This is a genomic window from Stenotrophomonas sp. FR012, from assembly GCF_047520565.2.
Classification (GTDB): domain Bacteria; phylum Pseudomonadota; class Gammaproteobacteria; order Xanthomonadales; family Xanthomonadaceae; genus Stenotrophomonas; species Stenotrophomonas sepilia.
The window spans coordinates 544493-600927 of the sequence record NZ_JAXBQL020000001.1 but is presented as its reverse complement, the minus strand read 5'-3'; the positions used below and the strand labels follow the sequence as shown (position 1 = coordinate 600927).

Genomic DNA, 56435 nt, shown 5'->3' with positions numbered 1-56435 from the left:
ACGACCGCCGCAAGATGGCCGCCGGCGAGATCGCGGGCGACTGGGGCTTTGCCGAGAACCTGGCCTACGCCACCCTGCTCGACGAAGGCCACGCGCTGCGCCTGGTAGGCCAGGACGTCGGCCGCGGTACGTTCACGCACCGCCATGCGATCCTGCACGACCAGAAGACCGACAACTACTACATGCCGCTGCGGCAGCTGGTGGATTCGCCGGAGAAGGCCACCGTCATCGACTCGCTGCTGAGCGAAGAAGCGGTGATGGCCTACGAGTACGGTTTCTCCACCACCGATCCGAACACGCTGTGCATCTGGGAAGGCCAGTTCGGCGACTTCGCCAACGGTGCCCAGGTGGTGATCGACCAGTTCATCGCCGCCGGTGAAGCCAAGTGGGGCCGCATTTCCGGCCTGACCCTGCTGCTGCCGCATGGCTATGAAGGACAAGGCCCGGAACACAGCTCGGCGCGCCTGGAGCGCTTCCTGCAGCTGTGCGCCCTGGAGAACATGCTGGTTGTCGTGCCGTCGACCCCGGCGCAGGCCTTCCACATGCTGCGTCGCCAGCTGCACATGACCACCCGCAAGCCGCTGGTGGTGATGTCGCCGAAGTCGCTGCTGCGCCACAAGCTGGCCGTGTCGACCCTGGACGAACTGGCCAATGGCGAGTTCCAGCACCTGATCGGCGACGCCAATGCCGATGCCAAGAAGGTCAAGCGCGTGGTGCTGTGCTCGGGCAAGGTCTACTACGACCTGCTGGAAGACCAGACCAAGCGTGGCCAGGACGACGTGGCGATCATCCGCGTGGAGCAGCTGTATCCGTTCCCGCGTGCGCTGCTGGCTGCCGAGCTGAAGAAGTACGGCAAGGCCACCGACGTGGTGTGGACGCAGGAAGAACCGCAGAACCAGGGCGCGTGGTACCAGATCCGCCACCATCTGCAGTTCTGCCTGGCCGATGGCCAGAACCTGCACTACGCCGGTCGCGCACGTTCGGCGTCGCCGGCTGCCGGTCACATGGCTGACCACGTCCGCGAGCAGCAGCAGCTGATTGCCGACGCACTGGTCAACCCGTTCAACGACACGTTCGCTGAATAATCCTCCCCCTATTTAGAAGACAAACCAGGAAGCTCCCGCAATGGCCACCGAAGTCAAAGCCCCGGTACTGCCCGAATCCGTCGCCGACGGCACCATCGCCACCTGGCACAAGAAGGTGGGCGACGCCGTCAAGCGCGACGAAAACCTGCTTGACCTGGAAACCGACAAGGTCGTGCTGGAAGTGCCGTCGCCGGTTGACGGCGTGCTGAAGGAAATCAAGTTCAAGGAAGGCGATACCGTGACCTCCAGCCAGGTCGTGGCGATCATCGAAGAAGGCGCCGTGGCTGCGGCTCCGGCCCCGGCCGCTGAAGAGAAGAAGGTTGAAGCCGCACCGGCCGCCGCTGCTCCGGCCGCAGCCGCCGCTCCGGCTCCGGCTGCCAAGTCGGCCGCCGACACCCTGCCGCCGGGCGCCCGCTTCACCGCCATCACCGAAGGCGTGAACCCGGCCGACGTCGACGGCACCGGCCGTCGTGGTGCAGTGACCAAGGAAGACATCGTCAACTTCGCCCGCAACGGCGGCGCCGGCAAGGCCGGTGGTGCACGTCCGGAAGAGCGCGTGCCGATGACCCGCATCCGCAAGCGCATCGCCGAGCGCCTGATGGAGTCGAAGAACTCCACCGCCATGCTGACCACCTTCAACGAAGTCGACCTGTCCAAGGTGTCGGCGGCGCGCAAGGAGCTGCAGGACGAGTTCGTCAAGGCCCACGGCATCAAGCTGGGCTTCATGAGCTTCTTCGTGAAGGCCGCTGCCAACGCGCTGCAGCGCTTCCCGCTGGTCAACGCCTCGATCGACGGCGACGACATCATCTACCACGGCTACTCGGACATCTCGATCGCCGTGTCGACCGAGAAGGGCCTGGTCACGCCGGTCCTGCGCAACGTCGAGCGCATGTCGTTCGCCGACATCGAGAAGACCATCGCCGACTACGCCAAGAAGGCACGTGACGGCAAGCTGGGCCTGGAAGAACTGCAGGGCGGCACCTTCACCGTGACCAACGGCGGCACCTTCGGTTCGCTGCTGTCGACCCCGATCATCAACCCGCCGCAGAGCGCCATCCTGGGCATGCACGCCATCAAGGAGCGTCCGATCGCCCAGAACGGCCAGGTCGTGATCGCGCCGATGATGTACCTGGCGCTGTCCTACGACCACCGCATCATCGACGGCAAGGACTCGGTGCAGTTCCTGGTGGACATCAAGAACCAGCTGGAAAACCCGGGCCGCATGCTGTTCGGCCTGTAAGAAACCTCCCGCCCCTCCGCGCCTGCGCGGAGGGGTTCTGGTAATGCATCAAGGAATAATTCAATGGCTGAACAATTCGACGTCGTCGTCATCGGTGCCGGCCCGGCCGGTTACCACGCTGCCATCCGCGCGGCCCAGCTGGGCCTGAAGACCGCCTGCATCGACGCAGCGCTGGGCAAGGACGGCAAGCCGGCCCTCGGCGGCACCTGCCTGCGCGTGGGCTGCATCCCGTCCAAGGCGCTGCTCGATTCCTCGCGCCAGTTCTGGAACATGGGCCACATCTTTGGCGACCACGGCATCAGCTTCAAGGATGCCAAGATCGACGTCGAGGCGATGATTGGCCGCAAGGACAAGATCGTCAAGCAGTTCACCGGCGGCATCGGCATGCTGTTCAAGGCCAACAAGGTCGCCGCCTACTACGGCTTCGGCCAGCTGCAGCCCGGCAACGTGGTCAAGGTGAAGCAGCACGACGGTTCGGAAGTCGAGCTGAAGGGCACCAACGTCATCATCGCGGCCGGTTCGGATTCGATCGAACTGCCGTTCGCCAAGTTCGACGGCGAGACCATCGTCGACAACGTCGGCGGCCTGGACTTCACCGAAGTGCCGAACCGCCTGGCGGTGATCGGTGCCGGCGTGATCGGCCTGGAACTGGGCAGCGTGTGGAAGCGCCTGGGCGCTGAAGTCACCATCCTTGAGGCCATGCCGGAGTTCCTGGCGGCTGCCGACGCCGAAGTGGCCAAGGCCGCTGCCAAGGAATTCAAGAAACAGGGCCTGGACATCAAGCTCAATGCCAAGGTTTCCAAGACCGAGATCACCGGCAAGGGCAAGAAGAAGGAAGTCATCGTCACCTACACTGACGCGGAAGGCGAAAAGACCCTGACCGTGGACAAGCTGCTGGTGGCCGTCGGCCGTCGCGCCGCCACCAAGGGCCTGCTGGCCGAAGGCACCGGCGTCAAGGTCAACGAGCGCGGCCAGATCGAAGTCGACGCGCACTGCCACACCGGCGTCAACGGCGTGTGGGCGGTCGGCGACTGCGTGCGCGGCCCGATGCTGGCGCACAAGGGCTTCGAGGAAGGCATCGCGGTGGCTGAGCTGATCGCCGGCCTGCCGGGCCACGTCAACTTCGACACCATCCCGTGGGTCATCTACACCGAACCGGAACTGGCCTGGGTCGGCAAGACCGAAGCCCAGCTGAAGGCCGAGGGCATTCCGTACAAGGCCGGCAGCTTCCCGTTCGCCGCCAACGGCCGTGCCGTAGCGATGATCGAGCCGGCGGGGTTCGTGAAGATCCTGGCCCATGCCGAAACCGATCGCATCCTCGGCATGCACCTGGTTGGCGCCAACGTCTCCGAACTGGTGCACGAAGGCGTGCTGACCATGGAGTTCAGCGGCTCGGCCGATGACCTGGCCCGCATCTGCCACGCCCACCCGTCGCTGTCGGAAGTGATCCACGACGCCGCGATGGCGGTCAGCAAGCGCGCCATCCACAAAGCGAACTGATCGTCCACCTGGTAGTGCCGGCCGCTGGCCGGCTTCACCCGGATTCAAGAAGCCCCGCCTCGGCGGGGTTTTTTGTTGCTCATTTTCCTGTAGCGCCGAGCATTGAGCTCGGCGCTACACCTTTCCAGCGGGCTTCTTCGGTGGATCGTCACAGATCCGATGCTGCACCACCGTCTCGCCGACCTTCCATTCCTTGGTGACCCGGCAGCGCTCCCTGTCCCCGGGCCCCGTCGAAGCCTTCGCCCCAGCAGCATTCGCTTCGTCAGCACCGGCTGCCTGCTGGCGCTCCAGCCACACCGAAGGCGGTGCTGGAGGAGCGGCCTGTAGCGGGCCCGCCAACAGGGCCAGACCGACCAGCACCACCGCCCTCATGCGGGCACCGCCCGGCCACCGAGCATGCGCGCCGGCAGCATGAACAGCGCGCGCAGGAAGGCGAACAGCGCCGAGAAGGTGATGCCGACCAGTCGGAACGGCAGGCTCAGCAGCCACACGAACGGCCAGGCGATCAGGGCGAGGATCGCCAGCGGCCAGCACAGTACGAACAGCAGGCACCACACACCGAGCGCGAACAGGGTCTTCATCACGGTCTCCTTGGGACGGCACCCTGCCGCCTGCGGACACCTTGGCGCCCTACCCTGGCGCCGGCAAACAGTTTGCGACGAAACCGGGCTGGCGGCGATGAAACCGGTCCAGCGCAGTGCAACGCCACGCCCATGCCCGGCTGCGCTTCGTGGCGACCGCATGGAACCCGCGCTGACAGCAGCTCCTGCCGGTGCCTTGGCTCTGCAGCGCCCGATGGTGGTTGCCGGCCAGCGGCCGGCATGACCGCTATTCGAACGAACCGACCGAGTCGTGGGCCAGGTTGTCGAAGCGGGTGTACTCACCGAAGAACTTCAGTTTGCACGAGCCGGTCGGGCCACCACGGTGCTTGCCGATGATGATTTCGGCCAGGCCCTTGTCCGGCGAGTTTTCCTTGTTGTAGTAGTCGTCGCGGTAGATGAACACGATCATGTCCGCGTCCTGCTCGATTGCGCCCGATTCGCGAAGGTCGGCCATCACCGGGCGCTTGTCGGTACGCGTTTCCAGCGAGCGGTTGAGCTGCGACAGCGCGATCACCGGCACGTTCAGTTCCTTGGCCAGGCCCTTCAGCGAACGCGAGATTTCCGAGATTTCGGTCGCGCGGTTCTCGCTGTTGCCCGGCACGCTCATCAGCTGCAGGTAATCGATCACCACCAGGCCCAGGTCATGCTCGCGCTTGAGGCGGCGGCACTTGGAACGCAGCACTTCAGGCGACACGCCCGGCGTGTCGTCGATGAAGATCTTGGTTTCCTTCAGCATCTTGATCGCGCTGGTGACGCGGCTCCAGTCCTCGTCTTCCAGCTGGCCGGTACGCAGGCGCTGCGCGTTGATGCGTCCATTGGAGGAAATCAGGCGCATCGCCAGCTGCGACGCCGACATTTCCATCGAGAACACCGCCACGCCCTTCTTCGACTTGATCGCCGCGTACTCGGCGATGTTCAGCGCGAAGGTGGTCTTGCCCATTGCCGGGCGCGCCGCGAGGATGATCAGGTCGGTCGGCTGCAGGCCAGCGGTCATCGCGTCGAAATCGTTGTAACCGGTCGGCAGGCCGGTGATGTTGCCGCCGTTCTCGAAGCGGTTGCGCAGCTCCTCGAAGGCATCCTTCAGTGCACCGGGCATGGCCACGAAATCGGTACGGCCACGCGCACCCTGTTCGGCGATTGCAAACACGCTCTTTTCCGCCGAGGCCAGCAGCTCGCTGCTGTCACGCCCCTCCGGCTGGAAACCGTCGTTGACGATGTCGGTGCCGACCTGGATCAGCTGCCGCAGCACCGCTTTGTCGCGCACGATCTCGGCGTAGGCCACGATGTTGGCAGCTGACGGCGTGGTACTGGCCAGTTCGATCAGGTAGGCGCCGTCACCCACCAGTTCCATCTTGCCCTGCGATTCAAACCACTCGCCCAGCGTCACCGCGTCGAACGGCCGTTCGCGCTCGGACAGCTCGCGGATCGCACGATAGATCATCTGGTGATCGCGACGATAGAAGTCGCTTTCGGTCAGCTGGTCGTTGACACGGTCATACGCCTCGGGCGCCAGCATCAGGCCCCCCAGCACCGCCTGCTCGGCTTCCACCGAATGGGGCGGTACCCGCAACTGGTCGATGCGCGACTCGTCGCGATCGCGATCGAAGCCATCACCGCGCTCTCTGCGGTTGGAACGGAAGCCGGGACGAGCGGACATGCTGCGGTGTTTCCTGCAAAAGTGGGCCAGACGAGTGTAGGCATGTGCCGACCCCGGCAGCCATGGACAAGCCTGTGGATAAGCCGTGGGAAAACGGGGGATATCCGCCGGTACCTGGCCAGACTGGCGTGAAAGCGTCGCACTGCCTGCGACGGGCGCCGTTGCGGCGCCCGAGCGGGACATTATCGCAGATCAACGCCCTGGGGTCGGATCCCCTGCGACGCAGGGGACTCTGACCCCGCAGGCGTCAATCGCCCTTGACGTGCACTGCGATCAACGCCAGGAACCGGTCCACGTAGCCCTGCAGGAACTTCTGCGTGCCTTCGTTGTGGATCGTGCCATCGGCATCGATCAGGCCGTCCTTGAAGTGGATGAATGCCTCGGGCTGGCCCAGCACATGCATGTCCAGGAAGGCCAGGCTGTTGCGCAGGTGCTGCTGGGCCACGGCGGTACCGATCTGGCCGATGGAGGCGCCGATCACCGCCGCCGGCTTGCCGGCAAACGCACTGTCACCGTACGGGCGCGATCCGATATCGATGGCGTTCTTGAGCACGCCGGGCACCGACCGGTTGTACTCGGGTGTCACGAACAGCACCGCGTCTGCGGCGCGCACCTGATCCTTCAGCCGGGTGCCCTGCGGCGGATAATCAGCGTCGAAATCCTGGTCGTACAACGGCAGATCGCCGATCTGCACGTACTGGAAGCGCGCGCGATCACCGGCGAGCTTCTCCAGCGCATGGGCCAGCTTGCGGTTGCAGGAATCCTTGCGTAGGCTGCCAACGAACACGGCGATGGTGGGGACGGACATCGGGACATACTCCTCACGGTGCGGGAGGCCCAGCCTAGTCGCCAGGCCCGTGCCATCCGGTGAAGATCAGCCGCCGGTCACGCCGGTCCGCGCCTGCCGCCAATGCGCCTGCCAGGCCTGGAACATCAGCACGTTCCACAAGTGGGTATGCCACTTGCGCTGCCCCCCCAGGAACTGCTGCCACAGCGGCTGCACCGCCGCCGCCGACAGCACACCCTCACGCTCCAGCCGCGCCGGCTGCAGCAGGTCCTCTGCCCAGGGTCGCAGGTCGCCCTTCAACCAGTCACTGACCGGTGCGCCAAAACCGCGCTTGGGACGGTGCACCATTGAATGCGGCACGTAACGGCCCAGCACGCGCTTGAGCAGCACCTTGCTGGTCGTCTCACTGCGCTTGAAGCCCAGCGGCAGCGACCAGGCGAACTCGGCCACGCGCCAGTCCAGCAATGGCGCGCGCGCCTCCAGGCTGACCGCCATCGAGGTCCGGTCGACCTTGCACAACAGGTCATCGGGCAGGTAGGTCACGAAATCGGCCAGCATCATCGCGTCAGCCGGTGTCCCCGCGCCGTGCAGCGGATCGGCCAGGTCGTAGAAGCTGCCGGCCGCCTGCGCACCGGGTACCGCCGCGGCAGGGTCGCGCCAGCGCGAGATGCGGTTGCGGTAGACGTCGCCGATGCCACGTGCGCCTGTCTCGGCCAGCAGCGCCGCCAGGCCACCGGTCCGCGAGGCCTCGCCCTGCTGCTGCGAGCGTGCGCCCATCCAGCGCCGCAGCGGCCCCGGCACGCGTCCGAGCATCTGCCAGTTGCGCAGCGCGCGTACATAGCGGGTGTAGCCGAAGAACAGCTCATCGCCACCGTCGCCGGACAGCGCGACGGTCACGCCCTGCCGTGCCAGCCGTGCCACCAGCGCGGTCGGCACCTGCGACGCATCGGCAAAAGGTTCATCGAACATCGCCGGCAACTGCGGCACCACCGCCAGCGCGTCGGCGCCACTGACGTACAACTCGGTGTGATCACAGCCGAGATGAGCCGCCAGCTCCCTGGCCAGCGGAGCTTCGTCATGTCCCGAGTCGGTGAAGCCGATGCTGAAACTATGCACCGGCTGCCCGCTCTGCGCCTGCATCAGCGCTGCCACCAGCGATGAGTCCGTGCCGCCGGACAGGAATACGCCGACCGGCACGTCGGCCACCATGCGCAGCGCCACCGCATCGCGCAGCAGCGTATCCAGCTGTTCCTCGGCCTCCTCGATGCGGCCCTGGAACGGGGCGGCCAACGCCGCCTGCATGCGTGCGCGCGCATCCCAGTACGGGCGCTGCGCCTGCTCCGGGCGGTGTGCCGCGGCGCCTGCGGCCACAGCCGCTGCATCCAGCCGCAGCACCCGGCCCGGCATCAGCTTGTAGCAGCGCTGGTGGATGCTGTGCGGCGCCGGGATGTAATCCAGCCGCAGCAGCAAGGTGAGCGCATCGCGGTCGATGTCGTTGTCGAACGCCGGATGTTGCCAGAGCGCCTTCAGTTCCGAACCGAACACCAGCGTGTCGCCGGCCCAGCCGTAGTACAGCGGCTTCTTGCCGACGCGGTCGCGGGCCAGCCACAGGCAACGATCCTGACGGTCCCACAGCGCGATGGCGAACATGCCGTTGCAGCGCTGCAGGGTGTCTTCGACGCCCCACTGCAGGATTGCCGCCAGCAGTACTTCGGTGTCGGAATGGCCGCGGAAGGTGTGCCCCAGCGGCTCCAGCTGTTCACGCAGGGCCGCGAAATTGTAGACCTCGCCGTTGTAGGCCATCACGTAGCGGCCGTCCGCCGAGGCCATCGGCTGGTGGCCCAGCGGGGACAGGTCGAGGATGCTCAGGCGTCGATGCGCCAGCGCGATGCCCGCCTCGGCATCGACCCAGCTGCCGCCATCATCCGGCCCGCGATGGTGCAGCGCCTGGCCCATGGCCAGCGCCTGCGCCTGCAGCGCCTCGGCCGACGCCAGCGGCGCCGGCAACAACATTCCCGCCAATCCACACATGCATCAGGGTTCCTGCGCCAGGTCGAGGGCGGCGCCAATCACCGCATTGTCGCTTGGAAGCCCGAACATTGCTGCCCCTGCCAGTGGCGTGTAGGTGTCGGCGCCACAGACGCGGCGCAGCGGCAGGTGACCAAAGCCGGCCTCGACCAGTGCCGTGACCACGCCCTCACCCACTCCGCCGCTGTGGCGGCCTTCGTCCAGCACCAGCACCCGCCGCGCGCTCGCGGCCTGGGCCGCGATGAAGCCGGCATCCAACGGTACCAGCCAGCGCAGGTCGACCACCCGCGCCTGCCAGCCCAGCTGCTGCTCGATCGCCCGCGCCGCGCGCAACGCCATCGGCACGCCATTGCCATAGGTGTAGATCACCAGGTCTCCGGCCTCTGGTGCATACACCCGGCCCTCGCCCGGCACCAGCGCCTGGCCCTGTGCCGGGTAGTCGAACAGCCACTGGCCATCCCCTGCTTCGTGCAGGTCCTTGCTCATGTACAGCGCGATCGGCTCCAGGAACACCGCCACGCGCCCATCCACCCGCGCCAATGCGGCCAGCGTGCGCAGCATCATCACCGCATCGTCACCGCGCGAGGGGCAGCCGACCACCAGCCCGGGGATGTCGCGCAACGCGGTGATCGAGTTGTCGTTGTGGAAGTGCCCGCCGAAACCCTTCTGATAGCCCAGCCCGGCCACCCGCACCAGCATCGGGTTGCGGTACTGGTCGTTGGAGAAGAACTGCAGCGAACAGGCTTCACCACGCAGCTGGTCGATGGCGTTGTGCAGGTAGGCCAGGTACTGGATCTCCGGAATCGGCAGCATGCCCAGGTTGGCCAGGCCCTGCGCTATGCCCAGGATCATGGTTTCATCCAGCAGCGTGTTGAACACCCGGCGTGGACCGAAGCGGCGCAGCAGATCCTTGGTGACGGTGTAGACACCGCCCTTCTGAGCCACGTCCTCGCCGAACAGCAGGCTCTGCGGATACTTCGCAAGCAGTTCCAGCAGGCCGTGGTTGATCTGGATCGCGAGATGCCGTGGCGCCTGTCGTTCCGGCAAGGCCTCGGTACCGCCATAGAGTGCCTCGCGCGCTTCGTCGGCGACCTCGCGCCGGGCTTCGGCCTGCACCGCTGCGGGCGTATAGGGTGCCAATGGCGCCATGACCTCCTGCAGCGACTGCAGCTTCGCACGGCCTTCGGCATCGGCAGCGGCGGCCATGCAGCGCGCGCGCGTCGTCTCGTAGGCCACTTCGATGGCGGCTGCATCCATCCAGCCCGATTCCAGCGCGATCTGCGCCGAGCGCAACAGCGGATCCTGTGCCTCGGCCGCGCACAATTCCGGCAATGCACGCCATTCCACCTCGAAGTCGGTGCCGGCGTGGCCCATCAGGCGCGTGGTGCGCAGATGCAGGAAGGTCGGTCGCCGCGTCCGCCGGCAGTGGTCCACTGCGGCCTGCACCTGGGCGTGCCCAGTGGCCAGGTCGAGGCCATCGGCAAAGAAATAGTCCAGCCCTGGCTGCTGGCTGAAGCGCTCGGCAATCCAGCCGTCCGGCGTCTTCACCGAGATGCCCAGCCCGTTGTCCTCGCAGACGAACAGGATTGGCGCCGGCAGCTTCTGGTAGGCCGCCCACATCGCGGTGTTGAATGCGGTCTGCGCAGTGGCATGGTTGGCCGAGGCGTCGCCGAACGAGCACAGCACGATGCTGTCGGCCGGAATGGGAAGCGCATGGCCCAGCCGCTTGCCACTCTCGATGGCCAGCGCGGTGCCCAGCGCTTTCGGCAGGTGCGAGGCGATGGTCGAGGTCTGCGGCAATACCCACAATGGCTTGCTGCCCCACACCTTGTGCCGGCCGCCACTGGCCGGGTCATCGGCGCTGGCCGCGAATGAAAGCGCCGCATCGCGCAACGGGTCGATGCCCGGCACCTGGCGCGAGCGCTCGACCATGAAGGCGCCGGAGCGATAGTGCAGGAATGCGGGGTCGGTATGCCGGCAGGCCCGCGCCAGCAGCGCGTTGCCTTCATGGCCGGACGACCCGATGGTATAGAAGACCTTGTTCTGCACGCGCAATACGCGCGCCATCAGGTCCAGCTGGCGGCTGGCCAGCTGGGAATCGAACAGCTCACCGAAGGCCGCAGCGCTGAGCGAGCTGCCCGGCAGGATCGGCGCGTCCGGTGCAGGACGTGCGCGCGGTGTGCCTCGCCAGCCACGCACCGCGTCGAGGAAATTGGCGTCGCACACTTCGGCGCGGTTGAGCACGCGCATGCGCGCAGGAATCGGATCTGGGACCACAGCAAACATCGAACACCCTCCGTGTCGTTGTTGCATTCCACCCGGCAACGCCGGGCGCTACCCTGTGGGATCAGGCAGCCTCGAAGCGCGCGCGCACCTCGGCGGTCACCGCTGGCATCGCCACGAAGCGCGGCTGCGCGCGCACGCGCTGCAGCCAGGCGCGCACTTCCGGGAAGGGCGCCAGGCTGATGCCGCCCTCGCCTGCGACGTCGGTATAGGCGAACAGCGCAATGTCGGCGATACCGTATGCGCTGCCGGTGAACCACTGCGCTTCGCGCAGGTGCTGCTCCATCACCGCCAGCGCGGTGGCGGCGCGCTCGTGCAGGCGTGGCAGTTCAGCACGGCGCGGTGAATCGGGCGGTGTCCAGCCGCGGATGAAGCGCGCTACCGCCACGCATGGCTCGTGCGTGTACTGCTCGAAGAACATCCAGCTCAATGCCTGCGCGCGTTCCCAACCGTCGGTAGGCAGGTAGGGCGTCCCTTCGGCCAACCAGAACAGGATCGCATTGGATTCAGTCAACACGCGGCCATCGTCGCGGACGATCAACGGCACCTTGGCGTTGGGATTGAGCGCAAGGAACTCGGCGGTGTGGGTCTGGCCATGGGCACTGTCCACTTCCACCCAGCGGTAGCGGCTGCCGAGCTGCTCCAGCAGCAGGCGGACCTTGTGGCAATTGCCGGACACCGACATGCCATGCACCGTCAACGGGACGCGCTCTTCCACCATTGCCTGCTTCCTCGGATCCGGCCGGCGGCCAGCTGCACGCAGTCTGGCAAGCCCGCCGGTGAATGCCAAGCGCGGATGCAGCATGACACCACGGTAACGCTGGCCGCTGGCCGGCAATCGCACGAATCCTGCCACATCGAGGTTGCCGGCCAGCGGCCGGCACTACCGGCAACGCTCAGCGCACGCGCTGCCGCCACTGTTCTCGCGACTGGCCCCAGATCTGCATCGGCTTGTCGTTGTACGGCGGCGGCAGCTCTCCCATGCGCAGCAGCGTGCTGCCCAGCTTGCGCGCGACCGCCCTCGAGTTGTCGTTGTTCTCGGCGATGGTGTGGATCACCTCGTCCCAGCCCAGCGTGTCAAATGCCCAGTCGATGGCAGCAACCGCCGCTTCCGGTGCATAGCCCCGGCCCCAGCTGGCATGCCGAATACCCCAACCGACCTCGGTTCCAGGCCAGTCCTGCGGCTGCCACGGTCCCATCCGGCCGATCCAGTCACCGCTGGATTTCTCGATCACGCTGAACATCGAGAAGCCGAACAGCTGCCAGGCGCCGGCCAGGCTGCAGAAGCCGCGCCATGCCACCGAGGGCGGTTGAACACCCCCCAGGGTGCGCATCGTTTCCTCGTCGGCACAGAATGCCAGGTACGGTTCGTAGTCCTCGCGCAGCAGCGGGCGCAGGATCAGCCGCTCGGTTTCCAGGCGCAGGTCGAAGATGCTCATGCCGACTCCTTGTCGAAGGGGGCGTCCATCATGGTCGATTCCCTTTGCCCACGGATGAATGCCCGTGCGCACAACGAAACGGGCCGGCATGAGCCGGCCCGTCGGGTGCAGCAGGGTGTTCTGGATTACTGGCGCGTGGCCGCCGTGGCGCCGGCAGCAGCGGTCTGCGTGACCAGCTGGCCATCGACCACCGGCAGGCGATCGCTGGCCGGCTTGTTGTCCATGCGCACGGTCTTCTCGGCGCCATCATAGCGATAGGTCACGTTGTAGCCCTTCACCACATCATTGGTACCCATGGCGATGCGGCTGCCCGGCTTGCTGGCCATGCGCATGGTGCCGGTGGTGCCGTCTTCGTTGCGATAGGTCACGTTGTAACCGGTGACGCGGCTCGACTCGGACGTTGCGGTTTCGGTGTGGCACTGGCGCTCGGTACGATTGACCACGCGGCCGCCCACATGGCGCTTGTCGATCTGGTTGCCGATGAAGCCACCGGCCACCGCACCGGCTGCGGTCGCGGCCTTCTTGCCGTTGCCGCCACCGACCTGGTTGCCGAGCAGGCCACCCACCACCGCGCCGACCACGGTACCGCCGACGTTGCCATCACGCTCCGGCAGGCGTTCCTGCACCGTCACGTCCTGGCAGACCTCGTGCGGAGTCTGGGTGGTGGAGGTCTCGCGCACCGGATCGGTGCCGATCACGGTGGCATAGGCCTTCTGCTTCTCGGTGATCGGGTCGACCTTCAGCACATCGGCATATTCCAGCCCGCGCGGCGCGGACGGGTCAAGCTTGTCACCACGTACGCCATCGTCGGTGGCGTTGCCATCGACCAGGCGCGACTCGCCATTGGGGGTTGCGGCGCTGATGGAGTCGGGCGAGCGGTCGCCACTCTTCATGAAGGCGGCGGTGGCGATGCCACCAACCAGCAGCGCGCCCGCTGCGACCAGGACAGTTGTAGTTGTGCTTTTCATGACCTGCTCCTTGCGGACCATCCGCAACGTTCTCGGGACAGATTGCAGCACGCGCTGCCTGAACGGAATCTCCACATTTCCTGCTCATTGCTGTAACCCATTCAGCATCGGGAAATGCAGGGCCCGTGGTAGCGTTTGCATATTCCCCACGAGGATCCCCGCCATGGCCAACCCGATGCTGCTGCCAGTACTGCAATGGGCGCGCCGGCTGCGCTACCCCACCCTGTTCAAGCTCACCGCCGGCCTGTTCGTGCTGACGCTGTTCATCCCGGACCCGATCCCGTTCATCGATGAGCTGGTGCTGGGCTTCGGCACGCTGCTGCTGGCCAACTGGAAGAGCCGCAACGCCACCACGCCACCGCCGCTGGAACAGCGTTGAGCGTGCTGGTCGACAGCCACTGTCATCTCGACGCGAGCGCGTTCGACCCTGACCGTGCCGCGGTGATCGAGCGGGCGCAGGCCGTGGGTGTGCGCCAACAGGTGGTGCCAGCGGTCACCGCTGCCAGCTGGCCGAAACTGCGCGAGGTCTGCCAGCAGGCGCCCGGGCTGTACCCGGCCTTCGGCCTGCACCCGGTGTTCCTGGCCGATCACCAGCCTGGGCACCTGCCACTGCTGCGCGAGTGGATCGAGCGCGAACGCCCCTGCGCGATCGGCGAATGCGGCCTCGACTTCTTCGTCGAAGGACTGGATGCCGAGGCTCAACAGGCGTATTTCATCGGCCAGCTGGAACTGGCCCGAGAATTCGATCTGCCGGTGATCGTGCACGCGCGACGCGCGGTGGATGCGGTGATCGCCGCGATCCGTCGCGTCGGCGGCCTGCGCGGCGTGGTGCACAGTTTTTCCGGCAGCCCCGAACAGGCCGCGCAACTGCACAGGCACGGCTTCCTGCTGGGCCTTGGCGGTCCGCTGACCTACGAGCGGGCGCAGCGCCTGCAACGGCTGGTACGCGGGATGCCGCTGGAGCAGCTGCTGCTGGAAACCGACGCGCCCGACCAGCCCGACGCAGGGGTCCGCGGCCAGCGCAACGAACCGGCACGGCTGGCAACCATTGCCCGGCACGTGGCCGCGCTGCGCGGAATGGAGCTGGAGGCCCTGGCACAGGCCACGACAGAGAATGCACGGCGGCTGTTCGCGCTGCCGGCAATGTGACGGCGGGGGCCCGACCTTGGCCGGCACGCTGTAACGACGGCGACGAACCCGATGCCGGCCAGCGGCCGGCACCACCGTCACGCGTCGGCGTAAGCCTCGGCCACCTCGGTTTTCGCCTTCTTCGGCTCCAGCAGCATCTCAAGCGCCTTGCCCACCGCCGCAAAGGCGAACGCGCCGGTGATGTGGGTCGCCGCGCCCAGACCGGCGCCGCAGTCCAGCTTCAACGCCGCATCGGCACCCAGGTTCGGACGAATGCCGCAGACGCTGCCATCGGCCTGCGGGTACTTCACATTCTCCAGCGAATACACCGCCGGCACGCCGAAATAGCGCTTGGCGTTCTTCGGGAAGTTGAACTCGCTGCGCAGCTTCTTGCGGATCAGCGCCAGCATGGCGTCATGCTCGGTGCGCGAGACATCGCGGATACGTACCAGGGTCGGGTCGGTGCGGCCACCGGCAGCGCCGACGGTCAGCAGCGGCAGCTTGCGGCGGCGGCACCAGGCGATCGTCTCGACCTTGACCCGGAAGCTGTCGCAGGCATCGATCACCAGATCGAACCCGCGGTCCAGCAGCTCAGCCATGTTGGACATCGTCAGGAATGCCTGCACGGCATCGACGTCGATCCCCGGATTGATCGCACGGCAGCGCTCGGCCATCGCCTCGGCCTTGTTGCGCCCGTAATTGCCTTCCATCGCCGGCAGCTGCCGGTTGGTGTTGGACACGCAGATGTCGTCGGCATCGATCAGGGTGAGATGACCGACCGCCGAACGGGCCAGCGCCTCCACCACCCACGAGCCGACGCCGCCCATGCCGACCACCGCCACGCGGCTGCCCTGCAGGCGCTCGAGCGCACCCACGCCATACAGCCGTTCGATGCCGGCAAAGCGTTGTTTGACCTGTTCGTTCATCGGGCTATTTTAACGTGCAGGTGCCAGCGCCCAAAGCACGCCGACGTCGAACCCACCGTTGCACGCCCGGAGAGCCCGCATGAACGCCAGCCCGCCCCGCCGCCTGTCCCCTGCCCATCGCTACCTGTTCGTACTGTGCCTGGGCCTGCTGATCGGCCTGGTCGCCACGGTGATGGTAGGCCGCGCCCTGCAGGCGCGTCGCGACCCGTTCCCGGACAGCCTGATGCAGGTGATGCAGCGGCAGTCGCAGCAGCTGCAGCGGGCCCAGCAGCAGAACCGCTGCAGCCTGGCCGACAGCGTGCCGCGGCTGCAGGCGCTACGCCTGTTGTCCAATGACCTGGACCTGGCGTTTCCCGGGCTGAAGGACAGCACGCAGTTCCAGCAGCACGCCAGCCGACTTCGCGGCAACCTCAACACGGCGCTGGCTGCACCGCCAGGCGACTGCAGGGCCTTGGCCCAGCTCGTGGAAACGCTGCAGGCCGATTGCCAGGCCTGCCACAAGGATTTCCGCTGAGGCGCGTTCATCCTGCAGCCGGGCATCGGGTGCGTGGTTGGCGCGTTGTTCACGTTCGAAGGGAGAGGATTCGTCCACCCTGCTGCATGACGCAGTACCACCCAACATACCCGCCTTCACGGCCAGGAGACGCCCCATGAAGATCCAGCTCATCGCCGCCAGCGCCATCGCTACCCTCGCGCTGGCCGGTTGTGCCACCTCGCCCGGTTACAGTGGCGGTGGTTACAACAACGGCTACAACAACGGCGGCTACGGCAACAACGGCGGCTACAACCAGGGCCGCTGCGCGGACTGTGGCATCGTCACCCGCATCAACACCGTGCCCTCGGGCCGCACCGCACCCAGCGCGACCGGCGCGATCCTCGGCGGCATCGTTGGCGCCGTGGCCGGCCATGAAATCTCCGACCACACCGGTGGCAGCCGTGGCAACAAGAACATTGCCGCCGCTGCAGGCGCAGTCGGTGGCGCCCTGGCCGGCAACCAGATCCAGAAGAATGTGACCAGCGATACCTACGACATCAGCGTGCGCATGGATGATGGCCGCACCATCGTGGTCAACCAGCGTGACCTGGGTGGCATCCGTGAGAACACCTATGTGCGCGTGGTCAACGGCAAGGTCATCCTGCGCTGACCTGCAGCGGGCCAAAGGCAAAGAAAAAGGCCCGCTTGCGCGGGCCTTTTTTCATGCCGACGGACGGCAGATGTTACATCGGCTGGACCTTGTCAGCCTGCAGGCCCTTCTGGCCCTGCACGACTTCAAAGCTCACACTCTGGCCTTCCTTGAGGCTCTTGAAGCCCTGGGTCTCGATGGCGCGGAAGTGCACGAACACGTCCTCGCCATTCTGCCGGCTGATGAAGCCGAAGCCCTTCGCATCATTGAACCACTTTACGGTACCGGTCTCGCGATCAGCCATCTCACTAACTCCCTTTGACTCTCTCTTGTTGTTGGAAACGCCTGGTGGGCGGCTGACAAGCAAGGGGGAAGCGAGGTGCATCGATGCAGCGGATCGGGAAGATCTTGCTTCATCAGGCCACGATCCACGGTGACCTTGCCAAGCTCAGCGACTGCAACTTAACCCGGCCAAAACGAAAAAGCAACTGGCAAAATCTTTCACTGTCAACCCCAAAACGGACTCCATACGGGACAGCATGGGACTCTCATTCATCTTGTATCTGCTAGCGGTCATTTTTGTCCTGATAGGCATCGCCGGCATCATCCTGCCGGCCCTCCCGGGCATCCCGCTGGTGTTCATCGGACTGCTGCTGGCCGCCTGGGCCGACGGCTTTGCCCACGTCGGCTGGCCTACCCTGGTCGCGCTTGGGGTACTGACCCTGCTTTCGCTGCTGGTGGACGTGCTGGCCACGGTGGTCGGCGCGCAGCGTGTCGGTGCCAGCCGCAAGGCGCTGTGGGGAACCTTCGTCGGCAGCATCGTCGGCCTGTTCTTCATGCCCATCGGCCTGTTCGCCGGACCGCTGGTCGGTGGCCTGCTCGGCGAGTACTGGCACACCCGCGAACTCGGCCGCTCGACCAGGGTCGGTCTGGCCACCTGGCTCGGCATCCTGCTTGGCCTGGCACTGAAACTGGCGGTCGTGATCGCGATGCTGGGCCTGTTCGCGTTCGCCTGGTTCTTCTGAGCCACCGGGCCTTCACGCCACGCGCACGCTGTGACCGTGCATAAACCGTGGGGCTGGCCGCGATCCGGCACAGCCGCCACACTGTGTGATTCCCGAATTCATCGAAGGGCCTGCTGCAATGACCCTCCCCACGCTGTCTCCCCGTCTGGCGCCGCTGGCGCTTGCCCTGGCCAGTGCACCGCTGGCTGCGCAGGAGTTCGCGCCTACCGCCGATACCTCACCGGCCGCCTGCGCGGCAATTACCACCGACGCGGCCCGGCTGGCCTGCTATGACCGCCTGTTCGGGCATACCCCGGAGGCTACCGCCGCCGCTGATGCTGCCGCCGAAGCGGCTGCACAGGCCCGCCGCGAAGAACGGCAGACCGCGCGCGTGAGCCAGGGCGAGGAAAAGCTGCGCGAGCGGGTGAGCGACCTGTTCCGCCCGGCGACGCCGGACAGCGCGCTGGCCAACGCCGGCCGCGGTTCGCTGCTGGACAGCCGCTGGGAACTGGCCGAGGACTCCAAGCTGGGGCCGTTCCAACTGCGCGCCTACAAGCCGGTGTACCTGCTGCCCGCCTTCTGGACCAGCGATCGCAACACCATGCCGCACTCGCCGAACCCGGCCAACAGCGTAACCACCCCGCAGGTACTCGACAGTGCCGAGCTGAAGTTCCAGATCAGCTTCAAGACCAAGATCGTCGAGAACCTGTTCGGCGACAACGGCGACATCTGGGCCGGCTACACCCAGAGTTCGCGCTGGCAGGCCTACAACAGCGAGGATTCGCGCCCGTTCCGCGAAACCAATTACGAGCCGGAAGTGATGATGGTGTTCCGCAACGGCTACTCGATCGGTGGCTGGCGCGGGCGCATGACCGGCATCGCGCTGAACCACCAGTCCAATGGCCGCGCCGACCCGCTGTCACGCAGCTGGAACCGGGTCATGCTCAACATCGGCCTGGACCGCGAGAACTGGGCGCTGGTGCTGCGTCCCTGGTACCGCATTCCGGAAAGCCGCAGCGAAGACAACAATCCGGACATCGAGGATTACATGGGCCGCGGCGACGCCACCCTGACCTGGAACCGCAATGGGCATGAGGTCTCGCTGATGGCGCGCCATTCACTGCGCACCGGAAGCCGTTCGCACGGTGCGCTGCAGCTGGACTACGGCTTCCCGATCAGCAACCTGCTGCGTGGCCATGTGCAGGTCTTCGACGGCTACGGCGAAAGCCTGATCGACTACAACCACAAGGCCACCTACGTGGGTGTGGGCGTGTCTCTGCTGGAGTGGTTCTGATGGACGTGACGATCTGGCACAACCCGGCCTGCAGCAACTCGCGCGGCGCACTGAAACTGATCCGCGATGCGGGCTTCGAGCCGGTGGTGATCGACTACCTGGGCAACCCGCCGGACGCAGCCACGCTGCGCCAGGTACTGGCCGAATCCCGGCTGCACGCACAGGAACTGGTACGCAGCAAGGAGGCGCTGTTCGCCGAACTGGGCCTGGACGGCGCCGACGACGCCACGCTGCTGGCGGCGATGAGCGAACATCCCCGCTTGATCAATCGCCCCGTGGTGCGCACGACCAAGGGCACGCGGCTGTGCCGCCCACCGGAAACAGTGCTGGAGATCCTGTAACCCGGAAAAGGGGACGGAGGGAATTAAGTCGTTTGTGCACAAACGACTTAGTTCCCTCCGTCCCCTTTTTTGGTTACCGCCAGTCGGTGATGCCTTCGCGGCGGTAGACCTCGGCGAACGCCGGGCGCGCCTTCATCGAGGTGGCATGCGCCTTGAGCTCTGGCCAGGTGTCACTGGGCCTGGGCATGTTGCGCGACCAGCGCATCAGCATCACCAGCATGTAGTCGACCACGCAGGGCGTGGCGCCCAGCAGGTACGGGCCGTGCGCCTGCAGGTGAGCGGCAACGTGCTGCCAGGCCGCTTCGAGCCGCTGACGCGCCCTCTCGCGGCTGGCCTCGACGTTCGCCTGGCCGGCCATTTCATGCGGATAGAACCAGGCCCGATAGGCCGGCTGCAGCGTATTGGCACACCAGAACATCCAGCGGTAGGCATCGCCACGCTGCGGCGTGCCCGGTACCGGGAGCAGGCCGGCCTCCGGGTGGCGATCGGCCAGGTACAGGGCGATGGCCGCCGCTTCGGTCAGTACCAGGCCATCGATCAACAGTGTCGGCACCACACCGGCCGGATTGAGCGCCAGGTACCGCGCCGACTTGTGCTCGCGCGCGTCGAAATCCAGCAGCACCAGTTCATGCTCGATGCCGAGCTCGATCAGCAGCCAGTGCACGACCAGCGCGGCGGTACTGGTCGAACCATACAGCGTGGTGCTCATGCGGAAGATCCTGTGCAGGGGGATCAGCCGATTATGCGCCCACGCGCGCGATCGTTGCTCAGCCGCAGCTGCTCATGCAGGAATCCCGGCGCTCGCCACAGGACATCATCGGCGCGCGCATCGCGCAGTCGTGCGTCTTCAGTTCGCAGGCACGGCGCAGGTCCGGATTGTCCACGTCCTTGCAGCGTTTGTCCGGCGCCGGCACCACCTGCTGCTCGCAGTTGCTCTGGCGGCTGCCGAGGGAGTCATTCTGCGCCATGCAGCTGCGATAGCCGGCCTGGCACTGCACGCGGCATTGCGCGGATGCTGGGAAATCCGCGCCTTCGTATGACGCCGGGGTGCTGCAACCGGCCAGGGCCAGCAGCACGCCTACCACGATGAACCGATGCAGGGCCATGGACACGTCCTGTGCGAGGGTGTTCCGACCGTAGCAGAACAACCGCTACCGGAACATCAATATTTTTGCCCACACAACAACGGCGCCACAGGGGCGCCGTTGTCTGGTCCGGGATGGAGGGCTTACTCCACAACCACCGGAATCTTGCCGATGCGGGCCTGCCATTCGCGCGGGCCGGTCTTGTGCACCGATTCGCCGGTGGAATCCACCGCCACGGTCACGGGCATGTCCTGCACGGTGAACTCGTAGATCGCTTCCATGCCCAGGTCGGCGAAACCAACGACCTTGGCCGCCTTGATCGCCTTGGACACCAGGTAGGCCGAACCACCAACGGCCATCAGGTAGGCCGACTTGTGCTTCCTGATCGCCTCGATGGCGGCCGGGCCGCGCTCGGCCTTGCCGACCATGCCCAGCAGGCCGGTCTGCGCCAGCACCTGCTCGGTGAACTTGTCCATGCGGGTCGCCGTGGTCGGGCCAGCCGGGCCCACCACTTCGTCGCGCACCGGATCGACCGGGCCGACGTAATAGATGAAGCGGCCCTTCAGATCGACCGGCAGCTCCTCGCCCTTGTTGAGCATGTCGACCATGCGCTTGTGCGCGGCATCGCGACCCGTCAGCAGCTTGCCGTTGAGCAGCAGGGTCTGGCCCGGCTTCCAGCTGGCCACGTCTTCCGGGGTGATCGTGTCCAGGTCCACGCGGGTGCCCTTGGACGCGTCATAGGTCAGTTTCGGCCAGTCTTCCAGCGACGGCGGGTCCAGCATCACCGGGCCACTGCCATCCAGGGTGAAGTGCGCATGGCGGGTGGCGGCGCAGTTCGGGATCATCGCCACCGGCAGGTTGGCCGCATGGGTCGGATAGTCGTTGATCTTGATGTCCAGCACAGTGGTCAGGCCGCCCAGGCCCTGCGCACCGATGCCCAATGCATTGACCTTCTCATACAGCTCCAGGCGCAGCTCCTCGATGCGGTTGGAGGCACCACGGGCCTGCAGCTCGGTGATGTCGATCGGTTCCATCAGCGCCTCCTTGGCCAGCAGCATCGCCTTCTCGGCGGTGCCACCGATGCCGATGCCGAGCATGCCCGGCGGGCACCAGCCGGCGCCCATGGTCGGCACGGTCTTCAGCACCCAGTCGACGATGGAGTCGGACGGGTTGAGCATGGCGAACTTGGTCTTCGCTTCCGAACCACCGCCCTTGGCGGCAACGATGACGTCGACCTTGTTGCCCGGCACCACCTTGACGTTGACCACGCCCGGGGTGTTGTCCTTGGTATTGATCCGCTTGCCGGCCGGATCAGCCAGCACCGAGGCGCGCAGCTTGTTGTCCGGATGCATGTAGGCGCGGCGAACGCCTTCATTGGCCATGTCTTCCACGCCCATGGTGGCGTCATCCCAACGCACGTCCATGCCGATTTCCAGGAACACGGTGACGATGCCGGTGTCCTGGCAGATCGGACGGTGGCCTTCGGCGCACATCCGCGAATTGATCAGGATCTGGGCCATCGCTTCCTTCGCGGCCGGCGACTCCTCGCGCTCGTACGCGGCGGCGAGGTTCTTGATGTAGTCGACCGGGTGGTAGTACGAGATGTACTGCAGCGCGTCGGCGATGGACTGGATGAGGTCTTCCTGCTTGATCGATGTCACGGCTTGCTCGCTTGCTCGAGGCTGGCGGGGGTAATCCGCCCATTTTACCCCCTCCCCCGGCCCCGGGGTGGTCGTGCCGGCCGCTGGCCGGCAAGATTCCCCCCGACGCTCTGTCACGCCACGCGCCACTGCGGCGTCCTTGCACACATGAACGCCGAAACCGTTTTCCAGACCCACCGCCCGCGCCTGATGGCGCTGGCCTATCGCCTGCTCGGCAGCCGCGCCGACGCCGAAGACGTGGTCCAGGACGCCTGGCTGCGCTGGTCCGGCGCCGATCCCGCCAGCGTCCGCGATGCAGAGGCCTGGCTGGTCACCACCACCACCCGGCTCGGCCTGGACCGCCTGCGAGCGGCCAAGCGCGAGCGTGTCCACTATGTCGGCCCATGGCTGGCCGAACCGCTGGCGGTCACCCTGGAGCCTGACCCCTCGCCCGGCCCGGCCCAGCTGCATGCGCTGGCCGACGAGGTCTCGGTCGCCTTCCTGACCCTGCTCGAACAGCTCGGCCCCGAAGAACGCGCCGCCTTCCTGCTGAAGGAGGCCTTCGACCACGACTACCGTGAGATCGCCGACCTGATCGGCCACAGCGAAGCCAACTGCCGGCAGCTGGTGCACCGTGCCCGGCAGCGCCTGCAGGCCGGACGGCCGCGCTTCAACGCCGATGCCATCCAGCACCGGCAGTTGCTGACGCGCTTCATGGATGCCTCGCAGCGCGGCGACAGCGAGGCGATCCAGGCCCTGCTGCACGCCAACGCGCAACTGGTCTCCGACGGTGGCGGCGTGGTTACCGCCGCGATCCGCCCGCTGCTGGGCGCCGAGCGCATCGGCCGCCTGTTCTGGGCCATCGCCCGCCGCGGCGCGGTGCATCCGGCGCAGCTGGGCTACGTCAACGGCGAACCGGCGATCCTGCGCTTCCAGGGCGACCGCCTGCACTCAGTCACCACCATCGAGGTGGTCGATTGCCGCATCGCCAACGTGTACAGCGTGCTGAATCCAGAAAAATTGCCGAAGGTTGTCACGCACCACGACGCTGCGGCGTCCTTGTGATGAAAGGCGGCCATCGTGGCCGCCGTGGAGCCCACGATGTCCGATCACACCTTCCCCCGCGTCCCCTACACCCGCCTGGCCGCCGAGGCCTTCAAGGGCCTGCTGGCCACCAGCCAGGCGGTGCATGACAGCTCGATCGACCCGACCCTGATGGAGCTGGTGTTCCTGCGCGTGTCGCAGCTCAACGGCTGCGGCTACTGCATGGACATGCACGGCACCGCGCTGCGCCGGGCGGCATCGAGCCGCGCAAGCTGGACACCCTGCCCGCCTGGCACGAAAGCCGCTTCTTCGATGCGCGCGAACGCGCAGCACTGGGCTGGGCCGAGGCGCTGACCCGCTTGACCGACGGAGCGCCGTCGCAGGCAGCGTTCGATGCGCTGGCACCGCACTTCGATGCGAAGGGCATCAGCGACCTGAGCATGGGCATTGCGGTGATCAATGCCTGGAACCGGCTGGGTGCGGGGCTGCTGCCACCGCTGCCGTAACGGAGAGCGGGGTCGGATCCCTTCGCATGGCGAAGGGCTCTGACTCCGAGGCGCGGTGGCGGGGTCAGAGCCCTTTGCGCTGCAAAGGGATCTGACCCCATCTGACCCCATCTGCACGCCGTGCGCGCGCACAATGGCGGCATGCCTACTGCCGCCGCGAAGAAACCCAGCCTGCGCCAGCGCTTCAGGGCGATGCGCAATCTGCCCCCCTTCCTGCGCATGGTCTGGAAGACCAGTCCGGCGCTGACCCTGGCCAGCCTGGGGCTGCGCCTGATCCGTGCGCTGCTGCCGGTGGCGATGCTCTACGTCGGCAAGCTGATCATCGACAGCGCCCTGCACCTGAGCCAGCACGATGCCGGCTTCCCGCCGCTGGGCGAGGCGCTGTCCAGCGGCCTGCTCAATCCACTGCTGGGCCTGCTGGCACTGGAATTCGGCCTGGCCATCGCCTCAGACCTGCTCGGCCGGCTGGTCAGCTATGCCGACGTTCTGCTTTCCGAACTGTTCGCCAACGCCACCAGCATCCGTCTGATGGAACACGCCGCGACGCTGGACCTGGAGGATTTCGAAGACCCGGATCTGCAGGACAAGCTGGACCGTGCGCGCCGCCAGACCATGGGCAGGATGAACCTGATGAGCCAGCTGTTCGGCCAGGTGCAGGACGCGATCACCGTGGCCAGCCTCGCCGTCGGCCTGCTGGTCTACGCGCCGTGGCTGATCCTGCTGCTGGCGCTGGCACTGGTGCCGGCCTTCATCGGCGAATCGCACTTCAACGCGGCCGGCTACAGCCTCAACTTCCAGTGGACGCCCGAGCGCCGCCAGCTCGACTACCTGCGCCAGCTGGGCGCCAGCGTGGAAACGGCCAAGGAAGTGAAGATCTACAACCTGCACCGCTTCCTGGTGGAGCGCTACCGGCGCCTGTCGGTGGCATTGTTCCAGGCCAACCGCGCCCTGGCACGGCGCCGCGCGTTCTGGGGCACGCTGCTGGCTGCGCTGGGCACGCTGGGGTATTACACCGCCTACGCCTACATCGCATGGCGCACGGTGCGTGGGGACTTCTCGATCGGCGACCTGACCTTCCTCGCCGGCAGCTTCCTGCGCCTGCGCCAGCTGCTGGAAGGCCTGCTGATCGGCTTCTCGCAGGTGGCCAGCCAGGCGCTGTACCTGGAGGACCTGTTCTCGTTCTTCCAGATCCAGCCGGAAATCCACTCGCGCGATGGGGCCGTGCGCGTGCCGCAACCGATCCGCCAGGGCTTCGTATTCGAGAACGTCGGCTTCCGCTACCCCGATGCCGAACAGTGGGCGGTGCGTCACCTGGATTTCCAGCTGCACGCCGGCGAAGTGCTGGCCCTGGTCGGCGAGAACGGCGCCGGCAAGACCACCCTGGTGAAGCTGCTGGCGCGGCTGTACGAACCGGACGAAGGCCGCATCCTGCTCGATGGCCGCGACCTGCGCGATTACGACCTGGATGACCTGCGCGCCAACCTCGGGGTGATCTTCCAGGACTTCGTGCGCTACAACCTCAGCGCCGGCGAAAACATCGGCGTCGGCCAGGTCGAGGCGATGGACGACCAGGCACGCATCGCTGACGCGGCGCGACGCGGCATGGCCGAGGAAGTCATCGACGACCTGCCCGGCGGCTACGACCAGCAGATCGGCCGCCGCTTCAAGCAGGGCGTGGACCTGTCCGGTGGCCAGTGGCAGAAGATCGCCATTGCCCGCGCATGGATGCGCAATGCGCAGGTGATGATCCTGGATGAGCCAACGGCAGCGCTGGATGCCCGCAGTGAGTTCGAGGTGTTCCAGCGGTTCAGGGAACTGGCGGATAATCGCACCGCAGTACTGATTTCCCACCGCTTTTCCTCGGTACGCATGGCCGACCGCATCCTGGTGCTGGCCGATGGCCGGATCGAGGCCAGCGGCACCCATGCGCAGCTGATGGCGCAGGGCGGCCGCTATGCCGAGCTGTTCGAGCTGCAGGCGGCGGGTTACCGTTGAGAACGCCTCTCGTTCCGCCCAATGAGAACTTGTCTCATTTGAGATAGAATTACCCCCGACGACTTTCGATAGATACGCCCATGTCCTCCGCTTTCGGCGCCGAAACGGTGCTTGAGGTCCGTCACTGGACCGATGCCTACTTCAGCTTCACCACCACCCGCGACAGCGGCTTCCGCTTCGAGAACGGCCAGTTCGTGATGATCGGCCTGGAAACCGAGGCGCGACCGCTGCTGCGCGCCTATTCCATTGCCAGTGCCAATTGGGAAGAACAGCTGGAGTTCTTCAGCATCAAGGTGCAGGACGGCCCGCTGACCTCGCGCCTGCAGCACATCAAGCCGGGCGATAAGGTACTGGTCGGCAAGAAGCCCACCGGCACCCTGCTGATCAGCGACCTGCATCCCGGCAGGAACCTGTACCTGCTGGGCACCGGCACCGGCCTGGCGCCGTGGCTGTCGGTCATCAAGGACCCGGAAACCTACGAGCGCTTCGAGAAGGTGATCCTGTGCCACGGCGTGCGCTTCGAAAAGGACCTGGCCTACCGCGATTACTTCGAGAGGGAACTGCGTGAGCACGAGTTCCTCGGCGAGATGATCGGCGACAAGCTGCTGTACTACCCGGCCGTCACCCGCGAGCCGTTCGCCAACCAGGGCCGCCTGACCCAGCTGATGGAGAGCGGCGAGATGCAGCGCACCCTCGGCCTGCCGGAACTGAGCCCGGAAAACGACCGCGCGATGATCTGCGGCAGCCCGCAGATGCTGGCCGACCTTCGCACCGTGCTCGATGCCCGGGGTTTCCAGGTTTCGCCGCGCATCGGCCAACCGGGCCACTACGTGTTCGAGCGCGCGTTCGTCGAGAAATAGCCCATCGCATCTGTAGAGCCGAGCCCGCGCTCGGAGTCAGCCGGAAAAGCAGCCGAGCGTGGGCTCGGCTCTACAGCAGCGCTTCGATCGCGCTGCGCAACTGCTCCGGCCTGGTGGTGGGCGCATGCCGCGACACCACCTGCCCCTGGCGATCGACCAGGAACTTGCTGAAATTCCACTTGATGCGGGCACTGCCGAGCAGGCCACGCTTTTCGTGCGTCATCCAGGCCCACAACGGATCAGCGCCCTCGCCGTTGACCTCGATCTTCTCCGACAGCGGAAAGCTGACCGGATAGTCCAGCGAACAGAACTGGCGGATCTGCGCCGCGTCCCCCGGCTCCTGCGCACCGAACTGGTTGCACGGGAAGCCGATCACCACCAGGCCGCGCTCGCGGTAGTCCTGCCACAACTGTTCCAGGCCGGTGTACTGCGGGGTGAAGCCACAGCGGCTGGCGACGTTCACCAGCAGCAACGGGTGGCCCTGATAACGGGCCAGCGCCTGCGGCTGGCCGTCGAGGTCACGGAAGCTGAAATCGTAGGCGCTGGTCATGATGGCGGGCCGTGGGCGGTGAATGCACGGTACCCGCGCCCGGAGCCGGCAACATGCCTTTTGACACAAGTGCGGACGCCGCCGGCCGGGTTACCCTCGGGCCCTTGTTTGCCTTACCGGAGTCCCTGCCTTGACCACCCGCCTTGCCCTTGCCGTGGCCATGTCCCTCGGCCTTGCCCTGCCCGCCTTCTCGGCCAGCGCCGTCACCCCGTCTGCCAGCACCCATGCCCAGCAGGCCAATCCGTTCTTCGCCGAAAGCCCGCTGCCCCTGCATTATCCGCAGTTCGACAGGATCAAGGACAGCGACTTCGCCCCGGCCTTCGACGCCGGCATGGCGCAGCAGCTGAAGGAAGTGGAGGCCATCGCCAACAACAAGGCCAAGCCAACCTTCGACAACACCATCATCGCCCTGGAAAAGAGCGGTGACATCCTCGACCGCGCGACCACCGTGTTCTTCAGCCTGGTCGGCGCCGATACCAACGACACCCGCAAGAAGCTGCAGGCCGACTACTCGGCGAAGTTCGCCGCGCACAGCGATGCGATCGCGCTGAACGGCAAGCTGTTCGCCCGCATCCAGGCGCTGTATGACACCCGCAGCCAGCTGGGCCTGGACGCCGAAGGCGTGCGCCTGGTCGAGAAGTACTACGACAACTACGTGCGCGCAGGCGCCAAGCTGTCCGAGGCCGACAAGGCCAAGCTGAAGGAGATGAACGCCGAGCTGGCCAACCTGGGCACCAAGTTCAGCCAGAACGTGCAGTCGGAAGTGAACGCTTCGGCAATCACCGTCGACGACGTCAAGGCGCTGGACGGCCTGTCCAAGGAGCAGATCGCCGCCGCCGCCGAAGCCGCCAAGGCCCGCGGCCAGGACGGCAAGTACGTGATCACCCTGCTCAACACCACCGGCCAGCCGCCGCTGACCAACCTGGCCAACCGCGCCCTGCGCCAGAAGATCTACGAAGCGTCGGTCAGCCGTGGCAGCCGTGGCGGTGAGTTCGACAACACCGCGCTGGTCTCGCGCATCATGCAGCTGCGTGCCGACAAGGCCAAGCTGATGGGCTTCCCGAACTTCGCCGCCTACAACCTGACCAACCAGACCGCCAAGACCCCCGAAGCGGTCAACGCAATGCTGGGCAAGCTGGCCCCGGCCGCGGTGGCCAACGCCAAGCGTGAAGCCGCCGACCTGCAGGCGATGATCGACCAGGAACAGAAGGCCGCCGGCAAGCCGACGTTCAAGCTGGAACCGTGGGACTGGGCCTTCTACAGCGAGAAGGTGCGCCAAGCCAAGTACAACTTCGACGAGTCGCAGCTGAAGCCGTACTTCGAAATGAAGAACGTGCTGGAGAACGGCGTGTTCTACGCCGCGGGCCAGGAATTCGGCCTGACCTTCAAGCAGCGCACCGACCTGCCGGTCTACCACGATGACGTCACCGTCTACGACGTGTTCGACGCCGACGGCAGCCAGCTGGCGATCTTCATCTTCGACCCGTATGCACGCGCCTCCAAGCGCGGTGGTGCGTGGATGAACTCCTACGTCTCGCAGTCCAAGCTGACCGGCTTCAAGCCGGTGGTCGCCAACCACCTGAACATTCCGAAGCCGCCGGCCGGCCAGCCGACCCTGCTGACCTGGGACGAGGTGAACACCACCTTCCACGAGTTCGGCCACGCCCTGCACGGCATGTTCTCCAACGTGAAGTACCCGTACTTCTCGGGCACCTCGGTGCCGCGTGACTTCGTCGAGTTCCCCTCCCAGGTCAACGAGATGTGGTCGGACAACCCGGTCATCCTGAAGAACTACGCCAAGCACTACCAGAACGGTTCGGCGATGCCGCAGGCGCTGCTGGACAAGGTGCTGGCGGCGGCCAAGTTCAACCAGGGCTTCGCCACCACCGAATACCTGGGCGCGGCGATGCTGGACCAGAACTGGCACCAGATCGGCCCGGACCAGGTGCCGGCGGCCAAGGACGTGATGGCCTTCGAGCGCGCCGCACTGGAGAAGGACGGCATCTACTACGCTCCGGTTCCGCCGCGTTACAAGACCCCGTACTTCAGCCACATCATGGGCGGCTATTCGGCCGGCTACTACGCCTACATCTGGTCGGAAGTGCTGGATGCCAACACCCAGAAGTGGTTCAAGGACAATGGCGGCCTGAGCCGCAAGAACGGCGACCACTTCCGCGCTACCCTGCTGTCCAAGGGCGGCAGCGTCGACGCGATGCAGCTGTTCCGCGATTTCGCCGGCCACGAGCCGCAGATCGAACCGCTGCTGGAAAAGCGTGGCCTGACCGGCGCCAGCAACTGATCGCCTGCGCGCTAGCGTGAAACGAAAACCGCCCGGGAGACCGGGCGGTTTTTTTTGTTGAGCCATTCATGCCAAAGACCATGCAGGGTGATCCCTGAGGTCACCTGCTACAGTTCAGTCGGCCGTGTCGACATCGACTTCGCGAACCGCCACAAGGGGGAGCGAGACGATTGCGAAACCAACATTTGCAGGGCAATTATTGAGCCATGCCAGCCACCTGCCGCTCGCAGCCAACTCCAAAAGGTCAGCAGAACTCGCGAAGATAAAGTGACCGTTCCCGTTGATAGTAGTCCCCGTCATCCCCGTGGACCAGTCGTAACAGTACCTAGGCTCGTCTTCTGACGGGTCCAGATCTTGGGTGAACCAGACTTTGTCGCCGTAATAGCTCGCCAGTCGGCCGTTCTCAAGCCGGCTGAAATAGAACCGAAAGTCCTCGTACTTCGAGAGATAGTTCTCCCCATTATGCTTGATGGCTGCCTGGGCATGCGTCCAGTCAAGCGCCTCGTCGAACGTGTCAAACAGGGGAGATCTCACCTTGCCCCAGCCCCAGTTGTAGCCCGTGTCACGAATATGCTCACCCTGATACTTCGTCACAGTACCCGCTTGTGCCGTATTACCTGCGATCAGGCCAAGAACAACGGCAAGCAAGATCCTCCTCCCATCCATCCTTCTCTCCTTGCGGACTGTAGGGTAGCTGTCAGCCTCAGCCAATTTAACGCTGAGCTGACTCCGTCTTCAGATTAAGGCGCTTCGGCAATCGAGAACTGCGACTTCCCGCTCATCATCGGAAATACGTCGGGCCTTCAATCTTCAAGTGACAAAGCCATCTTGACCTCAGGCGTGGCTTCACCGTGGCGCCACGTATCCACCCGGCACGCCTTCCGGCGATAGCACCAGCTGCCACAGCTGCGCGTGCCGGCAGCGGAAGGTGGCCATCGACCCGGCCAGGTAGAAGCGCCACATGCGGCGGAAATGCTCGTCGTAACGCGCGTCCAACTGCGGCCACGCTGCTTCCACGTTGCGCCGCCATGCCTGCAGGGTCAGGTCGTAGTCGGTGCCGAAGTTGTGCCAGTCTTCCAGCACGAAACGGCCTTCGAACGCCCGGGTGATCTGCGCCGCCGACGGCAGCATCGAGTTGGGAAAGATGTAGCGCGCGATCCACGGATCGGTGCGATGCCGGGAGATGTTGGTGCCGATGGTGTGCAACAGCAGCAAGCCGCGCTGCGACAGGCAACGCTTGGCCACCTCGAAAAAGCCCGCGTAGTTCTTGTCACCGACGTGCTCGAACATGCCGATCGAGAAAATCGCATCGAACGGTTCGTCCAGCTCGCGGTAGTCCTGCAATCGGATCTCGATCGGCAGGCCCGCGCACAGGTTCCGCGCGAACTCGGCCTGCTCCTGCGAAATCGTCACGCCGACGCCGCTGACACCGTAGCGCTCAACGGCGAACTTCAGCGCTTCACCCCAACCGCAGCCGATGTCCAGCACGCGCTGGCCCGGGCGCAGGCCCAGCTTGCGGCAGACCAGGTCGAGCTTGGCTTCCTGTGCGGCGTCGAGATCATCGGCGTTGCGCCAATAGCCACAGCTGTAGACCAGGCGCTGACCGAGCATGGCCTGGTAGAGATCGTTGCCCAGGTCGTAATGACGGCGCCCGACCTCGTAGCTGCCCTGCCCCGCCTGCAGGTTGAACAGGCGCGCCTTCAGCGCATCGGCCACTTCGCGCCAGCCGTGCACCCGTTCATCCAGGTGCGCCTGCATCAGGTGGACGAGGAATTCATCCAGGACGTTCGCATCCCACCACCCTTCCATGTAGCTCTCGCCCAGGCCGAGCGAGCCGTGGCCCATGACCCGCGCGAAAAAGCGCGGGTCATGCACCTGGATGTCCTGTGGCTGGGTACCGCCGATGCGGACCCCGGCTTCGTGGAGCAGGCCGGCGACCCGCTCCTGCAACCCTGTATCCACGCCACCTCCTCGACTGCGGTCAACCGCGTGCGAACAGCTCCACGTAGTCCTTGGCCACGTGCGGCAACAGCACCGCCGCCGGTACATCGGCGGTCTGGGTGCCGTCCGAGTATGGACCCACCTGGTACGGAGGGAAAACAAACCGTAGCGCGGTGATCTGCCCCTTGTCGTCGGTCAGTGGCTGGAACTGGCTGAAATTGTCGGCCTGCGGGCCAGTACCGTCGGCGATCATGCGCGATGCGTTGCGCAGCGATTCCTGCAGTTGGGCCGGGTCCATGTCCTCGCCGCTGAGCCGCGTGGCCACGCGTTCGCGCAGCTGGTCGGAGACGAAATCGCTGATTGCCTTCCAGCCCTTGGCATCGGTCACCAGCTTGTCGGCACTGAGCATCTGCTGCTGCTGCGGCAGCCATACGAAGCGCGCCACCAGCGGTTCGCCATGGGCGCCACCGGTGTAGCGGCTGCCATCGGCACTGACCACCACCAGCTGCGGGGTTTCCAGCAGCTTCTCGAAGCTCAACGACAGCTCGTAGGGCATGGTCGGCTTGTCATTGCCCAGCCCGTCCAGCGCCTGCTGCAGGTCACTGCGTGCACTCGTCGCATAACTCTGCAGCGCGCGCGCCAGGCCGGGGTAGCGGTCGATACCGGCCGGGTAGCTGATGCCCACCACTTCGCGCTCGTTGTTTTCGATCACGTCGCGCAGGTCCAGCGGCGCTTCCGTGGCCGGCGTCTCGCCGGCGGCGGTGGCTTCGGCGGCGGGCGCCGCGTCGGTTACCGGCGCCGGCTCGCTTTCACGCTGGCAACCGGCCAGCAACAGCACGCCCACCACGCCAGCCAGCACGCTGCCGTGCAGTGGCCGGTTGTTTCCAATCTTCATCGGGATCCCCTGTTCATGTTTGTACATCATCGCCTGCCATGGCTGAAGCGTGGCCCGCTGGCATTCAGCCAACGAGCAGGTCGTGGTACTCCTCGTGCCGCTGCAGGAAGGCCTCGGCGTAGGAACATGCCGGCACCACCTTGTACTTCTGCTCGCGGGCGAAACGCAGTGCCACGCGGGTGAGTTCACCGGCGATGCCACGGCCGGCGATCGGCTCAGGCACCTCGGTGTGGGTGATGACCATGCGCTTGCGCTTGATCTGGTAGTCCAGCACCGCCAGCTGTCCTCGCACACGGGCGGTGAAGCGGTGGTTGGCCAGATCGTGTTCGACCTCGTAGGCCAGACCGGGGGGCGTGACCGAAGCCATGGAACTGTCTCCTGCGGCGACTGCGTGGATGGTGCGCAGCCGGGCGCCATGATCGCGTGAAGCCTGAACAGGGGCAAGTCCAGTCCATTCACGTCAGTTTTCGCCCTCAAGCTGGAGGGGCGCCGGCCGCTATCGCCTATGGCGGGGTACGGCCAGGCTGGCACGACCCTTGCGACCGTTGATCATGCGCACCACCGTGGAGGCTCCCATGCACGCCAGCGATTCCCATTCCGATACCGACCGCGCCCTGCTGGAGGGCCTGCTGCAACTGGCGGTGGAAGGGCAGACCGAGGATCAGGATTTCCAGCGCATCGGCGAGGAAGTATTCGCCCGCCTGCTGGATACCTACGGCCACACGACCCAGGCCTGAAACCGGATACGCCGGGGCCGGATCCACAGGATCCGACCCCGGCACGCTTCAGCCGCCCAGGCGGAAGGTCGGGTTGGAGAGCTCGCGCAGGAAGTGGTTGAAGATGCTCGGCTGCATGGCCAGCATGAAGATCACGCCGAACGCCGCACCTGCCAGGTGCGCGCTGTGGTTGATGCGGTCGCCGCCGCGCTTGTCCATCCAGATGCTGTAGCCGACGTAGAACGCGGCATAGATGATCGCCGGTGCCGGGATGAAGAACACCAGGATGATCGACCACGGCTTGATCAGGATGAAGGCGAACAGCACCGCCGACACCGCACCGGATGCCCCAAGGCTGAGGTAGTTCGGATTCTTCTGGTTCTTCAGGTAGCTGGGCAGGATCGAGACCAGCAGCGCGCCGATGTAGAACGCCGGGTAGGTCAGGTAGCTGCCGGTCAGCTGCACCATCACACTCTCGATGAATCCCCCGAAGAAGAACAGGGTGATCATGTTGAAGATCAGGTGCGACCAGTCGGCGTGGATGAAACCATAGGTCACCAGCCGGTCGTACTGGCGATGGCGATCGACGGCCGGCGGCCACAGGATCAGGCGATCGGCCAGCTTGCGGTTGTTGAAGGCCATCCACGACAGGATGGCGGTGATGGCGATCAACAGCAGATTGACGGGGGTCATGTCAGGCTCAGGCGCTACGGTAGTTATCGACCATACGATAGCGTTTCGCGTACCAACCGAAGGCCAACGCCGCGACGAAGGCGAAACCGGCGAAGAAGAACATCAGGAACGCCGCTTCGCTCAGGCCCGTACTGGCAATCCTGTGGGTCACGGCATCGTTGCGCACGGCAGCGTTCGACAGCAGCACCCACAGGTTGCCGATGGTGGTGGTCAGGTTCCAGAAGCTCATCACTACGCCCTTCATCGCCTGCGGCGCCTGGCTGTAGGCGAACTCCAGGCCGGTGGCCGAGACCAGCACCTCACCGAAGGTCAGCAGCGCATACGGCAGCATCTGCCAGAAGATCGACATGGCGTTGCCGCCGTCCATCACCACCTGGATGCCGCCGACCACGATCCAGGCCAGGCCGCTGAAGGCGATGCCGGCGGTCATGCGGCGCAGCGCGGTCGGCTCGAAGCCGAAGCGGCGCAGGGCCGGGTACAGCACCAGGTTGTTGAACGGAATCAGGATCATCACCAGCAGCGGGTTCAGCGCCTGCATCTGCGAGGCGGTGAACCAGCTCGGCATCTGCATCTGCTGGCCCTGCAGGACCCAGGTCGAGGCCTTCTGGTCGAACAGCGAGAAGAAAGGCGTGGTCAGCGCGAAGATCACCAGCACGCGCAGCACCGAGCGCACGCCTTCCACGGCTTCGGCCGGATGCTGGCCACGGGCGCGATCGAGCTGCAGCCAGGTGCCACCACCGATGCCCGCCAGGATCGACACCAGCGCCAGGCACAGGCAGATCACGATGCCCAGCGAGCCGACCAGGCCGAACGAGGCCGCCGCCAGCGCCAGGCCGAGCACGGCGATCACCAGGCCCGGACGGCCCTGGCCGGCCACGCGCGTGGTCAGCGCGGTACGCACCACGTTGGCGAACGAATGCGGATCCTTCGGCGGCAGCGGCACCAGCACGTAGCGCTTGCGGCCCAGCCAGAACACGAAGGTAGCAATGAACATCAGGATGCCCGGGATACCGAACGCCCACTGCGGCCCCCAGTTCTTCAGTGCCAGCGGGATCAGCAGCGAGGCGAACAGCGAGCCGAAGTTGATGATCCAGTAGAAGGCGTCGAAGACGATCTTGGCCAGGTGCTTGTTGCTCTGGTCGAACTGGTCGCCCATGAACGAGGCCACCAGCGGCTTGATGCCACCGGCACCCAGCGCGATCAGGCCCAGGCCAAGGAAGAAGCCCTCGCGGCTGTTCTCGAACAGCGCCAGGCACAGGTGGCCGGCGCAGTAGACCAGGCTGAACCAGAGGATCGTGTGGTACTTGCCGAAGAACCTGTCGGCCAGCCAGCCACCGAGCAGCGGGAAGAAATACACGCCGATCATGAAGCTGTGCATGATGTCCTTGGCTTCACCGGCACGGCCTTCCGCAGTGATTTCCTGCAGCAGCAGCGAGGTGATCAGGAACTGCACCAGGATGTTGCGCATCCCGTAGAAACTGAACCGTTCGCAGGCCTCATTGCCGATGATGTACGGAATCTGGCGCGGCATCTTTCCTTGGCCGGCGATGGGGGCGACTGCGTCGTGGCTCATCCTGTAAGGCATTCCTGCAAAGCGAAAGGCGCAAGGTTACCGGAACCGGGGCTTGCGAAGCACGCTGCAGGGCTGCATGACAACGGTGCCAATCCGTGGCAGGCAGTGCAGGCCCTGCCGGAAGTCACGGCACCTGCACGGCAAAAGCGTAAACTTATCGTTATGCGCCCCCTCGCCCCCGCCCGCCTCCTGCTCAGCTGCCTTGCGCTGTTGCTGGCATTGCAGGCGCAGGCACGACCACAGGCGCCGGCCGCCGTTGCCCGTGAGAGCGAACCTCGGCAGCTGACGGTAGCCGCGCTGGAGCTGCCCAGCCGCGATGACGCGCAATGGAAGCAGCGCCGCGAGCAGGTCGCACAACTGCTGACCGACCTGCAGCCGGACGTGATCTCGGTGCAGCAGGTGCTGCAGCAGCAAGGCCGCAACCCGGCCTGCTGGCTGGCCAGCCGGCTGCGCTACAGCTGCGACTTCGTCACCGCCGACCCACCCAGCCAGCCACTGCGCCATGGCAACGCCATGCTGACCCGGCTGCCGGTGAGCGAGGACGGCGTGACCCTGCTGCATCCTCCCGGCACCTTCAGTGCGGCCGGCATGATGCGGCTGAAGCTGGGCGAGGCGCTGGTCAACATCTATGTGGCGCGGCTCCGCCCGGACCCGGACGAGGCCACCGCCCGCCAACACCAGACCAGCGACCTGATGACCTGGATCGGCGCCACCGCCGAAGGCATGCCCAGCCTGATCGCGGGCGACTTTTCGGCCAGCACGGTTGAGCTGGTGCGTAGCACGCCCGGCTTCCAGCCGGCACGGCGCAATCCCGGCGGCCGCGCCGAGCCGCCTGCAGCCAGTGGTGGCGGCGCCAGTGGCCACGGCTTGGACGTGCTGTTCCAGGTCAAGCACTTCGGCGGCATCCGCCAGCAGCCGATCCTGCTGCCCGCCGACGGCGACCTGCCCGGACTGCGCCTCGGCGTGTTGGCAACCCTGCGCCTGCAGGACGATACGGCCACTGCGTATTTGGTGGTGCGGGCCGCCGGCCGGCTCCCCGGGGACCACACGATTGCGGGCCAGCGGCCGGCGCTACCGAATGAATCCTGCAACAGGAAAGGCCGGGGTCTCCCCCGGCCTTTCCACTCATCCCATCACCGCAATCAGGCGATCGCTTCCTGGTAACGGCGCTCGACTTCATTCCAGTCGATGACGTTGAAGAACGCGCCGATGTATTCCGGGCGGCGGTTCTGGTACTTCAGGTAGTACGCGTGCTCCCAAACGTCCAGGCCGAGGATCGGCGTGTTGCCTTCCATCAGCGGGCTGTCCTGGTTGCCGGTGCTCTCGACCACGACCTTCTTGTCCGGGGTCACGCTCAGCCATGCCCAGCCACTGCCGAAACGGGTCAGCGCCGCCTTGGTGAAGGCATCCTTGAACTTGTCGAAACCGCCCAGGTCCTTGTCGATGGCCTTGGCCACGTCACCCACCGGGTTGCCGCCCGCGTTCGGGGCCATCACGGTCCAGAACAGCGAGTGGTTGGCATGGCCACCACCGTTGTTGCGCACCGGACCCTGCAGGTTCTCCGGCAGCGACTTGAGCTTCTTCACCAGCTCTTCGACCGGCAGGTCAGCGTATTCGGTGCCTTCCAGCGCCGCGTTGACGTTGTTGATGTAGGTCTGGTGATGCTTGGTGTGATGGATTTCCATCGTCGCCGCATCGATATGCGGCTCCAGCGCGTCGTAGGCGTAGGACAGCTTGGGCAGGGTGTAGGCCATGATGCATCTCCTGATTGCGAGGGCACCCGACGATGTCGGGCGGTGCGCCGTGAATGATGGGGACAGACCCGCAGATTACCAAGGGGGATGTAAAGGAAATTGCGTCCTGCCAGTGAGCACGACGGCAATTGTTACGCAGCAGTGACGCGGCGCCCTCCTCATGTGCCATGCAGCGCGCAGGCGCTACAGTGCATGTACCACCCTCGCCCGCCCCTGCCCATGCGCAACCCCCGGCTGCTGATCACCGCCATCGCCCTGCTGCTGCTCGGCCTGGTCGCCAACCATTTCCTGCAGCGGCCGCCGACGCCGCAGTTCGCACCGGACCTGCAGGGAACACCGACCGCACGGGCGCCTGCCACGGCCACGCCCGGACGGGACAACGGCCTGCCCGCGTTCCTGCCCACCGAAGCACGCCAGACCATTGCCCTGATCCAGCGAGGCGGTCCATTCCCGCACCGCCAGGACGGCACCACCTTCGGCAACCGTGAACAGCAATTGCCGCAACGTCCGCGTGGCTACTACCGCGAGTACACCGTCGACACCCCCGGTGCACGCACGCGTGGCACGCGCCGCATCGTCACCGGCGGCGATCCGCCGGAGGCGTGGTACTACACCGACGACCACTACGAATCGTTCCGCAGCTTCACCGTACCGGCCCAGGGAGCGCAGTGATGAGCCACGATGATTTCGGCCTCGGCCTGCATGACATCAACAATGCCGGCGTCTATGCCATCGACAGCGATGACATCGGCGCGCTGGCCGCAGCAATGCGCGATGCCAGCCTGAAGGTGATCCGCATCGATCTGGAGGGCGTGACGGACAAGCGCACCCTGCTCGCCCGGCTCGCCGCGCAACTGGATTTCCCGGCCGGTTTCGGCGGCAACTGGGATGCACTGTCGGACAACCTGCGTGATCTGCAATGGCTGCCAGCCAACGGCTACGCGCTGTTCCTGGCCGACGTGGATGCGCTGCGTGCCGGCGCACAGAAGGACTTCGACACCCTGCTGGACGTGATGGATGAAGCCAGCCGCGATTGGGTGGGTCGCGATGTGCCGTTCTGGGTGTTCCTGTCGCAGAGCACGTAAGGTCAGTGCCTGGGTAGAGGCCGACCTTGGTCGGCGCTTCTGTGCCAACCAAGGTTGGCATCTACCAAAGCACGCCAGCACGACCGCCACATCCCGCTGTGGGTCCAGCGAAAAGCCCCCTTGTTGTTCAAGGGGGCGCGCCAACGGCGCGGGGATAAGGGAACATGCGTGGACAACGGCAGCCGCTAGCGGCTGCCGTTGTCTTCCTGCAGTTCTTTCTTGAACGGAATGTCCGGCGGCGGCCGTGCCACGGCCGGCTGGTCCTGCATGTTGGGGTTGGTCAGGCCACAGCCACCGCCGGCCTGCAGGATCGAAATGACGCAGGAAATCCTCGTGTTGGTGCCCGGCAGTGGAATCTCCATCGCCTTGACGCCCTTGCGCACCCATTCGGCCAGCAGCGATTCCTGTGGCACCCAGTACTTGTCGAACGACGTCGGCGTGTAGTCGTACGGCGGACGTTTCAGCCATGTGCCCGATTGCGCGATGCGCTCCTTGCTCCAGCCGTCGTTGGCGCCACCGGGCGCACCTCGCTCGGCGTGGCCGTCGCCGTCCTGGCCCGGCACGCGTACGCTGCCATCGGCATTGAACAGGCCATTGCCCCTGCCGGTGGCACTGGCCTGGCGGGCACCGCCATTGCTGCCGTCGCGGCGGCGGCTGGAAGATCCCCAGTCATCGCCCTTGGCCGTCGCCCAGTTGCCGGGATCGGGGGCCGGGCGCGCTCCTGCGTTTGCCGGTGTGCTGCTGGAGGCTGACGGACGCGTGCTGCTGCTCGTCTGCGCCGCGCGGCCTTGGGCCGCAGCCGCAGGCGTCACGGTGGCACTGCCACTGGAGGATGCCGGTGCCACCGCCGGTGCCGGGGCCACTTCACGCTCCCGCACCTGTACATCACGGCCGGTGGGCGCGCGTACGGCGGGCTCACGCCCGGCCACCGCCGCCATCCGCACCTGCGGATCGGCCACGGCCTGCACTTCACGTTCACGCACCTGCACGTCCTGCTGTGGCACGCGCACCTGCATTTCAGGGCTGCGCAGCGGTTTGGGCGCGACGGGCGCTTCGACGATGCTGACTTCGCGTTCGCGCACCTGGATGTCACGCACCTGCGGCGTGCGCACGGCCAGTTCCGGGCTGCGCATCTGGCTTGGCGTCGGCGGCGCCTGCACCGGCTGCACGCTGCGCTCGCGCACAACGGGCGTGCTGTCACGTGGTACGACGCTGACTTCGGTTCGCGGCACGCTGACCGGCGGCACCACGAAATCCGTGCTGGCCTGCGCCACCTCGGTGGCCTGGACCGGTGAAGGCGGCGGCGCGGCAACCGGCGCCGGCTCGGCTTCGGCTGGCGGCGGAGGAACACCGGCGGTCGGCGCGGATGCAGGGGAAGATGCGGCGGCTTCGGCAGCCGCCGGACGCGGGGCAGGAGCTGTGGCGGCGTCCGCCTGCTGCCCCGTCGCAACCCGACCTGCCGCAGCGGCCGCAGCGACTTCGGCGCCGGGCTGATCGCCCCCGCCTTCCTGGGTCGCGCGGCCGACGAACTCCACCTGCACGCGCTCGCCCTCGGCGCCCTCTTCGTCTGGCGCAGTGGTGCGGATCACCGCCACCCACAGCAGCAGCATGAAGAACAGCAGGTGCAGCAGTGCGCTGATCAGCGCCGAGGTCCAGCGCATCCAGCGCTGGTCGCGCGGCGCAGCGTCCCAGTCCTGCCAGAACAGACGGCGCAACGCCTGCCACGGTGACAACTGCGGCGATTGGCCTGGCCGGCCGGGCAGCGGACGCGGCAGCAATACCGCAATCACTTCGCGGGCATGCAACGGCCGCGGCAGCGGCCCCAGCGAGCGCAGCCACAGCGCCCAGCCATAAGGCAGGCGCGTGGTCTTCTCAAGGACGGCGCGGGGCTGCTGGCGGGCCAGCAGCAGATCGATGAGTTGCTCGGCCCGGGTCAGAGGCACGCGTCAGCGATCAGGCGACGTTGTCGCGCGGGATGTACGGCGCGTGGCCGCTGTCGTGGTCGGTCGCGTCGCGCACGGCGGTCACGCCCGGCACACGGCCCATCAGGGTCTTTTCGATGCCCTGCTTGAGCGTCACGTCGGCCATGCCGCAGCCCTGGCAGCCACCACCGAAGCGCAGCAGCACCACGCCGTCGGCCGAGACTTCCTGCACGGCCACCTTGCCGCCATGCGAGGCCAGCTGCGGATTGACTTCGTTCTCCACCACCCAGTGCACGCGCTCGACCAGCGAGGCCGCATCACCGGGCGCTTCACCCTTGATGCGCGGCGCCTTGATGGTCAACTGCTGGGCACCGGCGGTGCCGGCGACGATGTCGATCTCGGCACCGTCGAGCCAGCCAACGCTGCCAGCATCGACATAGAGGGTGAAGCCATCGCAGTCCACCGCCCACTCGTCGCCCAGCAGGTCGGTGGGTTCGGCGAACTCCAGCCGGGCATCGGCGCGCGGAGTACCGGGGTCGACCGCGCTCAGGCGCACGCCCATGCCAGGCACGCCCTCGCGTTCGATCAGCTTGCGGAAATGGGTCTGGGCAGTGTCGGAGATCTGGATCATCAGGCTATTCTAGCCAAGTAAGCGTCAGCCGCTCATTCGGTTTATACACCGTCCGGCGCATTGTTCAGTCAACACGAGGTGGAGATTCCCATGGCCGACCTGATTCCACTGGCCCAGGCCCGTTGCGTGCCACGCAAAGGCAGCGACCACAAGCTCGGCGAAGCCCGCCTGGCCGAACTGCTGCCGCAGGTTCCCGGCTGGGAGCTGAGCGAGGGCGGGCAGGCCCTGACGCGCACCTTCCGCTTCAAGGATTACTACGCCACCATGGCCTTCGTGAACGCGCTGGCCTGGATTGCCCATCGCGAGGACCACCATCCGGACCTGGGCGTGCACTACGACCGCGCGGTCGTGCGCTTTTCCACCCATGACGTGGGCGGTCTGAGCGAGAACGACTTCATCTGCGCGGCCAAGACTTCGGCCCTGACGGAGCAACTGCCATGAACGTACGCTTGCTGAGCCTGTCCCTGATCGCTGCGGCCGGCCTGGCCGGCTGCGGCTCGTCCGAACCGCCGGCACCACCGCCGCCGCCGCCAACCGAAGTCGCAGCAGTGAAGACGCCGCCGCCGCAGTACCCGCTTGAACTGGCCTGCATGGGCGTGGGCGGCACCAGTACGTTCAAGGTGACCATCGGCACCGACGGCAAGCCGAGCGAGGTCGCCCTGCTGACTGGCGCGGGCAACCCGCAGCTGGACGAACTGGCCAAAACCGCCGTGCAGGGCTGGCAGTTCAAGGCCGCGACACGCAATGGCCAGGCGGTGCCGGCCACCATCCAGGTGCCGGTCAGCTTCAACCCGCCGCAGCCGAAGCCGGACCAGTGCTTCGCCATTGAAGAGCGCCTGCGCCGCGGCGGCTGATCGCACGCACCCGACGAGGCCAGCCGGCGCCCGCCTCGCCCTCGCCGCCCCGGCCCTGTCCGGGGCGGTTGTCTGTTGACCAGGACTGCGTCGGTAGATGCTGCAGATTCCCCCCGAAAACATCTGGATTGCGCTGGCGGTCACCCTCGCGGCCGGCCTCGCCACTGCGATCGGCAGCCTGCTGGTGCTGTTCTCGCGCCGCCCCAACCCGCGCCTGCTGGCCTTCGGCCTGGCCTTCGCCGGCGGCGCGATGGTCTATGTGTCGCTGTCGGAAATCCTCAACAAGTCCATTGCTTCGTTCGCACTGGCCCATGGCGAACGCACCGGTTTCACCTACGGCACCCTGGCGTTCCTGCTGGGCGTGATCGTGATCGTGCTGATCGACCACTTCATTCCCAACCCGCATGACAGCCTGGACAAGCAAGATCCTGCGTTCCGCGAGAACAGCCGCGAGTACCTGAAGCGGGTCGCGCTGCTGACTTCCGTCGCGATCACCGCGCACAATTTCCCGGAAGGGCTGGCGACCTTCTTCGCCACGCTGGAAAGCCCGTCGGTGGGCATGCCACTGGCCTTTGCGATTGCCATCCACAACATCCCCGAGGGCATCGCGATCGCGGTGCCGGTGTACTTCGCCACCCAGAACAAGGCCTATGCATTCAGCGCCAGCCTGCTGTCGGGTCTGGCCGAGCCGGTGGGCGCGGCGCTCGGCTACTGGTTGCTGTCCGGGTCGCTTTCGCACGCCACCTTCGGCTGGGTGTTCGGGCTGATTGCCGGCGTGATGGTGTTCCTGGCACTGGATGAACTGTTGCCGGCCGCCAAGCGCTATGCGAAGGGCCACGAGACCGTTTATGGGCTGGTGGCGGGCATGGGCTCGCTGGCGATCAGCCTGGTGCTGTTCAAGTGGTGAGGGATTTGCAGCCAACGGGCTGAGCCCCCTCGCGGCTGGTACGTCCCACAGTATCGAGAGGTCACGGGCGGGTATGGGCCTACGCTGCGGATGTCCGGGTCCGCCTTGTAGCGAGCCGAGCACCGCAGGTCCGGCGAGGGCGAAGAGGCGCGGGTGTCTGAGCGCAGCGAGTTCCGCGCCGTCCCTCGGCGGACCGAGGAGCGCAGGGCACCGGCGCGCGGCGCCGGCTCGCGGATGGCGGCGTGTTTCTTTGGTTACTTTCTTTGCACGAGCAAAGAAAGTGACAAGCCCACTCTCCGCAGGGAAGCGACGGCGCCGACCAAGCACCCGGCGCCGCCGAACCGCCGTCAGCGCAGCCGGTCCAGCGCCTCGACCAGCTCATCGGCCAGCGGCGCGTTCAGCACATACGGACTCTTGCCGTCGTCCAGTGCAAACTCCAGCGAGGCCGCGTGCAGAAACAGTCGCTTCAGTCCGATCTGCTCACGAAGCCGCTTGTTGACCGCAGGATCGCCGTATTTGTCGTCACCGGCCACCGGATGGCCCAGATGCTGGGCATGCACGCGGATCTGATGGGTGCGGCCGGTTTCGATGCGCACCTCGCAGTACGAATGGCCGCCGCGGCGCTCCAGCACCCGGAAGTGACTGATCGATTCCTTGCCGATCGCATTGACCTGTACATGGCGCTCGCCGCCCTGGCGCAGGCCCACGTGCAGCGGCGCGTCGACGGTCATCACGCCGTCCGGCATGCGGCCGGCCAGCAGGGTCAGATAGCGCTTGCGGATGCCGGCGCCGTGGTCTTCACGCAACAGCGCCTGCAGTTCGCTCAGTGCCGAACGCTTCTTGGCCACGATCAGCAGGCCCGAGGTGTCGCGATCCAGCCGATGGACCAGCTCCAGTGTCTGTCCCGGGCGCAAGGCGCGCAGGGTCTCGATGGCACCGAAGCTGATGCCGCTGCCGCCGTGGCTGGCCACGCCGGAGGGCTTGTTCAGGGCCAGCAGCCGGGCGTCCTCGAAGACGATGGCCTGCTCCAGGCGGCGCATGAACGCCTCTGGCGGACCGGCCTTGTCTCCTTCCTCGCTGAGACGGACCGGCGGCACACGCACCTCATCGCCCGCCTCCAGCTTGCGCTCGGCCTTGGCGCGGCCGCCGTTCACCCGAACCTGCCCACTGCGCACCAGCTTGTACACCAGACTGCGCGGGGCTCCCTTCAGCTGGCCGAGCAGGAAGTTGTCCAGGCGCTGGCCGGCGCGGTCGGCGGGAACGGTGATCATGCGCACGGAAGGCTTGTCGCCAGCGGGTTTGGTCGGGTCTTGGGCGGTCATCAGGCTGTTTATTCTGTTACACTCGGGGGGCGAGATAAGGGATTGATTTCGTTGGAAGTTACTCAGGGCCAGAAGCCCAGCTTCCGACGAATCCGGCACAGTGCGCGACCACCGCCCGCGGGGCGGCCATGTTAGCGGCTCACCGGCCTTCCCGGCCATCGCCGGATGCCTGACACGCAACCGTGCTGAACATGTCCCGCGTGGCGCTCCAGCCTGGCTGACAGCTGCCTGCGGCCCTGCAACACCCAAAAACCCATAAGAGTGAAGCGCTCCCGCGGCCTGCCGTGGTGTCGTAGCGCTGGAAACCCAAGCCGCCCTCCCCGCGCTTGCGCGAATGGGCGGCGAGCCGTGTCCAGAGGCGAAACCCCATGGCGTTCCGCGCGGTAGCCGCTTGCGAGGAACGCAACAATGAAGCGAATGCTGATCAACGCCACGCAGGCTGAAGAGCTGCGTGTTGCCATCGTGGATGGCCAGTCGTTGTATGACATCGACATCGAACAGCCGTCGAAGGAACAGAAGAAGTCCAACATCTACAAGGGCCGGATCTTCCGCATCGAGCCCTCGCTGGAAGCCGCCTTCGTCGAGTATGGCGGTGGCCGCCATGGCTTCCTGCCGCTGAAGGAGATTTCCCGCGACTACTTCCAGGCCGGTGTCGACCACAACAAGGCCGGTATCCGCGAGCTGCTGAAGGAAGGCCAGGAGATCGTTGTCCAGGTCGACAAGGAAGAGCGTGGCAACAAGGGCGCCGCCCTGACCACGTTCATCTCGCTGGCCGGCCGCTACATGGTGCTGATGCCGAACTCGCCCAGCGCCGGCGGTGTGTCCCGCCGCATCGAGGGCGAAGACCGTGCCGCGCTGAAGGAGGCCCTGGACAAGCTGAACATTCCCGACGACATGGGGGTGATCATCCGCACCGCCGGCGTCGGTCGCGATGCGGAAGAGCTGCAGTGGGACCTGGACTACCTGCTCAACGTCTGGCGCGCCATCGCCGAAGCCGCACTGAGCAAGCCGGCCCCGTTCCTGATCTACCAGGAATCACGCCTGATCGTGCGCGCCCTGCGTGACTACCTGCGCGCCGACATCGGCGAGATCCTGGTGGACACCGAGGAGATGTACGAGCACGCCCGCGAGTTCATGCAGCAGGTGATGCCGCAGACCCTGCGCAAGCTCAAGCACTACAAGGACGACATCCCGCTGTTCAACCGCTTCCAGATCGAGTCGCAGATCGAAGGTGCCTACGAGCGCAACGTGCGCCTGCCGTCGGGTGGCTCGATCGTGGTCGACCAGACCGAAGCACTGACCGCAGTCGACGTGAACTCCTCGCGCGCCACCAAGGGCAGCGACATCGAGGACACCGCGTTCCAGACCAACCTGGAAGCGGCCGAGGAAGTGGCTCGCCAACTGCGCCTGCGCGACCTGGGCGGCCTGGTGGTGATCGACTTCATCGACATGGCTTCCAACAAGCACCAGCGCGAGGTCGAGAACCGCCTGGCCAACGCGCTGAAGTACGACCGTGCCCGCGTGCAGGTCGGCCGCATCTCGCGCTTCGGCCTGCTGGAAATGAGCCGCCAGCGCCTGCGCCCGAGCCTGGGCGAATCCAGCCAGATCGTCTGCCCGCGTTGCGACGGCCACGGCCGCATGCGCAGCGTCGAGTCGCTGTCGCTGTCGATCATCCGCGTCGCCGAAGAGCACGCGATGAAGGAGAACACCGGGCAGGTGCTGGTCCAGGCGCCGGTGGAGATCGCCAACTACCTGTTGAACGAGAAGCGCAGCGCCCTGCGCGAGATCGAGCAGCGCCACGAAGCGCCGATCGTGATCGTCGCCGACGAGCAGCTGCACACCCCGCACTATGCCGTCACCCGCCTGCGTGAGAACGAGCTCGGTGAAGAGAGCAGCAAGCCCAGCTACCAGCGCGGCACCCCGCGCAAGCTGCCGGTGCACGCCCTGACCAAGGGCCAGCTGAACATCCCGCCGCCGGCCGTGACCCAGGTCAAGCACACCTCTCCCGCCCCGGTGCGCGAGGAAGCGGCTCCGGCTGCAGCCGCTCCGGCTCCGGTCGTGGCAGCGCCAGTGGCGCCGGCTTCGAGCGGCGGCGTGATCGGTTGGCTCAAGCGCGTGTTCGGTGGCGAGCCGGCACCAGCGCCGGCTCCGGCCGCCCCGGCTCCGCGCCAGCAGCAGGACGGTGGTCGCAAGGACCGCAACAAGGATCGCAACAAGGATCGCAAGGACCGTCGCGACGAAAACCGTGGCAACGGTGGCAACGGTAACGCGCAGCAGCAGAAGGATGGCGGCAACCGCAAGGACCGTGGTGAGCAGCGCAACAAGGACGGCCGCAACGGCAACAACGGCAATGCCCAGCAGCAGCCACAGCAGGGCAGGCAGAAAGAACCGCAGCAGAAGGATGGCCAGCAGCAGCCGCAGCAGCAGCACAAGCCGCGCAACGAGCAGCAGGGCCAGAACCAGAACCAGAACCAGCCGAAGCTGAAGCAGCCCAAGCAGCCGCGCCAGCAGCAGGACGGTGACAAGCCGGCCGAAAAGCCGCAGCGCAGCGCCGCCGAGCTGCCGGCCGAGGCCGTGGCGGCAGCCGTAGCCGCTACGGCCGTCGCTGCCAACGTCGTGACCGCGCAGGAAGCCACTGCGCCGGTGGCGCCGGTTGCACCGGCTGCCTCCGCTCCGGCGGCAGTCACTGCACCGGCCGACAGCACTGCCAACGCCGCCAATGAGGCCGAGGCGATTGCCGTGACCGGTGAAGAGGCTGCCCTCGACGCCAACGGCGAGCAGGCCGGTGAAGGCGCAACCCGCCGCCGCCGTGGCCGTCGTGGTGGCCGTCGCCGCCGTCGTGGTGGCGCCGAGAACGCTGCCGGCAGCGATGGCCTGGGCGATGATCAGGACGACGCGGACGACGGTGATGACACCGATGCCGCTGATGTCGCCGGGCAGAGCAACGACAGCGTTGCCGGGACCACTCCGGTGGCCGCGGCACAGCCGGCGCGTTCGCAGCCGGAGTTCGAATTCGATGACGAAGCCGAACCGACCGCTGCCGAAGCCGAGAAGCCGGTCCGCGCCGCCGCCGCTGCTGTCGCCGCACCGGTCGCGGTGGTGAGCAGCGCCGTGATCGACGCTCCTGCACCGGTCGTGGCGAAGGTACAGGCTCCGGTCGAAGCCGTCGCCAAGGCCGAACCGGCGGCGTCGCCGGTGCAGACCAGCATGCTTGATGCCATCGACGCTGCAACCCCGGCCCAGCCAGCGGTAGCGGCAGCCCCGGCGGTCGAAGCGAAGCCGGTGGTGGTTGAGGCTGCCCCGGTCGCTGAAGCCACTGCGGTGGTCGAAGTGAAGTCGGCCGTGGCCGAGGCCGAGGCTGCTGCGGTCGTGGAATCGAAGCCGGAGATCGCTGAAGCCGCTCCGGCGGTCGAAGCCAAGCCGCTGGCCGTTGAGGCTGCCCCGGTGGCGGAAGCCGCTCCTGCATTTGAAGCCAAACCGGTCGTCGAGACCGCACCGGTCGCCGAACAGCCGGTCGCGCCGGTGGCAGTTGAAGCGGCACCGGTGGAAGCTGCGGCCCCGGTTGCCAATGCAGTGGTGACACCGTCGATCGATCCGGTCGCCGATGGCCACGCCGATGCGGCAGCCCAGGCGGCCGAAGCCAAGGCCGACGAAGAAGGCGAAGAAGGCGCCAAGCGCACGCCGCCGGCGAACTGATCGCGCTTTGATCGCGTGAAAAAGCGGCGGGGATCGATGATCCCCGCCGCTTCTGTTTGTGCGCTGGGCGCGTGCAGCGCTCTGGGAGGCCAACCCTGGTCGGCGCCGTTGTTGGAGCGAACGCGGACACGTCCGTGCCAACCCAGTGTGGCACCTACCAGGACATCAGCGCGTCGGAGCGAACTGCAGGCGGGTCCACACGCCGTAGTGGTCCGAGGCCCAGCGACCGCTGTCATCGGGCTGGTCGAACAGGAGCTTGGCCTCACGTGCAACCATCGCGTCCTGCTGGAAGAAGATGTGGTCGATCCGCGAGGCCACCGGGTAGTAGTGCCTGTTCAGCGTACTGACCCCGGCCAGGTCGGTGTTGACGTGCACGCTGCCGTAGCTGTCACCGTAATGGCTGCGCAGCTCGCTCAGGTCACTGGCATCGACCAGTGCGTTGAAGTCGCCCGCGATCACCACCGGTGCGCCGGCCGAGGTGCTGGCGATGAAGCGCAGCAGGTCCTCGACCTGGGTGCGACGGATGCGCTGGCCATTCTCGTCGCTGCGCTCGTTGAAGTGGGTGGCATAGACGTTGACCGCCTTGCCGTCCACATCGATGCGCAGATGGGCGACCGTCCGATAATCGTCCAGCGGCCGCAACAGGTGCTCACCTTGGGCGAGGATCGGGCGCCGGCTCAGCAGCGCGTTGCCGTAACGTTTCGGCGCGCCCACCGGATCGGTGGAGACGAAGATGTACCTGTAGCCCAGCTGGCTGGCCAGCCACTGTGCCTGGTTGCGCACGTTACGGCGTTGGATCACCTCCTGCAGGGCAACCGCATCCGGCTGCAGGCGCTTGAGTTCGGCCAGGATGGTGCGGCGGCGGCTCGGCCAGTCCTCGCGGTCGTGATGCAGGTTGAAGGTCACCATGCTCATGCCTGGCGCGCTGGCGACGTCAGCCGCCGTCGCGGCGGTTGGCACGGCTGCCATCACGGCACCCGGCAATGCCAATGCAATGGCCAGTCCCAGGGCACGCACGGCCGCGCGCACCCTTGCCCCCTGCTGCTTCATCGTTACTGCCCCTTGCGCTCGGCGCGGCGCACCGCGCCCGGTACATCGATCTCGACCCGCGCCGGCAGCTGGTGCACGTGCAGTTCCCTGTTGGTCCATTCGGCCGCTTCGCCGTTGATGGTCGCCTCGCCCGGATCACCGGCGTACGGCCACGGCAAGACCACGCCACCGACCGGTGGCACCAGGCCCGGCTGCACCTCCAGCACCAGCTGCTTGTCGCTGCGCTGCAGGTGGTAGTTGAGCTGGCCCTGCGGCGTGCGCAGGCCCTGCACGGCGATGCCCTCGCCCTGCAGCCAGGCGGTCGGAATGCCGGCGGCCAATACCAGCGCATCGTCCATGTCACGGCTGTAGGCGAACATGTCCAGGGCCGAGCGCACGAAGTCCGAGGCCACCCAGGCATGCGGCAGGTCACCGACGAAGAACGGCTTGCGTGGCGTGCGCGAGACCACTTCGGCCCACTGGTTCCAGGCCTGCGGCGTACGGTCCTTGAAGAAGAACTCAGTCGCCTGCCAGGCGCGATCGCGCCAGCCGAGGCGGACGAAGGCGGCCACGTTGCGCCACTCGTAGGGCGTGTAGTCCTTCCACTCGCGCTTGCCATCGCGACGGGCCACGAACTCCTTCCAGTAGCGCTCGAAGGTGGCATCGAGCGCCTGCTGCGGAAGGCGCCCCTGTTCACCGCCCGGAGCCAGCGCGATGGTGGTCGAGGTCGCATCGAAATCGCCCAGCTCGGCCGAGCCCGGCAGGTAATCGATGTTGTGCTGCTGCATCGCCGACAGCAGTGAGGCCTGCAGGTCATCACGGAACTGGTCACGCGATTCGGCAATCTGCATGGCTTCGACCTTGCCCAGCTGGGCCGCCAGCGATGCCGCATCCTTGTAGCCGCGCAACGCCCAGAAATTGTCCCAGTACGAATGCATCGGCTTGGCCGAATAGCCTTCATGGCTGATAGAGGCCGGCATCATCCCGTAGAACGCCGGATTGCGCGCCCGATTCTCGTCCGTGCGCTCGCTGGCGCGCAGTTGCTCCATGTAGTTATAGGCGCCCTGCACATGCGGCCACATCAGTTCGGCGAAGGTGCTGTCACCGGTATAGCGCCCATATTCGGCAATGCTGTAGATCAGCTCGCCATGGCTGTCGTTCTCCGGCACCGGATCGCTGCCACGTGCATCGACACAGCACGGCACCTTGCCATTCTCGAACTGATAGGGCGCATACCAGTTGATGTAATCACGCACCGCATCACTGCGCCCCATGCGCAGCAGGCCCTCGGAAATCATCGCGCCATCGCGGATCCAGCTGCGCGCGTACGAGCGCGTGCCCGGCTGCAGGCGCGGGCCGACCCGCGAGATCAGCATATGCGCCACGGCGGTGCGCAGGGTATCGACCAGTGCCTGGCCCGCAGCCGGTACCTGCAACGAGACCACCCCCAGCTTCTGCCGCCACTGCTCTGCGACCTGCGCCTGCGCCTTGGCCACATCCAGCGCCTGCGGCGCCCAGCCTCCGGTCTGTGGCAACACCACCGCCACTTCTCGGCTCTGGCCAGGCTCCAGCCTGATCGTATACAGCAGCGCACCGGACGCCATGCCGGTGCTGTCCTTCACCGCCGTGCTGGCCGGGTATTTCCCGGAGGCCAGATGCATCGCGTCGAGCTTGCCATCGAACGTGCTGGCGAAGCGCGCATCCGGCACTTGCAACGGATAGATGCGCGGCTCACCGTTGATGCGCACCAGCTGTTCGCCCACATCCAGCGCATCGATGCGACTGAAGCCGCCGACGGTGTTGAGGAACTGGGTCGGCGGGTTCACCTGCCACGGCCGGATCGCCAGCGCCAGGGTGTACTCGTGCGCCACCTTGTCCGGATTGCTCAACCGGTAGCGACCGATCAGCTGCGCGCGCTCCGGCGTGCCCTGCACGAAGCTGGTTACCGCCAGGCCGGCCTTCTCATGCACCCAGTCGACATTGGCGATGGGCAGGTAGCGATCCTGCAGCGACTGGGTGATGGCCACCTTCGACCAGTCCAGCAACTTGCCGTCCACGCGGATGAACGGCTCGATGCTGAAACTGCCCTTGGCCGGTTCCAGCGCACCGTCCTCGCTGATCAGTGCCTGCTCCTGGCCGCCATCGAGGCCGAGCAGGGTCCAGTACGGCTGTTCGCCCACATATGCGCGCGGCAGCGAGCCGCGCGGCAGGTCGGCCGCCACCGAGGACAGGAATGCGTTCGGCGTGGCCGCGAACGCCAGCGGCTTGAGCGTGATGTCACGGATGCCATAGCGCCAGTTCGGGCCATCGTGCAGATCGAAGCGCACGTAGCGCGCGTCGGTATCCGGCAGCGCCAGCCAGTCGCGGCCGCCCGCACCGCCGGCCACCTCGCGCACGGTGCGCCAGTCCCGGCCATCCTCGGACGTACGCACGGTGTAGCGATTGGCTTCCAGGTTCGGCAGCCAGTCAATCACCGCACCGCCGATCTCGCGGCTCTTGTGCAGGTCCAGGCTGATGGTCTGCTGCTTGACCCCGCCACTGATCCAGAACGTATCGCTCTTTCCGTCAATCATCCGGTCCTGCAGCGCGGTGGCGGTGTCGGCGATCACCGATGGCACCAGCGCCGAATCATCCTGTGGCGGCAGGCCCTGCAGGGTCAGCTTGTCGAAGCACACCGTGCCGCGGCCGCCGACCTTGCTGTAGATCGTGAACTCGACCGCAGCGCTGCGCGCCATCTCCTTCTCCGGCGACGGCCCCCACGCCTTGTCGATCTGGCGACGGCGGTATTCGACCGGCGTCCACGCCTTGGGGAAGCTGTAGCCCGGGTGATTGACCCACCAGACATTATCGCCGCTGGCATCGATCAGCTTGAACTGCAGGTCGTTGCCCGGCGAATCTCCCCGCAGCTGGAAGCCGAAGCGGTAGTTGGCCGGGTACTCGATGCCCAGCGCGCGGCGGATGCCGACGTAGCCCGACACCTTGTGGAAATCGTAGTCCAGGCACAGCGCGCGGCCGCCACCGGCACCGCTCACCGGCCGCAGCGAACCGCTGACCTGGTCGGACAGCACCAGCTTCCAGGCGCCGATGTCGTCGAAATCGTCCAGTACCTTCGGCGCCGGCAGTGCCGGTGGTGCGGCGATCGCCAGGGAAGTCCACAACAGGCCCAGTCCAACGGCGATCGCTCGCTTCATCCCTTGACGCTCCCCAGCAACAGACCTTGGATGTAGTAACGCTGCAGCACCAGGAACAGTGCCAGCACCGGAACCACGGTGACGACCGCGCCAGCCATCATCATTTCCACGTCCATGATGTGCTCGCGCGAGAGGGTGGCCAGCGCCACCGGCAAAGTGTAGTGCTCCTGGTCGGTCAACACGATCAGCGGCCACATGAAATCGTTCCATGCACCCATGAAGGTGAAGATCGCCAGGGTCACCAGTACCGGCTTGAGCATCGGCAGCACGATCTGGAAGAAGATGCGCAACTCCCCCGCGCCGTCGATGCGCGCCGCTTCAAGCAGCTCGTCCGGGATCGAACGCGCGTACTGGCGCACCAGGAAGATGCCGAACACGCTGGCCAGCGCCGGCACGATCACCCCGCCAAAGCTGTTGACCAGGCCCAGCTGCTTCATCAGCAGGAACAGCGGCAGCATCGCCACCTGCGCCGGAATCACCAGTGCTGCCATCAGCACCTGGAACAGGCGTTCGCGGCCAACGAAGTTGAGCTTGGCGAAGGCGTAGCCGGCCATGGTGTTGAGCAGCAGCGAACCCAGCGTGATAGCCAGCGACACCAGCAGGCTGTTGGCGAAGTTGCCGCCCATGCCGGTGCGCGCGAACAGCTCGTGGTAGTTGTGCGTGGTGATGCTCGAAGGCAGCAGTGGCGGCGGGAAATGACTGGCCTCACCCTGCGGCATGAACGAGACCGAGAGCATCCACAGCAGCGGTGCAAGGCTGACCAGGGCCAGCACCAGCAGCGCACCATTGATCATCCACGGATACCAGCGCGACTGGCCGATTTCACGACTCATACCAACTGCCTCTTGCGGCCGAAACGCAGCATCACGGTGGTCACCGCCAGGATGATCAGGAACAGCAGGAACGCTACAGCCGATGCGCGTCCCAGGTTCCACCACTTGAAGCCTTCCTCGAACATGAAATACAGCACGCTGACGGTGCTCTGCAGTGGATCGCCGCGGGTCATGACGTACGGCTCGGCGAACAGCTGGAAGTAGCCGGACACGGTGATCACCCCGACCACCAGCAGTACCGGGCCGAGCATCGGCAGGGTGATGTGCAGGAACTGCTTCCAGCGCGAAGCACCGTCGATGCGCGCGGCTTCGTACAGGTCATGCGGGATCGCCTGCAGGCCGGCGAGGAAGATCACCATGTTGTAACCGAAGTTCTTCCACACCGCGAACAGCATGATGGTCGGCATTGCCCAGTTGGGATCACCCAGCCAGTCGATCGGACTGATGCCCAGGTGGCCCAGCCCGTAGTTCACCAGGCCATAGCTGGTATGGAACAGGTAGCGCCAGATCACCGCCACCGCCACCAGCGTGGTCACCACCGGCGCGAACAGTGCCGTACGGAACAGCGCCTTGAAGCGCGCGGCCGGTGCGTTGAGCAGCATGGCCGCGCCCAGCGACACGCCGATCGACAACGGTACGCCGATCAACACGAAGTAGGTGGTGTTCCACAGCGACTTCCAGAACATCGGCGTCTGCAGCAGGTCGATGTAGTTCCCCAGGCCGACGAAGCGCAGGTTGCTGCTGTCGGCCAGTGCATAGAGGTCGAAGTCAGTCACGCTCAGCGCCAGCGCCGAGGCGACCGGCAGGCCGAAGAACACGCCCAGCACGATCAGCGAGGGGCCGGCGAAGATCCAGCCGGCCAGCGAAGTACGTTTCATTGCGCGCTCCCGGCGGCCACTGCGCTGCTCGAGCGCGGCGACGGCGCGCGCTCCTGCAGGCGTTGTTGTTCATGCATCCAGCGGCGCTTGGCCAGCACCTTGTCCACGCGCTGGTCCAGTTCGGCCACGGCCTTGTCCTGCGGCAGGCCACCACGCACGACCTTCTCGGTGACAATGCGCATTTCCTGCACGATGCGCTCCCATTCGAGCACCTTCGGCGTCGGCTTGACCCGCTCCAGCTGATCACGGAACGCGGCGGCCAGTGGATCGTTGGCCAGCGACGGCGCGTTCCAGGCACTGCGGCGCGGCGGTAGATCGCCGATGATCGAATGGAAGCGTGCCTGGATTTCCGGGCGCGACAGGAATTCGATCAGCTTCCAGGACGCCTCCTTCTGATGCGATTTGCGGAAGATCACCAGGCTGGTGCCACCGGCGATGCCCGCGCCCGGACCGTCCGGCCCCGGCAGCGCAGCGGTGCCCCACTGTCCTTCCAGTTCCTTCGGCTGCAGTTTCTTGAACTCGCGGATGTTCCAGGGACCGGAGATGTAGAACACGTTGAAGCCGCGGAAGAATTCATCCCAGACGTTGGAGATCTGTGTCTCGGACATCTTCGGCGCCCAGCCCTGCTCGAACATGTTGGCGTAGAAGGACAGCGTGCGGCGGAACCCCGGGCTGGCGAAATTGCCGCGGGTATCGTCGTCGCGCAGCAGCGGATCGGGCTGCTGCAGGGCCAGCGACAGCTGCTGCTCGAACTCATTGATCGGCATCAGCACCGCGTAGCGGTTCGGGCCCTGCATGCGCTTGATCGCCGCCATCTGCTCCTCCCACTCCGGCCACGTGCGCGGCGGGTGGTCGTAGCCGGCCTTGGCCAGCAGGTCCTTGCGGTAGTAGATCAGGCGCGTATCGACGTACCACGGCACGCCGACCAGCTCACCGTGGATCACGTTGGTGTCCCAGATGCCCTGGAAGTAATCTTTCGGGTCGACCACGGTGGAGCGCTGCACGAACGGCTGCAGCGGGGTCAATGCATCGAGTTCGGCGAACTCCGGCACCCAGGTATTGCCGAGCTGGCACACGTCCGGCAGTCCGTCGGCAGCGAACGCGGTCAGCAGCTTTTCGTGCGCGGCGGTCCACGGGATGTTCTGCACATCCACCTTGATGCCGGGATTTTCGGCCTCGAACTCGTGGATCAGCTCGCTGACCACCTCGGCTTCGCGGCCCATCGCCCAGAAGCGCACGGTGGTGGTGCCCGGTTCGGTGCGGGCGCAGCCGGCCACGGCCAGGGCGGCCAGGGCAGGCAGCGCCCAGCGGCGCAGGCGGTCGATCCAGTTCGGCATCGGGTTACTTGCCCTGGCCTGTGGTGCGGTTGGCATTGTTCTTCTGTTCCTGCGCGGCAGCCGCGCGTGATTCGGCGATACCCACCGCGCGTGCTGCCGCGGCCTTTTCGTCCTTCTGCAGTTCCAGCGGCTGGAACGACCCTTCCGGCGCCAGCCAGCCGCCGCTGAATCCGGCCCGCTCCAGGCCCTTGCGGATGTACGGATTCTTCTTCATCACTTCCCAGACGAAGTCGTTGCGGTAGTTGGCGATCATGGTCAGGATCGGCCCCTGGTCGATGGCGATGTAGTCGCTGGCGACCCAGCCGCGATCCGGCACCAGGCGACCGGTCTTGATCGGGATGTCATAGTTGAAGCTGGGATTGAACGAATCCAGGAAGCCGTAGCTGGAATAGATGTAGTCGCCGTAGCGCTTGTGCATTTCCAGCGTGGCCGGGATCACCTGCTCGGGCGCGAACACCACCGAGGCGATCGCCGCAGTCGGGGCAATGGTGCCGTCATCGAAGTTCTCGCGCAGGCCGGCGCCGCGCGAGGAGTAATGGCGGAACTGGCGCTGTTCGCCGCGGTACTCCTGCGTGGTGTTCTGCGGGCCATCACTGGCGGTCAGGCCCCAGACGTTCTCGCCATAGTCCTTCCACTGCATCGGGTTGGCGATGGCGTATTCGCGCTGGGCCAGCGCGGCCGAGCGGCTGTTGAGGAAATAGGTGCTGCCGCGCTCGCGCATGTACGCGTCCTGGATATCGCGGAAATCGATCCAGACGTGGCTGTACTGGTGGCCGAACAGCGGGCCGAAGGAAAGGTATTCCTGGCCCTGGTAGACACCCCAGTCGTTGTCATAGGTGCGCGTCCACACCGTCCACGCGTCCGGGCTGACCGGGTGCGTGGGCGAGCCCAGGGCGAGGATGTAGACCATCATCGCCTCGTTGTAGCCCATCCAGTCGTGGTCGATGAAGCCGCTCTCGGGGAACCAGCCCATCGAGATCAGCGGTGCACGCTGCTGCAGCCACGGCCAGTCGACCTTCTTGTACAAGGTATCGGCAATCTGGCGGATTTCCTTCTCGCGCGGATCGTCACCGTCGTAGTACGACTGCGCGAACAGCACGCCCATCATCAGCAGTGCGGTATCCACCGAGGACAGTTCGACCCAGCTGTCGTAGCGACGGCCTTCCTGCATGTCCAGGAAGTGATAGTAGAAACCCTTGTAGCCCGCCTTGCCGGTGCGCTGCGGGCCCATCGGCACGTCGCGGAAGAATTTCAGGGTGGTCAGGGTCCGGTCGATCGCCTGGTTGCGGCTGACCCAGCCGTTCTCGATACCGATGGGATAAGCGGTCAGCGCGAAACCCACCGACGCGATGCTTGCGAACGGCCGCGACGGATAGCGGTCCGGGGTCAGGCCATTGATCTCGTTGGTGGTGTCCCAGAAGAACTGGAAGGTGCGGCGCTCGATGTCATCGAACAGCGGCGGCAGCTCCGGCTTCATCGGCCGCGGCGGTGCATCGGCCTCGATCAGGATCACCGGCGGACGCGGCTTGGCAGGCTCCTGCTGGGCCGGCTGGCAGGCGGCGACGGCCAGGCTCAACGCTGCCGCGGACAACAGATGGCGTGCCTGCATGGCGCGGTTCCTCCGGTGGTCTGATCGATGGGAAAGCATACCGTCCAATGATCTGAAATCGTTTACAAGATGCGCTCTTAAAAAACCACGAAAAACGTGGTTTGACACCGCGATCATTGCCCACGCCGCTGCCCCCTGCCCGGCAGCGGCGTCGGCAATGGCCGGCCCCGTGCCGGTCCATTGC

The 56435-nt window shown here is 66.1% G+C and carries 52 protein-coding genes and 2 pseudogenes (1 of these 54 cut by a window edge); 23 read left to right on the top strand and 31 right to left on the bottom strand.

The window, feature by feature from the left end; genetic code table 11:
* From ACM0O9_RS02925 to lpdA, 3 genes are all read left to right on the top strand, one after another.
* On the top strand, positions 1-1085 hold the final stretch of the coding sequence (locus ACM0O9_RS02925; RefSeq protein WP_414603772.1) for a 2-oxoglutarate dehydrogenase E1 component. Its footprint begins 1747 nt before the window's first position; the window shows 1085 of its 2832 coding nt (coding positions 1748-2832); its start codon lies beyond the left edge, outside the window; the stop codon is at positions 1083-1085.
* A gap of 40 nt (positions 1086-1125) precedes the next feature.
* Positions 1126-2325 (top strand): dihydrolipoyllysine-residue succinyltransferase, encoded by a 1200-nt coding sequence (sucB, locus tag ACM0O9_RS02920; RefSeq protein ID WP_414603771.1) that lies wholly within the window; start codon positions 1126-1128, stop codon positions 2323-2325.
* A gap of 63 nt (positions 2326-2388) precedes the next feature.
* Positions 2389-3825, top strand: a complete 1437-nt coding sequence (lpdA, locus tag ACM0O9_RS02915; protein ID WP_005417523.1) for a dihydrolipoyl dehydrogenase — start codon at positions 2389-2391, stop codon at positions 3823-3825.
* A 114-nt stretch (positions 3826-3939) separates the two neighbouring features.
* On the opposite strand, the gene ACM0O9_RS02910 is transcribed toward lpdA, so the two are convergent.
* The 9 genes from ACM0O9_RS02910 to ACM0O9_RS02870 form a co-directional block, all read right to left on the bottom strand.
* Complete coding sequence (locus tag ACM0O9_RS02910) at positions 3940-4197, bottom strand: hypothetical protein (RefSeq protein WP_065178304.1); 258 nt, start codon at positions 4195-4197, stop codon at positions 3940-3942.
* Positions 4194-4406, bottom strand: coding sequence for a hypothetical protein (locus ACM0O9_RS02905; protein WP_005417525.1), 213 nt, complete (start codon positions 4404-4406; stop codon positions 4194-4196). Before ACM0O9_RS02905 ends, ACM0O9_RS02910 begins: the two co-directional genes overlap by 4 nt.
* Before the next feature lie 247 nt (positions 4407-4653).
* Entirely contained in the window at positions 4654-6084 is a 1431-nt protein-coding gene (locus ACM0O9_RS02900; RefSeq protein ID WP_005417526.1) for a replicative DNA helicase, read from the bottom strand.
* A 247-nt stretch (positions 6085-6331) separates the two neighbouring features.
* Positions 6332-6892, bottom strand: coding sequence for an NADPH-dependent FMN reductase (locus tag ACM0O9_RS02895; RefSeq protein WP_049410520.1), 561 nt, complete (start codon positions 6890-6892; stop codon positions 6332-6334).
* A 66-nt stretch (positions 6893-6958) separates the two neighbouring features.
* Positions 6959-8902 carry an asparagine synthase (glutamine-hydrolyzing) gene (asnB, locus tag ACM0O9_RS02890; protein WP_061477980.1) on the bottom strand — a complete coding sequence of 648 codons (1944 nt, stop codon included), beginning with the start codon at positions 8900-8902 and terminating at the stop codon, positions 6959-6961.
* A 3-nt stretch (positions 8903-8905) separates the two neighbouring features.
* A complete protein-coding gene (locus tag ACM0O9_RS02885; RefSeq protein WP_414603770.1) occupies positions 8906-11185 on the bottom strand; it encodes a transketolase C-terminal domain-containing protein in 2280 nt (759 codons plus the stop codon).
* A gap of 61 nt (positions 11186-11246) precedes the next feature.
* Entirely contained in the window at positions 11247-11903 is a 657-nt protein-coding gene (locus ACM0O9_RS02880; protein WP_032954328.1) for a glutathione S-transferase family protein, read from the bottom strand.
* 175 nt (positions 11904-12078) lie between these two features.
* Positions 12079-12621 (bottom strand): GNAT family N-acetyltransferase, encoded by a 543-nt coding sequence (locus ACM0O9_RS02875; RefSeq protein WP_005417537.1) that lies wholly within the window; start codon positions 12619-12621, stop codon positions 12079-12081.
* Between the two features lie 125 nt (positions 12622-12746).
* Positions 12747-13589 carry a glycine zipper 2TM domain-containing protein gene (locus ACM0O9_RS02870; RefSeq protein WP_065178309.1) on the bottom strand — a complete coding sequence of 281 codons (843 nt, stop codon included), beginning with the start codon at positions 13587-13589 and terminating at the stop codon, positions 12747-12749.
* Positions 13590-13752: 163 nt separating this feature from the next.
* On the opposite strand from ACM0O9_RS02870, the gene ACM0O9_RS02865 reads away from it, so the two are divergent.
* Positions 13753-13968, top strand: a complete 216-nt coding sequence (locus ACM0O9_RS02865; protein ID WP_005417541.1) for a DUF6116 family protein — start codon at positions 13753-13755, stop codon at positions 13966-13968.
* Positions 13965-14738, top strand: coding sequence for a TatD family hydrolase (locus ACM0O9_RS02860; RefSeq protein ID WP_005417542.1), 774 nt, complete (start codon positions 13965-13967; stop codon positions 14736-14738). Before ACM0O9_RS02865 ends, ACM0O9_RS02860 begins: the two co-directional genes overlap by 4 nt.
* A gap of 77 nt (positions 14739-14815) precedes the next feature.
* Here ACM0O9_RS02860 and ACM0O9_RS02855 read toward each other — a convergent pair whose 3' ends face one another.
* Positions 14816-15643 carry a tRNA threonylcarbamoyladenosine dehydratase gene (locus ACM0O9_RS02855; RefSeq protein ID WP_065178298.1) on the bottom strand — a complete coding sequence of 276 codons (828 nt, stop codon included), beginning with the start codon at positions 15641-15643 and terminating at the stop codon, positions 14816-14818.
* Between the two features lie 79 nt (positions 15644-15722).
* Between ACM0O9_RS02855 and ACM0O9_RS02850 the strand changes: the two genes are divergently transcribed.
* A complete protein-coding gene (locus ACM0O9_RS02850; RefSeq protein ID WP_235649372.1) occupies positions 15723-16157 on the top strand; it encodes a hypothetical protein in 435 nt (144 codons plus the stop codon).
* Positions 16158-16293: 136 nt separating this feature from the next.
* Positions 16294-16788, top strand: coding sequence for a glycine zipper 2TM domain-containing protein (locus ACM0O9_RS02845; RefSeq protein WP_005417545.1), 495 nt, complete (start codon positions 16294-16296; stop codon positions 16786-16788).
* A gap of 73 nt (positions 16789-16861) precedes the next feature.
* Here the strand turns inward: ACM0O9_RS02845 and ACM0O9_RS02840 are convergent, their stop codons facing one another.
* Positions 16862-17071, bottom strand: a complete 210-nt coding sequence (locus ACM0O9_RS02840; RefSeq protein WP_005417546.1) for a cold-shock protein — start codon at positions 17069-17071, stop codon at positions 16862-16864.
* Between the two features lie 235 nt (positions 17072-17306).
* Between ACM0O9_RS02840 and ACM0O9_RS02835 the strand changes: the two genes are divergently transcribed.
* The 3 genes from ACM0O9_RS02835 (at position 17307) to arsC (ending at position 19406) form a co-directional block, all read left to right on the top strand.
* Positions 17307-17792 carry a DUF456 domain-containing protein gene (locus ACM0O9_RS02835; protein ID WP_197598583.1) on the top strand — a complete coding sequence of 162 codons (486 nt, stop codon included), beginning with the start codon at positions 17307-17309 and terminating at the stop codon, positions 17790-17792.
* 118 nt (positions 17793-17910) lie between these two features.
* Positions 17911-19065, top strand: a complete 1155-nt coding sequence (locus ACM0O9_RS02830) for a phospholipase A (RefSeq protein WP_005417552.1) — start codon at positions 17911-17913, stop codon at positions 19063-19065.
* The gene (gene arsC, locus ACM0O9_RS02825) at positions 19065-19406 is read left to right on the top strand and encodes an arsenate reductase (glutaredoxin) (protein WP_005417554.1); all 342 of its coding nucleotides are present in this window, start codon (positions 19065-19067) and stop codon (positions 19404-19406) included. Before ACM0O9_RS02830 ends, arsC begins: the two co-directional genes overlap by 1 nt.
* Positions 19407-19479: 73 nt before the next feature.
* Here the strand turns inward: arsC and ACM0O9_RS02820 are convergent, their stop codons facing one another.
* From ACM0O9_RS02820 to ACM0O9_RS02810, 3 genes are all read right to left on the bottom strand, one after another.
* On the bottom strand, positions 19480-20115 hold the full coding sequence (locus ACM0O9_RS02820; protein ID WP_235649373.1) for a glutathione S-transferase family protein: 636 nt from the start codon (positions 20113-20115) through the stop codon (positions 19480-19482).
* A gap of 58 nt (positions 20116-20173) precedes the next feature.
* Positions 20174-20512: a hypothetical protein gene (locus tag ACM0O9_RS02815; protein ID WP_005417563.1), complete on the bottom strand. Its 339-nt coding sequence runs from the start codon at positions 20510-20512 to the stop codon at positions 20174-20176.
* Positions 20513-20634: 122 nt separating this feature from the next.
* The gene (locus tag ACM0O9_RS02810) at positions 20635-22152 is read right to left on the bottom strand and encodes a fumarate hydratase (protein WP_005417564.1); all 1518 of its coding nucleotides are present in this window, start codon (positions 22150-22152) and stop codon (positions 20635-20637) included.
* A 147-nt stretch (positions 22153-22299) separates the two neighbouring features.
* On the opposite strand from ACM0O9_RS02810, the gene ACM0O9_RS02805 reads away from it, so the two are divergent.
* The 4 genes and pseudogenes from ACM0O9_RS02805 (at position 22300) to ACM0O9_RS02790 (ending at position 26536) form a co-directional block, all read left to right on the top strand.
* The gene (locus ACM0O9_RS02805; protein WP_235649374.1) at positions 22300-23196 is read left to right on the top strand and encodes an RNA polymerase sigma-70 factor; all 897 of its coding nucleotides are present in this window, start codon (positions 22300-22302) and stop codon (positions 23194-23196) included.
* A gap of 36 nt (positions 23197-23232) precedes the next feature.
* Positions 23233-23681 (top strand): annotated as a pseudogene (locus ACM0O9_RS02800) (carboxymuconolactone decarboxylase family protein).
* 141 nt (positions 23682-23822) lie between these two features.
* Entirely contained in the window at positions 23823-25676 is a 1854-nt protein-coding gene (locus tag ACM0O9_RS02795; RefSeq protein ID WP_414603769.1) for an ABC transporter ATP-binding protein, read from the top strand.
* Positions 25677-25756: 80 nt separating this feature from the next.
* Positions 25757-26536 carry a ferredoxin--NADP reductase gene (locus ACM0O9_RS02790; RefSeq protein ID WP_197598580.1) on the top strand — a complete coding sequence of 260 codons (780 nt, stop codon included), beginning with the start codon at positions 25757-25759 and terminating at the stop codon, positions 26534-26536.
* A gap of 70 nt (positions 26537-26606) precedes the next feature.
* On the opposite strand, the gene ACM0O9_RS02785 is transcribed toward ACM0O9_RS02790, so the two are convergent.
* Positions 26607-27086, bottom strand: coding sequence for a glutathione peroxidase (locus tag ACM0O9_RS02785; RefSeq protein WP_053497833.1), 480 nt, complete (start codon positions 27084-27086; stop codon positions 26607-26609).
* Positions 27087-27216: 130 nt separating this feature from the next.
* Between ACM0O9_RS02785 and ACM0O9_RS02780 the strand changes: the two genes are divergently transcribed.
* The gene (locus ACM0O9_RS02780; protein ID WP_134955640.1) at positions 27217-29385 is read left to right on the top strand and encodes a M3 family metallopeptidase; all 2169 of its coding nucleotides are present in this window, start codon (positions 27217-27219) and stop codon (positions 29383-29385) included.
* Positions 29386-29499: 114 nt separating this feature from the next.
* On the opposite strand, the gene ACM0O9_RS02775 is transcribed toward ACM0O9_RS02780, so the two are convergent.
* From ACM0O9_RS02775 to ACM0O9_RS02760, 4 genes are all read right to left on the bottom strand, one after another.
* Positions 29500-30033 carry a hypothetical protein gene (locus ACM0O9_RS02775; protein ID WP_146256550.1) on the bottom strand — a complete coding sequence of 178 codons (534 nt, stop codon included), beginning with the start codon at positions 30031-30033 and terminating at the stop codon, positions 29500-29502.
* Positions 30034-30231: 198 nt separating this feature from the next.
* Complete coding sequence (gene cfa, locus ACM0O9_RS02770; RefSeq protein WP_197598578.1) at positions 30232-31347, bottom strand: cyclopropane fatty acyl phospholipid synthase; 1116 nt, start codon at positions 31345-31347, stop codon at positions 30232-30234.
* Between the two features lie 19 nt (positions 31348-31366).
* Positions 31367-32248, bottom strand: a complete 882-nt coding sequence (locus ACM0O9_RS02765; protein WP_005417582.1) for a DUF3298 and DUF4163 domain-containing protein — start codon at positions 32246-32248, stop codon at positions 31367-31369.
* A 37-nt stretch (positions 32249-32285) separates the two neighbouring features.
* A complete protein-coding gene (locus ACM0O9_RS02760; protein WP_005417588.1) occupies positions 32286-32588 on the bottom strand; it encodes a GNAT family N-acetyltransferase in 303 nt (100 codons plus the stop codon).
* Between the two features lie 208 nt (positions 32589-32796).
* On the opposite strand from ACM0O9_RS02760, the gene ACM0O9_RS02755 reads away from it, so the two are divergent.
* Positions 32797-32958, top strand: coding sequence for a hypothetical protein (locus tag ACM0O9_RS02755; protein ID WP_162911592.1), 162 nt, complete (start codon positions 32797-32799; stop codon positions 32956-32958).
* Between the two features lie 48 nt (positions 32959-33006).
* Here the strand turns inward: ACM0O9_RS02755 and ACM0O9_RS02750 are convergent, their stop codons facing one another.
* Both ACM0O9_RS02750 and ACM0O9_RS02745 read right to left on the bottom strand, forming a co-directional pair.
* Positions 33007-33630: a rhomboid family intramembrane serine protease gene (locus ACM0O9_RS02750; RefSeq protein ID WP_005417591.1), complete on the bottom strand. Its 624-nt coding sequence runs from the start codon at positions 33628-33630 to the stop codon at positions 33007-33009.
* 7 nt (positions 33631-33637) lie between these two features.
* Positions 33638-35203 carry a POT-type proton-dependent oligopeptide transporter gene (locus tag ACM0O9_RS02745; protein ID WP_065186063.1) on the bottom strand — a complete coding sequence of 522 codons (1566 nt, stop codon included), beginning with the start codon at positions 35201-35203 and terminating at the stop codon, positions 33638-33640.
* Between the two features lie 162 nt (positions 35204-35365).
* On the opposite strand from ACM0O9_RS02745, the pseudogene ACM0O9_RS02740 reads away from it, so the two are divergent.
* Positions 35366-36208 (top strand): annotated as a pseudogene (locus tag ACM0O9_RS02740) (endonuclease/exonuclease/phosphatase family protein); the annotation flags it as partial.
* A 137-nt stretch (positions 36209-36345) separates the two neighbouring features.
* Here the strand turns inward: ACM0O9_RS02740 and ACM0O9_RS02735 are convergent.
* Positions 36346-36957 carry a superoxide dismutase gene (locus tag ACM0O9_RS02735; protein ID WP_005410310.1) on the bottom strand — a complete coding sequence of 204 codons (612 nt, stop codon included), beginning with the start codon at positions 36955-36957 and terminating at the stop codon, positions 36346-36348.
* A 219-nt stretch (positions 36958-37176) separates the two neighbouring features.
* Between ACM0O9_RS02735 and ACM0O9_RS02730 the strand changes: the two genes are divergently transcribed.
* A complete protein-coding gene (locus ACM0O9_RS02730) occupies positions 37177-37629 on the top strand; it encodes a guanyl-specific ribonuclease (RefSeq protein ID WP_065178290.1) in 453 nt (150 codons plus the stop codon).
* Positions 37629-38042: a barstar family protein gene (locus tag ACM0O9_RS02725; protein WP_065196636.1), complete on the top strand. Its 414-nt coding sequence runs from the start codon at positions 37629-37631 to the stop codon at positions 38040-38042. Before ACM0O9_RS02730 ends, ACM0O9_RS02725 begins: the two co-directional genes overlap by 1 nt.
* A gap of 185 nt (positions 38043-38227) precedes the next feature.
* Here ACM0O9_RS02725 and ACM0O9_RS02720 read toward each other — a convergent pair whose 3' ends face one another.
* A complete protein-coding gene (locus tag ACM0O9_RS02720; protein WP_414603768.1) occupies positions 38228-39985 on the bottom strand; it encodes a hypothetical protein in 1758 nt (585 codons plus the stop codon).
* Positions 39986-39995: 10 nt separating this feature from the next.
* Complete coding sequence (locus tag ACM0O9_RS02715; protein WP_049417239.1) at positions 39996-40595, bottom strand: NfuA family Fe-S biogenesis protein; 600 nt, start codon at positions 40593-40595, stop codon at positions 39996-39998.
* 90 nt (positions 40596-40685) lie between these two features.
* Between ACM0O9_RS02715 and ACM0O9_RS02710 the strand changes: the two genes are divergently transcribed.
* The 3 genes from ACM0O9_RS02710 (at position 40686) to zupT (ending at position 42356) form a co-directional block, all read left to right on the top strand.
* Positions 40686-41036 (top strand): 4a-hydroxytetrahydrobiopterin dehydratase, encoded by a 351-nt coding sequence (locus ACM0O9_RS02710; RefSeq protein ID WP_021203009.1) that lies wholly within the window; start codon positions 40686-40688, stop codon positions 41034-41036.
* Positions 41033-41449, top strand: coding sequence for an energy transducer TonB (locus ACM0O9_RS02705; protein WP_065178285.1), 417 nt, complete (start codon positions 41033-41035; stop codon positions 41447-41449). The genes ACM0O9_RS02710 and ACM0O9_RS02705 overlap by 4 nt, the downstream gene beginning before the upstream one ends.
* Positions 41450-41546: 97 nt before the next feature.
* Complete coding sequence (zupT, locus tag ACM0O9_RS02700; protein ID WP_065186060.1) at positions 41547-42356, top strand: zinc transporter ZupT; 810 nt, start codon at positions 41547-41549, stop codon at positions 42354-42356.
* Positions 42357-42703: 347 nt separating this feature from the next.
* On the opposite strand, the gene ACM0O9_RS02695 is transcribed toward zupT, so the two are convergent.
* On the bottom strand, positions 42704-43678 hold the full coding sequence (locus ACM0O9_RS02695; protein WP_031269982.1) for an RluA family pseudouridine synthase: 975 nt from the start codon (positions 43676-43678) through the stop codon (positions 42704-42706).
* A 408-nt stretch (positions 43679-44086) separates the two neighbouring features.
* On the opposite strand from ACM0O9_RS02695, the gene rne reads away from it, so the two are divergent.
* Positions 44087-47374 (top strand): ribonuclease E, encoded by a 3288-nt coding sequence (gene rne / locus ACM0O9_RS02690; RefSeq protein WP_111200746.1) that lies wholly within the window; start codon positions 44087-44089, stop codon positions 47372-47374.
* Positions 47375-47539: 165 nt separating this feature from the next.
* Here rne and ACM0O9_RS02685 read toward each other — a convergent pair whose 3' ends face one another.
* The 6 genes from ACM0O9_RS02685 to ACM0O9_RS02660 are packed head-to-tail and all read right to left on the bottom strand — an operon-like array spanning position 47540 to position 56251.
* Positions 47540-48424, bottom strand: a complete 885-nt coding sequence (locus tag ACM0O9_RS02685) for an endonuclease/exonuclease/phosphatase family protein (RefSeq protein WP_065178282.1) — start codon at positions 48422-48424, stop codon at positions 47540-47542.
* A gap of 2 nt (positions 48425-48426) precedes the next feature.
* Complete coding sequence (locus ACM0O9_RS02680; protein WP_065178281.1) at positions 48427-51594, bottom strand: discoidin domain-containing protein; 3168 nt, start codon at positions 51592-51594, stop codon at positions 48427-48429.
* A complete protein-coding gene (locus ACM0O9_RS02675) occupies positions 51591-52427 on the bottom strand; it encodes a carbohydrate ABC transporter permease (RefSeq protein WP_005417620.1) in 837 nt (278 codons plus the stop codon). Before ACM0O9_RS02675 ends, ACM0O9_RS02680 begins: the two co-directional genes overlap by 4 nt.
* The gene (locus ACM0O9_RS02670) at positions 52424-53305 is read right to left on the bottom strand and encodes a carbohydrate ABC transporter permease (protein ID WP_005410323.1); all 882 of its coding nucleotides are present in this window, start codon (positions 53303-53305) and stop codon (positions 52424-52426) included. The genes ACM0O9_RS02675 and ACM0O9_RS02670 overlap by 4 nt, the downstream gene beginning before the upstream one ends.
* Positions 53302-54642: a sugar ABC transporter substrate-binding protein gene (locus ACM0O9_RS02665; protein ID WP_329888854.1), complete on the bottom strand. Its 1341-nt coding sequence runs from the start codon at positions 54640-54642 to the stop codon at positions 53302-53304. The genes ACM0O9_RS02670 and ACM0O9_RS02665 overlap by 4 nt, the downstream gene beginning before the upstream one ends.
* 4 nt (positions 54643-54646) lie before the next feature.
* Complete coding sequence (locus tag ACM0O9_RS02660; RefSeq protein ID WP_005417626.1) at positions 54647-56251, bottom strand: glucoamylase family protein; 1605 nt, start codon at positions 56249-56251, stop codon at positions 54647-54649.
* Between the last annotated feature and the right edge of the window lie 184 nt (positions 56252-56435).

Coding starts and splice junctions, on each gene's coding strand:
- sucB (WP_414603771.1), top strand. CDS start 1,126: ATGGCCACCGAAGTCAAAGCCCCGGTACTGCCCGAATCCGTCGCCGAC.
- lpdA (WP_005417523.1), top strand. CDS start 2,389: ATGGCTGAACAATTCGACGTCGTCGTCATCGGTGCCGGCCCGGCCGGT.
- ACM0O9_RS02910 (WP_065178304.1), bottom strand. CDS start 4,197: ATGAGGGCGGTGGTGCTGGTCGGTCTGGCCCTGTTGGCGGGCCCGCTA.
- ACM0O9_RS02905 (WP_005417525.1), bottom strand. CDS start 4,406: ATGAAGACCCTGTTCGCGCTCGGTGTGTGGTGCCTGCTGTTCGTACTG.
- ACM0O9_RS02900 (WP_005417526.1), bottom strand. CDS start 6,084: ATGTCCGCTCGTCCCGGCTTCCGTTCCAACCGCAGAGAGCGCGGTGAT.
- ACM0O9_RS02895 (WP_049410520.1), bottom strand. CDS start 6,892: ATGTCCGTCCCCACCATCGCCGTGTTCGTTGGCAGCCTACGCAAGGAT.
- asnB (WP_061477980.1), bottom strand. CDS start 8,902: ATGTGTGGATTGGCGGGAATGTTGTTGCCGGCGCCGCTGGCGTCGGCC.
- ACM0O9_RS02885 (WP_414603770.1), bottom strand. CDS start 11,185: ATGTTTGCTGTGGTCCCAGATCCGATTCCTGCGCGCATGCGCGTGCTC.
- ACM0O9_RS02880 (WP_032954328.1), bottom strand. CDS start 11,903: ATGGTGGAAGAGCGCGTCCCGTTGACGGTGCATGGCATGTCGGTGTCC.
- ACM0O9_RS02875 (WP_005417537.1), bottom strand. CDS start 12,621: ATGAGCATCTTCGACCTGCGCCTGGAAACCGAGCGGCTGATCCTGCGC.
- ACM0O9_RS02870 (WP_065178309.1), bottom strand. CDS start 13,589: ATGAAAAGCACAACTACAACTGTCCTGGTCGCAGCGGGCGCGCTGCTG.
- ACM0O9_RS02865 (WP_005417541.1), top strand. CDS start 13,753: ATGGCCAACCCGATGCTGCTGCCAGTACTGCAATGGGCGCGCCGGCTG.
- ACM0O9_RS02855 (WP_065178298.1), bottom strand. CDS start 15,643: ATGAACGAACAGGTCAAACAACGCTTTGCCGGCATCGAACGGCTGTAT.
- ACM0O9_RS02850 (WP_235649372.1), top strand. CDS start 15,723: ATGAACGCCAGCCCGCCCCGCCGCCTGTCCCCTGCCCATCGCTACCTG.
- ACM0O9_RS02845 (WP_005417545.1), top strand. CDS start 16,294: ATGAAGATCCAGCTCATCGCCGCCAGCGCCATCGCTACCCTCGCGCTG.
- ACM0O9_RS02840 (WP_005417546.1), bottom strand. CDS start 17,071: ATGGCTGATCGCGAGACCGGTACCGTAAAGTGGTTCAATGATGCGAAG.
- ACM0O9_RS02835 (WP_197598583.1), top strand. CDS start 17,307: ATGGGACTCTCATTCATCTTGTATCTGCTAGCGGTCATTTTTGTCCTG.
- ACM0O9_RS02830 (WP_005417552.1), top strand. CDS start 17,911: ATGACCCTCCCCACGCTGTCTCCCCGTCTGGCGCCGCTGGCGCTTGCC.
- arsC (WP_005417554.1), top strand. CDS start 19,065: ATGGACGTGACGATCTGGCACAACCCGGCCTGCAGCAACTCGCGCGGC.
- ACM0O9_RS02820 (WP_235649373.1), bottom strand. CDS start 20,115: ATGAGCACCACGCTGTATGGTTCGACCAGTACCGCCGCGCTGGTCGTG.
- ACM0O9_RS02815 (WP_005417563.1), bottom strand. CDS start 20,512: ATGGCCCTGCATCGGTTCATCGTGGTAGGCGTGCTGCTGGCCCTGGCC.
- ACM0O9_RS02805 (WP_235649374.1), top strand. CDS start 22,300: ATGAACGCCGAAACCGTTTTCCAGACCCACCGCCCGCGCCTGATGGCG.
- ACM0O9_RS02795 (WP_414603769.1), top strand. CDS start 23,823: ATGCCTACTGCCGCCGCGAAGAAACCCAGCCTGCGCCAGCGCTTCAGG.
- ACM0O9_RS02790 (WP_197598580.1), top strand. CDS start 25,757: ATGTCCTCCGCTTTCGGCGCCGAAACGGTGCTTGAGGTCCGTCACTGG.
- ACM0O9_RS02785 (WP_053497833.1), bottom strand. CDS start 27,086: ATGACCAGCGCCTACGATTTCAGCTTCCGTGACCTCGACGGCCAGCCG.
- ACM0O9_RS02765 (WP_005417582.1), bottom strand. CDS start 32,248: ATGTACAAACATGAACAGGGGATCCCGATGAAGATTGGAAACAACCGG.
- ACM0O9_RS02760 (WP_005417588.1), bottom strand. CDS start 32,588: ATGGCTTCGGTCACGCCCCCCGGTCTGGCCTACGAGGTCGAACACGAT.
- ACM0O9_RS02755 (WP_162911592.1), top strand. CDS start 32,797: ATGCACGCCAGCGATTCCCATTCCGATACCGACCGCGCCCTGCTGGAG.
- ACM0O9_RS02750 (WP_005417591.1), bottom strand. CDS start 33,630: ATGACCCCCGTCAATCTGCTGTTGATCGCCATCACCGCCATCCTGTCG.
- ACM0O9_RS02745 (WP_065186063.1), bottom strand. CDS start 35,203: ATGAGCCACGACGCAGTCGCCCCCATCGCCGGCCAAGGAAAGATGCCG.
- ACM0O9_RS02735 (WP_005410310.1), bottom strand. CDS start 36,957: ATGGCCTACACCCTGCCCAAGCTGTCCTACGCCTACGACGCGCTGGAG.
- ACM0O9_RS02730 (WP_065178290.1), top strand. CDS start 37,177: ATGCGCAACCCCCGGCTGCTGATCACCGCCATCGCCCTGCTGCTGCTC.
- ACM0O9_RS02725 (WP_065196636.1), top strand. CDS start 37,629: ATGAGCCACGATGATTTCGGCCTCGGCCTGCATGACATCAACAATGCC.
- ACM0O9_RS02715 (WP_049417239.1), bottom strand. CDS start 40,595: ATGATCCAGATCTCCGACACTGCCCAGACCCATTTCCGCAAGCTGATC.
- ACM0O9_RS02710 (WP_021203009.1), top strand. CDS start 40,686: ATGGCCGACCTGATTCCACTGGCCCAGGCCCGTTGCGTGCCACGCAAA.
- ACM0O9_RS02705 (WP_065178285.1), top strand. CDS start 41,033: ATGAACGTACGCTTGCTGAGCCTGTCCCTGATCGCTGCGGCCGGCCTG.
- zupT (WP_065186060.1), top strand. CDS start 41,547: ATGCTGCAGATTCCCCCCGAAAACATCTGGATTGCGCTGGCGGTCACC.
- ACM0O9_RS02695 (WP_031269982.1), bottom strand. CDS start 43,678: ATGACCGCCCAAGACCCGACCAAACCCGCTGGCGACAAGCCTTCCGTG.
- rne (WP_111200746.1), top strand. CDS start 44,087: ATGAAGCGAATGCTGATCAACGCCACGCAGGCTGAAGAGCTGCGTGTT.
- ACM0O9_RS02685 (WP_065178282.1), bottom strand. CDS start 48,424: ATGAAGCAGCAGGGGGCAAGGGTGCGCGCGGCCGTGCGTGCCCTGGGA.
- ACM0O9_RS02680 (WP_065178281.1), bottom strand. CDS start 51,594: ATGAAGCGAGCGATCGCCGTTGGACTGGGCCTGTTGTGGACTTCCCTG.
- ACM0O9_RS02675 (WP_005417620.1), bottom strand. CDS start 52,427: ATGAGTCGTGAAATCGGCCAGTCGCGCTGGTATCCGTGGATGATCAAT.
- ACM0O9_RS02670 (WP_005410323.1), bottom strand. CDS start 53,305: ATGAAACGTACTTCGCTGGCCGGCTGGATCTTCGCCGGCCCCTCGCTG.
- ACM0O9_RS02665 (WP_329888854.1), bottom strand. CDS start 54,642: ATGCCGAACTGGATCGACCGCCTGCGCCGCTGGGCGCTGCCTGCCCTG.
- ACM0O9_RS02660 (WP_005417626.1), bottom strand. CDS start 56,251: ATGCAGGCACGCCATCTGTTGTCCGCGGCAGCGTTGAGCCTGGCCGTC.